The 57,671-nt window shown below is 32.9% G+C and carries 55 protein-coding genes (2 of these 55 running past the window's edge); 5 read left to right on the top strand and 50 right to left on the bottom strand.

Features of this window, described 5'->3' with window-relative positions:
* Both modB and modA read right to left on the bottom strand, forming a co-directional pair.
* Positions 1-574 carry the 5' portion of a molybdate ABC transporter permease subunit gene (modB, locus tag BM153_RS01675; protein WP_092870107.1) on the bottom strand. Its footprint begins 155 nt before the window's first position, so 574 of the gene's 729 nt are visible here — the first part of the coding sequence; the start codon lies at positions 572-574; the stop codon falls past the left edge of the window.
* Positions 575-621: 47 nt separating this feature from the next.
* Positions 622-1,485: a molybdate ABC transporter substrate-binding protein gene (gene modA / locus BM153_RS01680; RefSeq protein ID WP_092870109.1), complete on the bottom strand. Its 864-nt coding sequence runs from the start codon at positions 1,483-1,485 to the stop codon at positions 622-624.
* A 446-nt stretch (positions 1,486-1,931) separates the two neighbouring features.
* Between modA and BM153_RS01685 the strand changes: the two genes are divergently transcribed.
* Positions 1,932-2,930, top strand: a complete 999-nt coding sequence (locus BM153_RS01685) for a substrate-binding domain-containing protein (RefSeq protein ID WP_092870111.1) — start codon at positions 1,932-1,934, stop codon at positions 2,928-2,930.
* A 92-nt stretch (positions 2,931-3,022) separates the two neighbouring features.
* Here BM153_RS01685 and BM153_RS01690 read toward each other — a convergent pair whose 3' ends face one another.
* The 19 genes from BM153_RS01690 to ylxM form a co-directional block, all read right to left on the bottom strand.
* Positions 3,023-4,036 (bottom strand): NAD(P)H-dependent glycerol-3-phosphate dehydrogenase, encoded by a 1,014-nt coding sequence (locus BM153_RS01690; RefSeq protein ID WP_092870113.1) that lies wholly within the window; start codon positions 4,034-4,036, stop codon positions 3,023-3,025.
* A 3-nt stretch (positions 4,037-4,039) separates the two neighbouring features.
* Positions 4,040-4,690 (bottom strand): glycerol-3-phosphate 1-O-acyltransferase PlsY, encoded by a 651-nt coding sequence (gene plsY, locus BM153_RS01695; protein ID WP_092870115.1) that lies wholly within the window; start codon positions 4,688-4,690, stop codon positions 4,040-4,042.
* Positions 4,691-4,692: 2 nt separating this feature from the next.
* Positions 4,693-6,015, bottom strand: coding sequence for a ribosome biogenesis GTPase Der (gene der, locus BM153_RS01700; RefSeq protein ID WP_092870117.1), 1,323 nt, complete (start codon positions 6,013-6,015; stop codon positions 4,693-4,695).
* Between the two features lie 82 nt (positions 6,016-6,097).
* The gene (locus tag BM153_RS01705; RefSeq protein ID WP_092870119.1) at positions 6,098-7,414 is read right to left on the bottom strand and encodes a DUF512 domain-containing protein; all 1,317 of its coding nucleotides are present in this window, start codon (positions 7,412-7,414) and stop codon (positions 6,098-6,100) included.
* A gap of 74 nt (positions 7,415-7,488) precedes the next feature.
* Positions 7,489-8,340 (bottom strand): peptidoglycan editing factor PgeF, encoded by an 852-nt coding sequence (gene pgeF, locus BM153_RS01710; protein ID WP_092870121.1) that lies wholly within the window; start codon positions 8,338-8,340, stop codon positions 7,489-7,491.
* 27 nt (positions 8,341-8,367) lie between these two features.
* Entirely contained in the window at positions 8,368-8,712 is a 345-nt protein-coding gene (locus BM153_RS01715; RefSeq protein ID WP_242949051.1) for a YraN family protein, read from the bottom strand.
* A 27-nt stretch (positions 8,713-8,739) separates the two neighbouring features.
* The gene (locus tag BM153_RS01720) at positions 8,740-9,027 is read right to left on the bottom strand and encodes an EscU/YscU/HrcU family type III secretion system export apparatus switch protein (protein WP_092870125.1); all 288 of its coding nucleotides are present in this window, start codon (positions 9,025-9,027) and stop codon (positions 8,740-8,742) included.
* A 16-nt stretch (positions 9,028-9,043) separates the two neighbouring features.
* The gene (locus tag BM153_RS01725; RefSeq protein WP_092870127.1) at positions 9,044-11,110 is read right to left on the bottom strand and encodes a hypothetical protein; all 2,067 of its coding nucleotides are present in this window, start codon (positions 11,108-11,110) and stop codon (positions 9,044-9,046) included.
* A 93-nt stretch (positions 11,111-11,203) separates the two neighbouring features.
* Positions 11,204-11,959 carry a ribonuclease HII gene (locus BM153_RS01730; protein WP_092870361.1) on the bottom strand — a complete coding sequence of 252 codons (756 nt, stop codon included), beginning with the start codon at positions 11,957-11,959 and terminating at the stop codon, positions 11,204-11,206.
* Between the two features lie 10 nt (positions 11,960-11,969).
* Positions 11,970-12,545, bottom strand: coding sequence for a signal peptidase I (gene lepB / locus BM153_RS01735; protein WP_092870129.1), 576 nt, complete (start codon positions 12,543-12,545; stop codon positions 11,970-11,972).
* A 30-nt stretch (positions 12,546-12,575) separates the two neighbouring features.
* Complete coding sequence (gene ylqF, locus BM153_RS01740) at positions 12,576-13,427, bottom strand: ribosome biogenesis GTPase YlqF (RefSeq protein ID WP_092870131.1); 852 nt, start codon at positions 13,425-13,427, stop codon at positions 12,576-12,578.
* 19 nt (positions 13,428-13,446) lie between these two features.
* Complete coding sequence (lepB, locus tag BM153_RS01745; RefSeq protein WP_092870133.1) at positions 13,447-14,016, bottom strand: signal peptidase I; 570 nt, start codon at positions 14,014-14,016, stop codon at positions 13,447-13,449.
* Positions 14,017-14,224: 208 nt separating this feature from the next.
* Positions 14,225-14,572, bottom strand: a complete 348-nt coding sequence (gene rplS, locus BM153_RS01750; RefSeq protein ID WP_092870135.1) for a 50S ribosomal protein L19 — start codon at positions 14,570-14,572, stop codon at positions 14,225-14,227.
* Between the two features lie 111 nt (positions 14,573-14,683).
* Complete coding sequence (gene trmD, locus BM153_RS01755; RefSeq protein WP_092870137.1) at positions 14,684-15,424, bottom strand: tRNA (guanosine(37)-N1)-methyltransferase TrmD; 741 nt, start codon at positions 15,422-15,424, stop codon at positions 14,684-14,686.
* Positions 15,425-15,433: 9 nt separating this feature from the next.
* Positions 15,434-15,946 (bottom strand): ribosome maturation factor RimM, encoded by a 513-nt coding sequence (gene rimM, locus BM153_RS01760; RefSeq protein ID WP_092870139.1) that lies wholly within the window; start codon positions 15,944-15,946, stop codon positions 15,434-15,436.
* Between the two features lie 105 nt (positions 15,947-16,051).
* Positions 16,052-16,282, bottom strand: coding sequence for a KH domain-containing protein (locus tag BM153_RS01765; protein ID WP_092870141.1), 231 nt, complete (start codon positions 16,280-16,282; stop codon positions 16,052-16,054).
* 20 nt (positions 16,283-16,302) lie between these two features.
* Positions 16,303-16,548, bottom strand: a complete 246-nt coding sequence (gene rpsP, locus BM153_RS01770) for a 30S ribosomal protein S16 (protein WP_092870143.1) — start codon at positions 16,546-16,548, stop codon at positions 16,303-16,305.
* Between the two features lie 36 nt (positions 16,549-16,584).
* The gene (ffh, locus tag BM153_RS01775) at positions 16,585-17,940 is read right to left on the bottom strand and encodes a signal recognition particle protein (RefSeq protein WP_092870145.1); all 1,356 of its coding nucleotides are present in this window, start codon (positions 17,938-17,940) and stop codon (positions 16,585-16,587) included.
* Positions 17,940-18,284, bottom strand: a complete 345-nt coding sequence (ylxM, locus tag BM153_RS01780; RefSeq protein ID WP_177205539.1) for a YlxM family DNA-binding protein — start codon at positions 18,282-18,284, stop codon at positions 17,940-17,942. The genes ffh and ylxM overlap by 1 nt, the downstream gene beginning before the upstream one ends.
* Positions 18,285-18,512: 228 nt before the next feature.
* Between ylxM and BM153_RS01785 the strand changes: the two genes are divergently transcribed.
* Positions 18,513-20,936, top strand: a complete 2,424-nt coding sequence (locus BM153_RS01785) for an LTA synthase family protein (protein ID WP_092870149.1) — start codon at positions 18,513-18,515, stop codon at positions 20,934-20,936.
* 56 nt (positions 20,937-20,992) lie between these two features.
* Here BM153_RS01785 and BM153_RS01790 read toward each other — a convergent pair whose 3' ends face one another.
* The 25 genes from BM153_RS01790 to BM153_RS01910 form a co-directional block, all read right to left on the bottom strand.
* Complete coding sequence (locus BM153_RS01790; protein ID WP_092870151.1) at positions 20,993-22,156, bottom strand: CAP domain-containing protein; 1,164 nt, start codon at positions 22,154-22,156, stop codon at positions 20,993-20,995.
* Between the two features lie 241 nt (positions 22,157-22,397).
* A complete protein-coding gene (ilvA, locus tag BM153_RS01795) occupies positions 22,398-23,609 on the bottom strand; it encodes a threonine ammonia-lyase (RefSeq protein ID WP_092870153.1) in 1,212 nt (403 codons plus the stop codon).
* Positions 23,610-23,764: 155 nt separating this feature from the next.
* On the bottom strand, positions 23,765-24,706 hold the full coding sequence (gene ftsY / locus BM153_RS01800) for a signal recognition particle-docking protein FtsY (protein WP_092870155.1): 942 nt from the start codon (positions 24,704-24,706) through the stop codon (positions 23,765-23,767).
* Positions 24,707-24,717: 11 nt separating this feature from the next.
* Positions 24,718-28,284 (bottom strand): chromosome segregation protein SMC, encoded by a 3,567-nt coding sequence (smc, locus tag BM153_RS01805; protein WP_092870157.1) that lies wholly within the window; start codon positions 28,282-28,284, stop codon positions 24,718-24,720.
* A 72-nt stretch (positions 28,285-28,356) separates the two neighbouring features.
* Positions 28,357-29,034, bottom strand: a complete 678-nt coding sequence (gene rnc, locus BM153_RS01810) for a ribonuclease III (protein WP_092870159.1) — start codon at positions 29,032-29,034, stop codon at positions 28,357-28,359.
* A 110-nt stretch (positions 29,035-29,144) separates the two neighbouring features.
* Positions 29,145-29,381: an acyl carrier protein gene (acpP, locus tag BM153_RS01815; protein WP_092870161.1), complete on the bottom strand. Its 237-nt coding sequence runs from the start codon at positions 29,379-29,381 to the stop codon at positions 29,145-29,147.
* Between the two features lie 48 nt (positions 29,382-29,429).
* Entirely contained in the window at positions 29,430-30,434 is a 1,005-nt protein-coding gene (plsX, locus tag BM153_RS01820) for a phosphate acyltransferase PlsX (RefSeq protein ID WP_092870363.1), read from the bottom strand.
* Between the two features lie 156 nt (positions 30,435-30,590).
* Entirely contained in the window at positions 30,591-30,962 is a 372-nt protein-coding gene (locus BM153_RS01825) for an ArsR/SmtB family transcription factor (protein ID WP_278278319.1), read from the bottom strand.
* A gap of 137 nt (positions 30,963-31,099) precedes the next feature.
* On the bottom strand, positions 31,100-31,279 hold the full coding sequence (gene rpmF, locus BM153_RS01830; RefSeq protein WP_092870163.1) for a 50S ribosomal protein L32: 180 nt from the start codon (positions 31,277-31,279) through the stop codon (positions 31,100-31,102).
* Between the two features lie 3 nt (positions 31,280-31,282).
* On the bottom strand, positions 31,283-31,786 hold the full coding sequence (locus tag BM153_RS01835) for a YceD family protein (RefSeq protein WP_092870165.1): 504 nt from the start codon (positions 31,784-31,786) through the stop codon (positions 31,283-31,285).
* Between the two features lie 282 nt (positions 31,787-32,068).
* Positions 32,069-33,265, bottom strand: a complete 1,197-nt coding sequence (locus tag BM153_RS01840) for an acetate kinase (RefSeq protein WP_092870167.1) — start codon at positions 33,263-33,265, stop codon at positions 32,069-32,071.
* Between the two features lie 31 nt (positions 33,266-33,296).
* A complete protein-coding gene (pta, locus tag BM153_RS01845; protein ID WP_092870169.1) occupies positions 33,297-34,298 on the bottom strand; it encodes a phosphate acetyltransferase in 1,002 nt (333 codons plus the stop codon).
* 95 nt (positions 34,299-34,393) lie between these two features.
* Positions 34,394-36,232 (bottom strand): ABC-F family ATP-binding cassette domain-containing protein, encoded by a 1,839-nt coding sequence (locus BM153_RS01850; protein ID WP_092870171.1) that lies wholly within the window; start codon positions 36,230-36,232, stop codon positions 34,394-34,396.
* 275 nt (positions 36,233-36,507) lie between these two features.
* On the bottom strand, positions 36,508-37,602 hold the full coding sequence (locus tag BM153_RS01855; RefSeq protein ID WP_092870173.1) for a GGDEF domain-containing protein: 1,095 nt from the start codon (positions 37,600-37,602) through the stop codon (positions 36,508-36,510).
* 345 nt (positions 37,603-37,947) lie between these two features.
* Positions 37,948-38,307, bottom strand: coding sequence for a 50S ribosomal protein L20 (gene rplT / locus BM153_RS01860; RefSeq protein ID WP_092870175.1), 360 nt, complete (start codon positions 38,305-38,307; stop codon positions 37,948-37,950).
* A gap of 21 nt (positions 38,308-38,328) precedes the next feature.
* Entirely contained in the window at positions 38,329-38,526 is a 198-nt protein-coding gene (gene rpmI / locus BM153_RS01865) for a 50S ribosomal protein L35 (protein WP_092870177.1), read from the bottom strand.
* A 41-nt stretch (positions 38,527-38,567) separates the two neighbouring features.
* Positions 38,568-39,125, bottom strand: a complete 558-nt coding sequence (gene infC / locus BM153_RS01870) for a translation initiation factor IF-3 (protein WP_092870179.1) — start codon at positions 39,123-39,125, stop codon at positions 38,568-38,570.
* Between the two features lie 159 nt (positions 39,126-39,284).
* Positions 39,285-39,893: a cytidylate kinase-like family protein gene (locus tag BM153_RS01875; protein ID WP_092870181.1), complete on the bottom strand. Its 609-nt coding sequence runs from the start codon at positions 39,891-39,893 to the stop codon at positions 39,285-39,287.
* 85 nt (positions 39,894-39,978) lie between these two features.
* Positions 39,979-42,210: a DNA gyrase/topoisomerase IV subunit A gene (locus tag BM153_RS01880; protein WP_092870183.1), complete on the bottom strand. Its 2,232-nt coding sequence runs from the start codon at positions 42,208-42,210 to the stop codon at positions 39,979-39,981.
* Positions 42,211-42,252: 42 nt separating this feature from the next.
* Complete coding sequence (locus BM153_RS01885; RefSeq protein WP_092870185.1) at positions 42,253-44,172, bottom strand: DNA gyrase/topoisomerase IV subunit B; 1,920 nt, start codon at positions 44,170-44,172, stop codon at positions 42,253-42,255.
* 20 nt (positions 44,173-44,192) lie between these two features.
* Complete coding sequence (recJ, locus tag BM153_RS01890; protein ID WP_092870367.1) at positions 44,193-45,950, bottom strand: single-stranded-DNA-specific exonuclease RecJ; 1,758 nt, start codon at positions 45,948-45,950, stop codon at positions 44,193-44,195.
* Positions 45,951-46,145: 195 nt separating this feature from the next.
* Positions 46,146-48,458 (bottom strand): protein translocase subunit SecD, encoded by a 2,313-nt coding sequence (secD, locus tag BM153_RS01895; protein WP_092870187.1) that lies wholly within the window; start codon positions 48,456-48,458, stop codon positions 46,146-46,148.
* A 24-nt stretch (positions 48,459-48,482) separates the two neighbouring features.
* On the bottom strand, positions 48,483-49,841 hold the full coding sequence (scfB, locus tag BM153_RS01900) for a thioether cross-link-forming SCIFF peptide maturase (RefSeq protein ID WP_092870189.1): 1,359 nt from the start codon (positions 49,839-49,841) through the stop codon (positions 48,483-48,485).
* Between the two features lie 246 nt (positions 49,842-50,087).
* Entirely contained in the window at positions 50,088-50,231 is a 144-nt protein-coding gene (gene scfA, locus BM153_RS01905; protein ID WP_092870191.1) for a six-cysteine ranthipeptide SCIFF, read from the bottom strand.
* A gap of 78 nt (positions 50,232-50,309) precedes the next feature.
* Entirely contained in the window at positions 50,310-50,813 is a 504-nt protein-coding gene (locus BM153_RS01910; RefSeq protein WP_092870193.1) for a GreA/GreB family elongation factor, read from the bottom strand.
* Between the two features lie 249 nt (positions 50,814-51,062).
* Here BM153_RS01910 and BM153_RS01915 point away from each other — a divergent pair, with 249 nt between their 5' ends.
* Positions 51,063-51,716 carry a C39 family peptidase gene (locus BM153_RS01915; protein ID WP_177205533.1) on the top strand — a complete coding sequence of 218 codons (654 nt, stop codon included), beginning with the start codon at positions 51,063-51,065 and terminating at the stop codon, positions 51,714-51,716.
* On the opposite strand, the gene BM153_RS01920 is transcribed toward BM153_RS01915, so the two are convergent.
* The gene (locus tag BM153_RS01920) at positions 51,713-52,921 is read right to left on the bottom strand and encodes an HlyC/CorC family transporter (protein ID WP_330391973.1); all 1,209 of its coding nucleotides are present in this window, start codon (positions 52,919-52,921) and stop codon (positions 51,713-51,715) included. The two genes, BM153_RS01915 and BM153_RS01920, sit on opposite strands and share 4 nt — an antisense overlap.
* 258 nt (positions 52,922-53,179) lie before the next feature.
* Between BM153_RS01920 and BM153_RS01925 the strand changes: the two genes are divergently transcribed.
* Positions 53,180-54,106 carry a diacylglycerol/lipid kinase family protein gene (locus BM153_RS01925; protein WP_092870197.1) on the top strand — a complete coding sequence of 309 codons (927 nt, stop codon included), beginning with the start codon at positions 53,180-53,182 and terminating at the stop codon, positions 54,104-54,106.
* Between the two features lie 18 nt (positions 54,107-54,124).
* Positions 54,125-54,826, top strand: a complete 702-nt coding sequence (locus BM153_RS01930) for a phosphatase PAP2 family protein (RefSeq protein WP_092870199.1) — start codon at positions 54,125-54,127, stop codon at positions 54,824-54,826.
* A 60-nt stretch (positions 54,827-54,886) separates the two neighbouring features.
* Here the strand turns inward: BM153_RS01930 and BM153_RS01935 are convergent, their stop codons facing one another.
* The 3 genes from BM153_RS01935 to BM153_RS01945 form a co-directional block, all read right to left on the bottom strand.
* Positions 54,887-55,906, bottom strand: coding sequence for a glycosyltransferase family 2 protein (locus tag BM153_RS01935; protein ID WP_092870201.1), 1,020 nt, complete (start codon positions 55,904-55,906; stop codon positions 54,887-54,889).
* A gap of 87 nt (positions 55,907-55,993) precedes the next feature.
* On the bottom strand, positions 55,994-57,184 hold the full coding sequence (locus tag BM153_RS01940; RefSeq protein WP_092870203.1) for an adenosylcobinamide amidohydrolase: 1,191 nt from the start codon (positions 57,182-57,184) through the stop codon (positions 55,994-55,996).
* A gap of 281 nt (positions 57,185-57,465) precedes the next feature.
* On the bottom strand, positions 57,466-57,671 hold the final stretch of the coding sequence (locus BM153_RS01945; protein WP_092870205.1) for a sodium-translocating pyrophosphatase. 1,810 nt of this gene lie beyond the right edge of the window; 206 of the gene's 2,016 nt are visible here — the last part of the coding sequence; the start codon falls outside the window, past its right edge; the stop codon is at positions 57,466-57,468.

Genomic DNA, 57,671 nt, shown 5'->3' on the forward strand with positions numbered 1-57,671 from the left:
TTGTCTTTCCTAATATATTGCCTGCCAGCATTGTTGTTGCCCCGTATTCTCCTATTGCCCTGGCAAAGGTAAGGACAGTTCCCGAAGCTATACCGGGACCTGCAACCGGAACTATAATTTTCCAGAATATTTTTCTTTCAGACAAGCCCAAAGTTCTGCCGGCATAAATCAAATTTATATCAACCTGTTCAAAAGCCGCCCGGGTATTTCTGTACATTAAAGGAAAAGCAATAACTATTGCTGCCATAACGCAACCATACCAGGTTTGAACCACTTTAATTCCCAAATGATTTAACAAAAATATACCAAAAGGACGTCTTAAACTAAATATTAGAAGTAAAATAAAGCCGGCAACAGTAGGGGGCAAAACCAATGGCAAAGTCAAAATCCCATCTAATATCCATTTAACTTTCTTATTTGCCCTCATTACCAGGCCTGCTATTATTATACCTAAAATAAAGGAAATCGCAGTTGCAACTATGCCTGTTTTTAGCGAAATCAATAAAGGACTCCAGTCTATTTTTTCCAATCTTTTTCCTCCTCTTATCTTATATATCCTTAATAATTTAAACATAAAAATAGCGGCAAAAAATGCCGCTAAACATAATTTAATCGTTAGTATTAATCAATTTTAAAACCATAATTTTCAAATAAACTTAATGCATCTTCTGTCTGAAGATATTCAAACAAATCCTTTGCGGCCTCTATTTGTGCATCTGTAGCGGTTTTGCTATCAACGATTCCTACAGGATACACACAAGGAGTAGTATAATACTCTTTTGGACAAGTTGCAATAACTTCTACTGAGTCTTCAGCTGATTTTGCATCTGTAGCATAAACAACTCCAACTTCATTACTACCTTCTGCAACTGCGGATAATACAGCAGTAACATTTTGGCAACTATTAATTTCCATTTTATTTACAGTGTCCATATTTCCAATGTTGTTAAAAATCTCTCTTGCATATTGTCCAACTGGAACATCTTCATTGGCAAGTGCCATATTTTTAGCATCTGTAATATTGTCAAATCCTGTTACAGCAGTTTCTGTTCCTTTTGCTTTAATAAGTACGACTTCATTTTCTAAAAGATCTTTAATATTGTCTTTATTTACCAAGCCTTCATCTGCTAAAGCATTCATCTGTTTTGTGGCAGCTGAGAAAAATAATTGGCAATCTGCACCTTCTTCAATCTGTTTTTGAAGTGTTCCGGAACTGTCTGCATTAAATACAATATTTACGTTTGGATGTTCTTTTTCGTAGTCAGCTTTTATTTCTTCCATAACATTATTAAGGCTTGCTGCTATAAAAAAGTCAATCTCAACAGGTTCTTCTGTTTTGTTTTCTACTTTTTCGTCACTTACATCCTTTGTTTCATTCTGTTTTGTAGACTCTGTTTTTGTGTTGTTTCCACACCCAGCAAGTCCTGTCAAAGCAAAACAAATCAGTGCAAACATAAGTAAGAAGTTCGTAATTCTTGTCTTCATAATTAAATACCTCCACACACTTTAAAGTTTCTTTAATGTTTTAAATTGTTTATTATATTTTAAACATGATTTATCTTACAATACATTAGTTTTGTTGTCAAGATTCTATTTTAGTTTTTTATTAATTTAATAGCTTGATTTTCGTACAGTTTATTTAACCATTTATCATTTATTTTACTTATGTTTAATACATTTATATCGCTTTTATTTTATGTTAATATATAATAAAAATATAATAACCTACACTGATATCAAACAAATTGTATTCCTAATTGTTGTACACAACAAGATTGACACATACCAAATTATAAAATAGTTCTGTTATGTAGGAAATATAAAAACAATTGATAATATATTTGTCATAAAAAAAACTATAAAAAAACAAATAAATCGTGTATAATATGTATTGATTGTAATTGAATTAAAAAGACAAAACGGAGGTAACAATGGACAATCTATATACCCCACAGGAGATTGCTGATCTTCTAAAAATCAAAAAAAATACTGTCTACGAGTTGATTAAACGTGGCGAAATCAAAGCGACAAAAATTGGTAAGCAGTTTAGAATAAGTCAAGAAAATCTTAATGATTATCTTAAACAACCTGCTGACATCACTCCTGCACCTCAAAATGTCTCTCAGACATATTCAAAGGTTTACCATTCAGCACAATCATCCAGTTTTACCAATATTTCAGGTGATACAAGACATTCAACATCAGGTCTTTCTGATCTTGGCCTTATTTTATGCGGTCAGGATCAAATACTTGATTCACTTTCATCACATATTGAAGCTAGTCCATTAGGTGGTTTAACTTTCAGGTCTTATATGGGTAGCTACAATGCACTAAATGCCTTGTATTTAAGAAAGGTTCATGTTTCAACCGCCCATTTATGGGACGAAGCTACAAACAGCTATAACCTTCCTTTTATATCACATCTTGTACCTGGAACAAGATGTATCGTTATTCACCTTGTTAAAAGAGTGGAGGGATTTTACATTTTAAAAGGAAATCCTAAATTATTTTCAGGATTTGATGACCTGACAAGAGATGATATTACTTTTGTAAGCAGAGAAAGAGGAAGTGGTGCAAGGATTCTTGCAGATGCACATCTTTACAAAAGAAATATCAATCCCCTAAATATAAAAGGATATGGTCACGAAGTTATGAGTCATATTAACTCAGCGGCGGCAGTTTCATCAGGAATTGCTGACGTTGCCATAGGAATTGAAAATGTTTTACCACAATTTCCAAACCTTGATTTTATCCCTATTCAAGAGGAAAGTCTTGATTTGGTATTTCTTGAAGAAAGTCTTTCTCTTCCTTCCATTATGACGATGATTTCCATTATCAGATCTGATAATTTCAAAAAAGAGCTTTCAGTTATGAATGGATACAATGTTGAAGGTCTTGGAGAAGTACTTATGGGCGAAATTCCATTTTAAATAATAAGTATTTTTTCTATATAAAATAAAACAGATTATTATTTAATTTAAGTTTTTTGCTTTTATCAATAATAATCTGTTTTTTAATTTATTTAGTCACGCCAAACAGCTGAAGTGTGTTCGCTTTTTTTTCCCCTTAGCATAAGATCTTTAACAGCATCTTTTGCAGGTTTATCATCAAATAATATTTTCTCAACTTCTGATACTATCGGCATTGCAATTCCATATTTTTCTGATAGTTTTACAGCGGCTTTTGTACAATAAACACCTTCAACTATCATTTTTACTTCTTCCATGGCTTCTTTTGCCGTGTAGCCTTTTCCGATAAGTATTCCGGCTCTTCTGTTTCTAGAATGCATACTTGCACAGGTTACTATTAAGTCTCCTATTCCTGACAAACCATAAAATGTCTCCGGAGCTCCTCCCATTTTTACTCCCAATCTGGAAATTTCAGCAATTCCCCTGGTAATAAGTGCGGCTTTTGAGTTATCTCCATATCCCAGACCATCAGCCATTCCCGCAGCCAATGCTATTACATTTTTCAATGATGCACCTATTTCTATTCCAAGAATATCCGGATTTGTATATACTCTGAACACTTCATTCATAAATATATTCTGAATATATTCTGCAGTTTTCTTTGTTTTAGCACCTGCCACACATGAAGTCGGTATTCTTCTTCCTACTTCTTCTGCATGACTTGGTCCGGATAAAACTGCTACATCTGCATTTTTTATCTCATCTTCTATTACTTCACTAAGGGTCATAAGCGTACTTTCTTCTATACCCTTTGCAACATTTACTATTATCTGTCCATCTTTTACATATTGAGCCATTTGATGAGCCGTAGACCTTGTAAATTTAGATGGAACAGCCAATACTACAAGTTCTTTCTCTTTTAATGCTTCTTCAAGGTTCTTAGTAGCCTTTACATTTTCAGGAATTTTTACCCCCGGAAGCTTCTCCGGATTTTCCCTGTCATTATTAATCATGTCTACTTCATATTCCAACGCGGACCACATGGTAACATCATGTCCATTATCCGCCAGTAATATTGCTAAAGCCTCACCCCAGCTTCCTGCTCCTATAACTGAAACTTCTGCCATAAATTATTCCCCCTGACTGTGTTTACTTAAATTCAATTTATTTTCTGTACCATTCAGTAATTTTTTAATGTTTCCTCTATGCTTAAATATAATAATCAACATTAATATTACAGTTATGGCAATTATTTCATATAAATATTCATTACTTACATCTAAATAACCGTTAAATCCGGCAATCGTAACAACTATTGTTAAAAGAATAGTTGCTGTCAGCGATGCTAAAGAAACATATTTCGTAGTTAGTGATATAATTATAAATGTCAACATCATTAACAATGTAATTTTGGTATCTATTATAATCATAAGACCAGCTGTTGAAGCCACTCCTTTTCCACCTTTAAAGTGAAGATAAAAAGGAAAGACATGACCTAAAACAGCACCTAATCCAGCATACATCTCCAAAACTCTTACATATGAATATCCAAGATTTTTAAATATTAATGAAACCAGTAATGCTGCCAATATTGCTTTTGCAAAATCTCCTAAAAAGGTAAGCAAACCAGCCTTAACACCAAATGTTCGCAGTGCATTAGTGGTACCTGCGTTTCCACTACCGTGTTCTCTAATATCTGTATTATGAATCTTTCCATAAATATATGATGTTTGGAACAATCCCAGTACATAACCTATTCCGAGGCATATTAACCTTTCCATCGCTACTTTTCAGTCCTTTCCCTGATTATAAATTTCAAAGGAGTTCCTTCGAATCCAAAAGCCTCTCTGATTTTATTTTCAAGATATCTTACATAAGAAAAATGCATTAGCTTTTTACTGTTTACAAATATTACAAATGTCGGAGGTTTAACTGCTACCTGAGTTACATAGTATATCTTTAATCTTTTTCCTTTATCTGAAGGCGGTTGTACCATAGCGGTGGCTTCTGTAACAATTTCGTTTAAAACACCGGTCTGAATTCGTAATGTAGAATTTTCAATGACTGCATCAATCATATCAAACAATTTATAAACCCTTTGACCTGAAACTGCGGAAATAAATATAATCGGTGCATAAGGCATAAAAGATAATATATTTTTAACATCATTTGTAAATTTTTTTACACTATTGTTATCTTTTTCTACTAAATCCCATTTATTAACAGCTATTATTGCTGCTTTTCCCTTTTCATGGGAAATACCTGCAATTTTAGCATCCTGCTCGGTGATACCCATGGAAGCATCTACCATAATAATTACCACATCTGCTTTATCTACAGCACTTACGGCACGTATGATACTATATCTTTCTAAATCTTCTTTTATTTTACTTTTTCTTCTAAGTCCTGCAGTATCGATGAAAAGATATTTTTTCTTGTTATATTTAATCTCTGTGTCAATTGCATCTCTGGTTGTACCGGCAATATCTGATACTATGGTTCTTTTTTCTCCTGCTAATTTATTTACAAGAGATGATTTTCCAGCATTTGGTTTACCTATTACGGCAACTTTAGGTCTGTCATCATCCTCATCTAAAACAGAATAATCAGGAAAATGCTCAACAACTTTATCAAGCATATCTCCAATTCCAAGCTTACCGGCTGCTGAAATCGGAAGGGGATCACCTATTCCAAGATTATAAAATTCATAAACATCCGGCATGTATTTATCAAAATCATCTACTTTATTTACCACTAAAACAACAGGTTTCTTTGAACGCCTTAACATATCGGCAACCTTTGAATCAGAATCCACAAGACCATCTCTTACATTTACCATAAAAATGATGACATCTGCTGTGTCAATGGCAATCTGAGCCTGTTCTCTCATTTGTGAAAGTATAATATCTTTGCTGTCCGGCTCGATACCTCCTGTATCTATAAGTATAAAATCGTGGTTAAGCCACTCTACATCTGCATAAATCCTATCCCTTGTAACACCGGGAGTATCTTTAACTATAGAGATTCGCTCGCCTGCCAGCTTGTTAAAAAGCAAGGATTTTCCTACATTAGGTCTTCCTACGATAGCCACAACCGGTCTGCTCATTATCTCTTCCTCCATTTCTGTTATCTTTAATACATCATATATCTGTTATCTGATTTTCGTTTTTTATGTTTGAAAAATTTTACTAAAATACGGTAAAAGCATCAAGTAATGCCTGCCCGCTTGATTTTACAATATAAGGCTTTACTTGTAAAGCGTTTTGTATATCATCAATTGTTACATCATCAAGGAAAATATCCTCGTCACTTTTTAACATGGTATCCGGTATTAATAACCTTTCTCCCAGTTTTAAATCCTTTATCTGATTTATAATATCTTTGCCTGTTATAAGCCCTGCTACGGTGATTTTTTCACCAAAAAAATCATTTTTTATACAATATGGATTTACTTTTATATTGGGATATTTTTCATTTAACATAGCAATAAGTTCTTTAATAAACGGGAAATATAAAACTCCTGTTACAAGAGATATCTCATGACTGTCATCTGATGCCTTTCTGTTTTTTAATGCTTCAGTAAATTCTTCATAGAGAAGTCTGGCCATTCCCACTCCGTTTTCCAACTGAATATAACCATCATAGCTTTCTTCCTTTGGGAACTCTTTATCTGCTAAAATATACCATTCGTCCGATGCATGGATAAAATGGGTATTAAATTTATCCATATAGTATTTCTGCCATTTAGCCACTGTTTCTATTAATTTTACAGCATCTGACTTGTTAAAAGATTCCAGTTTATAAAGTTTATCTCTATACTTTGTAAGTCCAACAGGAACTATGGAAACACTTCTTAGATATGGCATATATTGTCCCAAATCTTCAATGGTTTTTTCAAGTTCTTCTCCATCATTTACTCCTTTACACAAAACAATCTGCCCATTCATTTCAATGCCTGCTTCATAAAACTTTTTCACTTTTGCCAATGCTTTTCCTGCTTTTTTATTGTTTAACATTTTACATCTTAATTCTTCATTTGTAGTATGAAAAGAAATGTTTATAGGTGCAAGATTATAGGCAATAATTCTATCTATATCCTTATCTGACATATTGGTCAATGTGACATAATTTCCCTGTAAAAAAGATAATCTTGAATCATCATCTTTAAAATAAAGGGTTTCTCTCATCCCTTCAGGCATCTGATCTATAAAACAAAATATACATTTATTGGAACATGACTTATAATCATCCATTAGTCCGTTTTCAAATATGATTCCTAAATCTTCATCATATTCTTTTTCTATATCAAGTTCCCATTCTTCTCCGTTTTTCTTCTTTATTAAAACAGTGATAGTATCATTTGTAATCTGATATTGGTAATCGAATATATCTTCAATCTCTTTACCGTTTATACTTAATAGAATATCCCCTGCTTCAATCTCCATTTCTTCTGCAATGGAACCTGCCACTACTCCATCTATATGATGAACTGCTTTCTTATTCATGCTTCCTCCGTTTAAATCTATAAATTAAATCTTCCTTCGTAAAAATAAATAAAAATTTTAAATTAATCTAAAAATTATGCCAATGAAATAAATGCTCCAAGATTTCCCCTTTTTCCCCCTGTTGCCCTGTGAGAAAAAAGAATATCTTTATTTTGACAAGTGCAAATATCCGTTATTTCTATATTTTCTTCTAATAATCCTGACTCTAAAAGATTGTATTTATTAGCCAGCCATAAGTCCAGTAAATATTTTCCGTTTTCTTTTTTTTCAAACAATTTATTCAGTATTTTTTCTGAATAAACTTTCGAAAACTCATCATATAAATCATGGCTTACTTCATAACATTCTTTACAAATAGACGGACCAATACCGGCTATTATATTATCTTTGTTACAGTAAAATTCCTTTTCCATTATTTCTACAGCCTTTTTTCCAATTTTTTTCACCGTACCACGCCATCCGGAATGAATGATCCCTATACAATTTTTCTCCGGGTCAAATAAAAAAACAGGAACACAATCTGCAAAAAATCCTGCAAGTAATATTCCCTTTTGATTACATATAAGACCGTCAACATCGTCATAATCAAGCTCTTTTGTTACGCCTTTTCCTTTATCACCGACAGTAACAATTCTTATGTTATCTGTGTGTGTCTGTTTTGAGCAGACAATGTCTCCTTCATGCATTCCAAAAGTATCAGCCACTCTTTTGAAATTTTCATAAACACTTTCTTTTTTATCTCCCCTTGTAAAGCTTAAATTAAGGGTAGAAAATTCATTTTCACTAACTCCGCCCAGTCTTGTAGTGAATCCATGTTTAACTCTACCCGTATTTTCTAAATTATTAAATTTTAACAAGGGAACCTTTCCGGATTCATCCAGAATCATTCCTTTTTTATTATAAATATCATTTCTTATTAACTTCATTTTATTTTCCTTTTATTCATGGGTTTATCAGATAACAAAATCAAAAGCATTTTCAATATGTTTAATTTTACCTTCTGTATAAATCGCAACTACATCAAATCTACAGGGAGTAGTATCATCTATCCCTTTTTTTATATAATAAAACATTGCTGTTTTAGAAATCTGTTTTTGCTTTTTATAATTAACTGCCTCTAATGGGTCTCCATATTTTTTGTTATTTCTGAATTTACATTCAACAAAAACATAAGTCTCACCGGATTTTGCCACAAGGTCAATTTCTCCGCTTTTTCCCATTCGGAAATTTCTGTCTAATATCAAATATCCCTTGGATTCAAGATATGCAGCCGCTTTTATTTCATTTTCAGACCCCACCTTACGCGTATTAATATCGATTTCCTCCTATTCTTTAGAATCAAGTTTTGACTTTAAGGTTTCCATATCCTCAACAAATACCAATACCTGGGCAACAGCCTTGTATAGTTCAGGCGGAATCATTTCGCCTATTTCCAGGGCAGAAAGAGTCGCCGCAAGCTTTTCATCTTTGTAGGTAGGCACATTCTCCTTGTCTGCTTCTTCTATTATCTTTTCGGCAATATGCCCCTTTCCAGATGCCACCACAACCGGTGCCGCATCGTCTTTTCCATATCTTAAGGCAACTGCCATTTTATTTAATGTCCTGTTTTCCATTTATATCCACATCCCATCAGGCTAATACATCGAAAGAATATCTCTTATAATCATTCTCTCCGGAATTTCCCATTATTTCTTTGGCAAGATTTGGATGCTCATCTAAATCTTTAAAACTTATATCACATGAATATCCGGCATTTCTAAGACCTTTTTCAAGTTTTTCGATATTTTTCTTAAACAAATTAAGAGAAATTTCGTCTTCAATTGAAAAAATAGTATCCAATTTGTTTTTGTATAATTTTAAACTACAATCAACTACTCCCAGTTTTTCCATGCTAAGATGTAAAAACGCCGAAACAGTCCCGTTTTCATTTTCAATGGATTTTTTATTTGAATATACATACAAATCTCCATGGGCACTTTTATTTGACATCTTAAGAGGAATTTGAATGTAGCTTAACATATAATTTACGTTATTTAAAAATTCCACATTGTTTTGAACTGATTTTGCAGCCAATACAAGACTGTCACTTGTATTTTGGAATTTAGAAGCCATTTGTGAAATTTCCTGCATATCACGTTTCAATATTTCAAAAATTTCTTTAACATTTTCCTTAATTGCTGTTTCTCTTGGTTCTAATGTCCATTTATTAAACAATCCCTTTTGTACAATTTTATTAAAGGATTTATCATTTAATAAAAGATCCTTAAAAATTTCACCTTTTAAATCTGTGCTTTCCTTATTCAAAGTAAGTTTTATCGCCTTTAATAAGGAGTGGTCATCTATTCCTTCTTTACTAAGTAAGTTCTTTATTGTCTCACTATCAACACCGGCCAGTTTCATTTTAGCAGACAAATCCGCCTTTTCAGAGTTGTTTAAAATATTATTAACATTTTCTTCTTTAGTACTTTTAGTAACAATTTCAATTATGGAACTTACATTTTCCTTAGAAGATTTTAAATACTCTGTAGAATTATTATTTATCAGCTCTTTAATACTATTTTCAGCATTATTATCAAGTTTAATATTTAAATTATTTGCTTCCAGGTCTTTTTTTATTGAATTTAATACCTTTTCTGTTAGTTGACTGTTTTCAATCATTTTGTTTTGATTGTTGATTATGTCGGTATTATCTTTTTTTATTCCCTGGGTTTGGACATTTGTTTCTTCATCAAATCCAACTGTATTCTCAATGTCCGGTAAGTCTGTTGAAGTCTGTAAAGCTTCTTTACCTGTTTTTACATCTTTTACCTGACTTGAAATTGTATTTTCATCATCTGTACTTTGCACTTCCTCAGGAATTAATGGCCTAAATTCCGGAACCTCTTCATTGTTTTCTCCACCTATAACAGGATTTGAGACCGGTTTTGAGGTATCAACGCCGGTTTTAGTTTCGTTTAATTCTTGCGGATTTGCTTTTGGAAGTTCCTGAAAAGCTTTTGTATTTTCCTGTAAAACATCCTCGTTAGAGCCTGTTAAAGTTTTTTCTTCACTAAAAACAGTTCTATTGGTAAAAAGTTCTTTAACATTTTGAATGGTTCTATCAATATCTTTTGATAGAAATGCCTCATTATTTTTGTAATTTTGGAATTGATTTATATTGTCTTTTGTAATAGGAATATTGTTCTTTTTTAAAGCAACTATGGTTCCGGTATCTGTGTCCGGATTTTGTAAAAGCAACTTACGCATTTCCATAAGTCCCTGTTTATTCACCGGCATATTTTCATCCATCATTACTTTTATCATATTTAAATTTTCTGCCGTAGCCGGCAATGCTGCGGCAGTTAAGGCCTTATTTATTGCAGGATTATTAGCAAGATCCATAACAACCGGCTTTATTGCAATCTGTTCTCCATCATTTGATTTAACAAGAAAAGACACATTTTGCCCTTTACTAAAAGAAACATCACTGTCCAAAAGCCTGGCTGTCAACACTTGACCATTTTCCAAACTTAAAAAAACTTTGTTGTTTTCCATGCCTTTTACTACTGCTTCAAATATATTTCCAGGTTTAAAACCCTCACTGGCGATATTATCTGTTGCTGAAGTCCCCACTACAGTTCCTTTAGGGGTTGTAGTTATATTCCCGGAACTTGTATCATTCATAGAAGTATTTATACCATTTCCAGATATTAACAAAAAATCACCTTCTTACATAGCAAAGCAAACATTATCAAATCCGCTTTTTCAGATTTATTATGAACAAAGCACCACTTTGAGCCCATTATACATTTAAATAATTGAATCAATAAAACTTTCCCTGTGAATCGCAGTTTTTCCAAGTTTTTTTAAGGCTTCAATATGTTCTTTTGTTCCATATCCCTTATTGGATGCAAATCCGTAACCCGGATATTTTTTATCATATTCTATCATTAATCTGTCTCTTGTGACCTTTGCAACAATACTGGCACAGGCTATAGAGATACTTTTAGCATCACCTTTTATGATAGGTACCTGCTTTATATCAACTTCCGGAATAGTAACTGCGTCGTTTAACAATAAATCCGGTTTAATCTTGAGATTTGATATTGCTTGACGCATAGCCTCGTAAGTAGCCTGTAAAATATTTATTTCATCTATTGTTTTATTATCAACAAGTCCTATTCCAATAGCCAATGCCTTACTGCATATTTCATCATAAAGTTTATCTCTCATTTTTTCTGAGAGTTTTTTTGAATCGTTTACATATAGTATATCGGTATTTTTAGGTAAAATTACTGCACAGGCGCATACCGGTCCGGCAAAAGGGCCTCTGCCAACCTCATCTATACCACATATATATTCATACTCCGAATATTTATTTTCGTAAATCTTCATTTCCTCTATTCGAAGTAATTCTTTTCGATAATTTTCTATTCTTTTTTCTGCGGTGTTTATTATTTTTAATACACCTTTTCTATTATCATTATTATACTTTTCTATTAATGAAGGCAGCATCGCCATCTCTGCTGCCTCAAATTCTTTTTTTATATTTCCTATAGTTTCCATATCCAACACTTTATTTTTTTAGTACTCCAAATGAGCCTATCGGCCAGATTCTCATCCATGCCCTGCCTATTATGTTTTCTCTTTTTATATTACCAACTTCAGGATAACGACTGTCTTTACTGTCATTACGATTATCACCCATTACAAAATACTCGTCGTCCCCTAATTCAATAGGATTTGCTGCAACTCCGTAATTGTAATCAGCTATTTCTTCTTTTCCGTAATTTTCTTCAAGAACTTCTCCGTCAATAAGGATATCTCCACCCTTGATTTGAACAGTTTCTCCAGGAAGACCTATTATCCTTTTAATATAATATGTCTCTCCCCCCGGCTGATACGGAAATACTATAATATCAAACCTTTCAGGGTCTCTGAAACGATATGAAATCTTATCAACAATAAGATTATCACCATTTTGTAGAGTATTCTCCATAGATTCTCCGTTAACTAAAGTCCTTTGACCAACATAATGAAGTAAGAGATATGTAATTGCCAAGGCAACAACCAGATATAAAACAAGACTTAAAAATTCTTTTAATGACTCACTTTTTTTGTTGCTGTTTTCAATGTTTTCATTATTCTCCATTCACTATAAACCTCCTTAAATAAATCTTTTTCAAACCACTTCCCCGGGTTTTTCGAGCGAAATACGACCTAATCTTCCACTTCTAAAATCGTCTATAATAAGTCTTTCTGCTTTTAAATAATCAGCTTCTCCACCTTTTAGAAGGCATTTTCTGACTAAAGCAATCTCGCTTATTATATCATATTCTTTATTTTTTTCATCAATATTGTATCTATCTGCCAATAATCCTTCATAATTTTCTTTTAAATACATAATAAGATTAACGGCAAGTTCCTCTTTATCTAAAATATCATCGTTAATAGAACCGGTTATACCAAGTTTTATACCAACCTCATTATTATCAAACTTTGGCCAGAGAATACCCGGTGTATCTAGCAATTCCACTGTTTTTGAAAGTTTAATCCATTGTCGGCCTTTTGTAACTCCCGGCTTGTTTCCTGTTTTTGTAGCCGCCTTTTTAGCAAAAGAGTTTATGAAGGTTGATTTTCCTACATTAGGTATACCGGTAACCATTGCTCTTACAGGTCTGTTTTTTATACCTCTTTTTCTGTCTCTTTCGATTTTTGCGGCACAAGCTTTATTCACAGCCTCACTAACCGGTCTGATTCCTTTAGATTGTCTGGAGTCAAGAGAAACAGTTAAAAAACCTTGCTCCTCAAAATATTTTTTCCAAAGCTCATTTATATCATCGTCTGCTAAATCAGATTTATTTAAAAGAACTATTCTTGGTTTATTTGCAGCCAGTTGATCAATATCAGGATTTCGACTGGATAATGGTATTCTGGCATCCACCAGCTCTATAATAAGATCCACCAGTTTCAAATCTTCCTGCATCTGTCTTTTTGCCTTAGCCATATGACCCGGATACCATTGATAATTCATATTTACCTCCTTGAATTTATTATAAAAAACCAAAATGGCTAAAAGGATTTGCTAAAAACCATGCCTTTCCTATAATAAATTTCTTCTTTATGTTTCCATTACTGACATATCTGCTGTCTTCTCCGGAATTTCTATTATCTCCTAGAACAAAATATTCATCTTTACCTACAGTAATTTCTTCATCAGCAATACCTGCATCCTCAATCTGTATATTTGAAAAGTCGTCATCTAGAAGATTATCATTTACATATACACTGCCATTTTTAATTATAACCTTATCTCCAGGAATACCAATAACCCTTCTGATGTAGGTGTGCCCGTTAGTATTTCCATTGGGCAGATAAACTATAATGTCTCCTCTGGCAGGACTTCCTAGAATGTATGCAACCTTGTTTAAAAGTACGGTTTCTCCGTTTTTAATGGTTGGAGACATGGAATCACCAATCTGATGCGTTCTTATTGCAAATCCCATTACCACTCCTATACCAAGTCCGGCAGAAATGATAATACCTAACAACCATATGAAAATTTCTTTAATTATTTTTTTGCTAAATCCCCGTCTTCTCTTATAAAAAGTTAACTCACTCAAATAATTTTCCTCCCGGATAATCTTAAACAGGTTTTAATACGACTATAACCATTCTGTAAATCTTCTACTTAAAAGATATTTTGTCTGCTATTAATATTACATAGCAAAGATAAACAAAAAGTGTTTCAAAACACTTGAATAATTGAAAAAGCATTTTGAAACACTTATACTCTTTGACCAAGCTTTCCCAGTCAATCAGTTCTTATTATTACTGAATAATCTCTTTAACTTTAGCTCTCTTACCAACTCTTCCTCTTAAGTAGTTAAGTTTAGCACGTCTTACTTTACCTCTTCTAACTACTTCAACTTTTTCTACGATCGGAGAATGAAGTGGCCATGTCTTCTCAACACCGATACCTGATGAGAATTTACGAACTGTGAAAGTCTCTCTTGAGCTTCCGCCCTGTTTCTTTAATACGATTCCTTCAAAAACCTGAATTCTTTCACGATTTCCTTCTTTAATCTTAGCATGTACTCTTACAGTATCACCAACATTGAACTGTGGAGCATTTTCTTTAAGCTGTCCGTTTTCGATTTTCTTAATAATTTCGTTCATAATGAACCTCCTTGTATATTGTGATGTTCTTACCATATATATTCATGGCATAGGACCATCTTTTCAGTCTAACAATTTTTGATTATAACATTAAAAAAAGGCTTTGTAAAGTCAATTTCCTTTATCTTTACAATATTCTTCCAACATCTTCTTTTCTTCATCAGTCAGTTCAGCCTTTTCAAGTAAATCAGGGCGCTTTTCATAGGTTCTTATTATGGATTGTCGGCGGCGCCATTTCTCTACTTTTGAATGATCTCCCGATAACAATATATCCGGAACTTTTTTCCCCATCCACTGATATGGCCTTGAATACTGGGGATATTCCAAAAGATTATCAGAAAATGATTCAATATCAGCCGACACATCGTTATTTAACACTCCCGGAATAAGTCTGGAAATAGAATCAATCATTATCATAGCCGGAAGTTCTCCGCCTGTTAAAACATAATCACCAATAGATACTTCATCTGTAACTATATCCTCTATAACTCTTTCGTCTATCCCTTCGTAGTGACCACACAAAAATACTATAGAATCCTCTTTAGAAAAATCTTTAGCCATTTTTTGAGTAAAAGTCTTACCACAGGGAGTAAGATATACAACTCTTTTATTATCAGGTATTTTTTCCTTTACGGCCTGATATGCCTGATAAACGGGTTCTGCCTGCATAAGCATGCCCGCACCTCCGCCATAGGTGTAATCATCTACTTTATGATGCTTATTAAAAGCATAATCTCTGATATTTATTATATCGCATGAAATTATTTCTTTTGAAAGAGCCCTTCCAATTATACTGGTATTTATTATGGTCTCTAACATCTCTGGAAATAATGTCAATACAGCAAATTTCATGATATCTCCTTACAGATCCAATAATCCATCCAAAAGATGAACCTGCATTATATTTTTATGTATATTTACAGAAAGGATGCATTCTTTAATCGCAGGTACCAAGACCTCTTTTTTATTATTCATTTTGACAACATATACATCATTGGCTCCTGTTGCAATGACATCTGTCAGTTCTCCTATTAGTTCATTGTCTTCATTAAGAACCGTCATTCCAATAAGATCTGCCACATAATATTCATCTTCTTCCAAAGGAACTGCATCTTTTCTCTCAACATACAATATTCCCTGTTTAAGCTTTTCGGCCTCTTCAATAGTCACTATCCCATCAAACTTTAACAATACAAGATTTTTAAAAAATCTGACTGAGGTTATTTTATAATTTGTTTTGTTTTGATTAAGCTCAATGTAAACACTTTTTAACTGTTTAAATCTTTTTGGATCGTCTGTGTTGGGATAAACTTTAACCTCTCCCTTTAACCCATGAGTAGTAGTAATTTTTCCAATTCTGATAAAATCTTCCATTTAGTCTCCCATTTTCAAATATGAACAGATTTATAAATTAATACTTTAAAGAATACTAATAGTAAAATACTGCCAAAATATATCCATATCTTGACAGTATATCTTTTATTGTAATATTTCAACAACAACTTTTTTATCATCTTTTGATGCAGCTGCTTTGACAACAGAACGGATAGCTTTTGCAATTCTACCATGTTTTCCGATAACTTTACCCATATCATCTTTAGATACTTGAAGTTCGATAACTGTGGCTCTATCTTTATTTGATTCTGTTACAACTACCTCATCCGGATTGTCAACCAGTGATTTTGCAATTACTTCTACTAAGTCTTTCATTAACTGTCACCTCACTAAGTCTATTTCTCTATTCCGGCGAGTTTAAATATCTTTTCAACTGCCTGAGTTGGTAATGCACCATTGTTAAGCCATTTCTTTGCTAATTCTTCATTAACTGAGAATGCACTTGGATTTCTGGTTGGATCATAAGTTCCAATCTCTTCGATACATTTTCCATCTCTTGGTGTTCTAGCATCAGCTACAACTATTCTATAGAAAGGAGCCTTTTTCTGACCCATTCTTCTTAATCTGATTTTTACTGCCATTAAGTTTCACCTACCTTTTCTTTTATTTAAATATATTTAAAAAGGAAATTTGAATTTTCCTCTTTTACCACCTTTTTGCATGCCATTCATCATCTGTGGCATGTCTTTCATCATCTTTCTAGCCTGATTAAACTGTTTTACAAGCCTGTTTACCTCAGAAATGTCAACACCCGCACCTGCTGCTATCCTTCTTTTTCTACTTACATTCAAGAGATTCGGATCGCTGCGTTCCGCAGGAGTCATAGATAAGATAATAGCTTCTATTCTGTTTAATTTATTATTATCCATAGCTGCTTCTATCTGGGACATCTGGCTACTACCTACCCCCGGAAGCATGCTTAGTATGCTGCTTAATCCACCCATTTTTTTCATTTGATTCATCTGTTCCAAATAATCATCAAAACCAAATGAGGATTTCTTAATCTTTTGTTGAAGCTCTTTAGCTTTTTCCTCGTCAAATTCTGCAGAAACTTTATCGATTAAAGTTAATACATCACCCATTCCAAGGATTCTTGAAGCCATTCTGTCCGGATAAAACTGTTCCAAATCTGATAGCTTTTCACCCATACCAATATATAATATAGGTTTTCCTGTAACTGCTTTAATAGAAAGAGCAGCTCCACCTCTTGTATCACCGTCGAGCTTTGTAAGAATGACACCGTCAATTCCAACTTTTTCATTAAAAGTTCCAGATACATTTACCGCATCCTGACCTGTCATTGCATCAACAACAAGAATGGTCTGATATACATCCACATTCTTTTTGATATCAATAAGCTCATTCATCATGTCTTCATCTACCTGAAGACGGCCTGCTGTATCGATAATAAGAACATTTATATCATTTTTTAAAGCATGCTCCACTGCTGCTTTTGCTATATTCACAGGAGAGTTTTTATCTCCCATTGAAAACACTTCTACTCCCTGCTTCTCTCCATTCACCTGTAACTGCTTTATAGCAGCCGGTCTGTAGACATCACAGGCAGCAAGCAAAACTTTTTTGCCTTTTTGCTTAAATTTACCGGCTAATTTCGCTGCTGTAGTAGTTTTACCGGCACCTTGAAGTCCGGCCATCATAATGATTGTAAGTGCTTTTCCTTCTTTAAGAGCTATCTCAGTAGTATCAGAACCCATGAGTGAAACAAGCTCTTCATTAACTATCTTTATAACCATCTGTCCTGGATTAAGTCCTGTTAAAACATCCTGTCCAACAGCACGTCCCTCAACAGATTTGATAAACTGCTTTACTATTTTGAAACTGACATCTGCCTCTAAAAGAGCCATCTTAACCTCTTTCATGGCTAATTTTACATCAGCTTCCGTAAGGCTTCCTTTACTTCTTAATTTTTTAAAAACGTTTTGAAGTTTTTCTGTAAGATTATCAAAAGCCATTAAAAGTCCTCCAAAATTTCGTTTGCTATATCATCTATTTCTTTAAGATGTGAAAGATCATTACTATCTCTGCAATCTTTTGTAAGTTCCTTTATATTCTCAAGCTTATCTCTGATATGCAAAAATTTTTCCAGAAGATTAAGTTTTTCCTCGTATTCATTGAGTATCTTATCGCATCTTTTTATAAGATCATAAACACCCTGTCTGCTTATGTTCTCATCTGCTGCTATTTCACTCAAGGATAAATCATCTAATATAAATTTTTCGTATATGTCCTTTTGGTGTTGGGTTAATAATTCACCATAAAAGTCATATAAAAGAGACTTTCTTACTCTTTCTTCAATTTCTTCTTTCATTCTTCATACCCAAGCCCAATATAATTCTAAACCTTTGCTATAATACAATATATCTTCTTGTCTGTCAAGGTTTTTTTCTTTACACTTTTTTCTTAACTTACTCTTATTTTTTTCTTAATATATATGTGGTATTTTGACTTTAAAATCAGATGTTGTTATACTATAACTAATAAATAAAAATCAGGAAGTTTATTTATAAATATTCAGGAGGATAACATGAAAATAATTCATTCAAAAAAGAGCATAATCACTGGTATTTCAATAGCGATTATTATGTCTTTTTTTCTACTGTTTAATGTAGACTTTTTTTTTGCAAGCAAAAATCCTTATTCATTGATTTTGCTAATCTCATTGTTTTTAGTGACAATTCTGACAGGTCTATTAATCTCGTTTAAGATAGATTTTAAAAAAGATAAAAATACCAATATTGTTAATTCTGTTTTTTTCGTAATTTTACCTATTGCTTCCATGCAAATGATTGAAGCTTTAAACAATGTGTTTATTTACGATTTTTCTCCACGCTCTTTTATAGGAAATTATGTGGTATATCTTTTGTTTTATTTCTTATTATTTATATTAACCTCAAGCTTTAAAATCAGTATCTTAATCTTAAATCCGTTGTTTTTAATCTTCGGTCTGATTAATTATTTTGTTGAAATGTTTAGAGGTAGCCCTTTTGTACCAATGGACATTTTAAGTTTAACTACCGCAAAAAGTGTAGCCGGAACCTATACCTATACACTTTCCATTAATATAATTGTGGCATTTATTCTTTTTATATTTTTAATGGCAGCAGGAATCAAAATTAACTCTCCTGTTCTTTCATTAAAACCTAAATTTTTTGCCAAGGGTTTTGCCTTGTTTTTCATTGTAACTGTATTAGGCGTATTTTATGGAACAAATACCATAGCAAATTTGGGAATAAAACCTGATTTTTGGAATCAACTCAGAGGATATCAGAATTCCGGTGCTTTGCTTAATTTTTGTATTAATACGAAATATCTTTTTGTTACCAAACCATCCGGATATAATTCTGATGAAATAGAAAATATTGTAACTGATAGTATTGATTCATCTGATGACCTTAGTATTTTAGATTCTTCACAAAAGACAAATGATACTACCCAAACAGACAATACTGAAAACAATAATCAGCAAACCAAAGCTGATAATTATGATAATAATCAGATAATTGTAAATAAATACGAGAAAAAAAATAACAATCAAACAACAAATCTTGCCAAATGTAGCATTGCAGGTGGGATAAAAAATACAGCATTAGATGCCTTTTCAAAAGATAAACTTGATAAGGGTAGCACTTCTACCAATGAACCCTCTGATGAAATATCAGCAGATAATTCAGATAATTATAATACTGCTACTGCAAAACCTGATGTAACATCCAACCCCTTAAACAGTTTTGAAAGCAAAATTGACAGTGCTTCCGTTACAAATCCTAATATTATCTGTATTATGAACGAGTCATTATCTGACCTTTCAGTTTTAGGGGATTTTACAACAAACGAAGATTATATGCCTTTTATTCATTCACTGGAAAAAAATACCATTAAAGGAAACTTATATGTTCCTGTCAATGGTGCCGGAACAAGTAATACTGAATATGAATTTTTAACCGGAAACAGTATTTCTTTCCTGCCTGCCGGTTGTAATGTATATCAGTCATATATAAAATCAGAAACCTCAAGTCTTGTTTCCACTTTGGAAGCTCAAGGGTATTCTTCCACTGCTTTTCATCCATATTATGCTTCCGGATGGAATCGTGATAAAGTTTATCCTTATATGGGATTTGACAATTTTATAAGTATTGAAAGCATTATTGATAACTCAATCTTGGAATCCTATGAAAAAAGTAATTATAATATTTTTCTTTTCCAAAATATGCTTTCAAGGCATTATCCCGGTGAAGACATTCTGTTAAGACGTTATGTTAGTGACAGTTATGATTTTCAGCTTATTGAGGATTATTACAATAACAGAGATACCTCAAAACCATTTTTCCTTTTTAACGTGACAATGCAAAACCACGGTGGCTATGCCATGACATATTCAAATTTTATACAAAAAATACAAATTACTTCTTCAAACAATGAATATGCTTTGGCAAACCAATATCTTTCTCTTGTAAAAGAATCAGATACCGCCTTTAAAGAATTGCTAACTTATTTTTCAAATATTAATGAACCAACTATTATTTGTATGTTTGGAGACCACCAGCCTTATATTGAAGATACCTTCCTTGAGGAATTATTGGGAAATTCTCTTGATTCCTTATCAAACGAACAGTTACAAAGCCGTTATATTACCCCATTTATTATATGGGCAAATTACGATATTCCGGAAGCAACTATTGATAAAATAAGTTCAAATTATCTGTCAACTCTTTTACTTCAAATATCTGGTGTGAAGATGACTGAGTACAACCAATATGTTGCCAGTTTATACAGCAAACTTCCGGTTATTGATACTGTTGGTTATATAGATGCGAATAATAATTATTATTCATATGATGACAAAACAGATTACAAAGATATACTTTTAAATTACAAAAAAGTTCAATATAACGGTATGTTTGATGAGGATAATAAAAAGAAATCTATTTTTTATTTAAATAACAAGTAAGAAAATGCCGGAGTTTATAATATACAACTCCGGCTTATTTTATATCTTTTTATTCTTTATCCATAAAAGTTTTGAGTATAATAAACATAGTAGTTACTATTGCTTTCATACGCAATTCCAACTCCTAAATATTTCAGGCCTTCCCTTAAAAGATTTTTTCTATGTCCCGATGACTGTATCCAGCTATCCATCACAGAAGCCGAATTAGTAAAGCCTGCTGCAAGATTTTCTGCCGCAACATAGTATTTTATTCCTTGAGCATCCATTCTCTGGAAGGGATCTTTTCCATCTTTATTGTAATGGCTAAAATAATTTTTCTGTGCCATATCTTTACTATGAAGTCTTGCTGCTTTTGCAGCTCTTGTTGACCATTTTAGTTCGTTGAGATTATATAAGCTTCTAAAAGCATTTGTTATATCTAACACTTCTTTTTCCATGGCACTCATTTCTTTAGTGGAATATCCATAACAGAATTGTACAGAATTGGCCTTTATCTCAATTCCATAGGATTTGCTTGAATTGTTGGAATCAAGAAGTATTTCTCCTGTATAACCATTTCCATTAAAATACAATTTAGAATATTTCTTACCAAATATGTAATTTCCGTAGCTGAAATATCTAGATATAGTATAAATATAAACTACCCTGGAATTATTCACTCCCACCATCAAAAATCTGGAGGGTTCAGAATTATAAACATACATTAAAAATCCGGCATTAACAGGATCTATCCTGTTTGGATTTCCAAATTTAGATTTCAAGGTGTTTACAGAATGTCCTATACACAGTCTTTTTCCTCTAAACCTGAATTCATTTGTTGTTGTAGTAATAGTTTTTACACTTGAAAAATTACCATATATCTTCTTTTTGGCTGAAGATAACTTATACGCCCTTATTTTATAATAATAAGATGTATTTTCTTTTAATTTAGTATTGGTATAGTATATGCTGCTAACCGTAGCTATTTTCTTAAAACTTCCACTTTTTTTGTTACTTCTGAATACTTCATACCCTTTAGCACCTGATACCTTCTTCCATTTAAGGTATGCAGTAGTTTTAGTGGAATTCGTAGTATCTTTAAAGGTCACTTTTCCAAGTTTACTAACACTTGCAGCCTGAGTTTCTAATGTAAAAGAAAGAATCCTATTATTCGACGATAAACTACTTCCCAGAATAATAAAAAACAAAACAAGCAAATAAATTTCCAATCTTTTTTTCATAACATCATCTCCATGTAATTATTTCACATAAATGTACTATGCTTTTTGATATTATCAGTATCTTTTAAGCTTTGCTTTTATTATAAATTATAATACTTTTTTCTGCCATATTCTTTCTTATAATTTTTTTGCATAATTTAAGCAGGATATTACTACCCTGCTTATGAAATTTATATTTAATTTATTTTGCTTTGACAGGATATAAAATCCTAATCCTTAAGGCTTTGATTGTAAGGTCTGGTTAAATTACAGTTTCTTCAAGCTTTGGTTTGTAACCGGCATTCTTTAAAGCGTCCATTATCTGTGCCTTATGAGTACTTCCAAATGCTTCCATAGTAATTGTAAGTTTAACTGCTGCATTTCTATTAATAGAAACAAACTGATTATGCTCAAGCTTAATAACATTTCCCTGAACTTCAGCAATGGTAGAGGCAACTTTTGATAATTCTCCCGGCTTATCCGGCAAAAGAACAGATACTGTGAAAATTCTATCCCTAAGGATAAGACCATGGGAAATAGAGGATGACATGGTAATAATATCCATATTTCCACCACTTAAAATAGATACAACTTTTTTGCCTTTTACATCTAAGTGTTTCAAAGCTGCTACTGTAAGAAGTCCTGAATTTTCAACAATCATTTTATGATTCTCAACCATATCAAGGAAAGTTACAATAAGCTCACTGTCATCTACGGTAATAATCTCATCAATATTATTTTGAATATATTCAAATATTTTACTTCCCGGAGTTTTAACAGCAGTACCATCTGCAATAGTATTTACCCCCGGAAGGGTAACAGGTTTTCCTGCCTCCAGAGATGCTTTCATACAGGCTGCCCCTTCAGGCTCAACTCCAATAACCTTGATATTTGGATTTAACAGTTTTGCAAGGGTAGAAACACCTGTAGCAAGTCCGCCACCACCAATAGGTACCAAAATATATTCTACAAGAGGAAGCTCCTGGAAAATCTCCATGGCAATAGTCCCCTGTCCTGTAGCTACCCCAAGGTCATCAAAAGGATGAATAAATGTGTATCCCTCTTCTGCTGCCAGTTCGAGTGCCTTGTCACAGGCCTCGTCGTACACATCTCCATATAATACCACCTCAGCTCCATAGCTTTTTGTTCTGTTTACTTTAATAAGAGGTGTGGTAGTAGGCATAACAATAACGGCCTTTACACCATAAGCCTTTGCTGCATAGGCAACTCCCTGTGCATGATTTCCTGCTGAAGCTGTAATAAGCCCCTTTTGTCTTTCTTCTTCTGTAAGAGTAGAAATCTTATAATATGCACCTCTAACCTTGTAGGCACCGGTTCTTTGCATATTCTCCGGTTTCAAATATACCTCATTTCCAGTCTGATCACTGAAATAATCACTGTAAACAAGCTTAGTCTCTAAAGTAACTTTCTTTACTGCTTTTGAAGCTTCTTCAAATTCTTTCAAAGTCAACATATCAAAACCTTCTTTTCATTTAATAATTCATCGATTTATTAATTTAACATTTTAATTAATAAAAGTATATTAATGACTATCTTACTCTTTTTTGTTTTATTTTGCCATATAAAATTTACACTTTATTGCATTTTAACGAAAATAATTAATATTTATTAATCTTTTTCTACATCAAACAAAGCATTTACAAATGAATTTGAATCAAATTTCTGAAGATCGTCTATGCTTTCCCCTACACCTATATATTTTACAGGAATACCTAATTCCTTTTGAATAGCTACTGCAATTCCACCTTTAGCAGTACCGTCAAGCTTTGTAAGAATAATTCCTGTTAGATTTGTTACTTCTTTAAACTGTTTTGCCTGAGACAAGGCATTTTGACCAGTTGTTCCGTCAAGAACTACCAGATTTTCCCTATATGCATCCGGATATTCTTTTTGAATAATTCTGTCAATTTTTTTCAATTCTTCCATAAGGTTCTTCTTATTGTGAAGTCTTCCTGCTGTATCGCAAAGCAAAACATCTGCCTTTCTAGCCTTTGCTGCTGCAACTGCATCATAAATTACAGAAGCCGGATCTGCGCCTTCCTGACCTTTTATTATTTCTACGCCAGCTCTGTCAGCCCACTCCGTAAGCTGCTCTGTTGCGGCTGCCCTGAAGGTATCCGCTGCAGCTAAAATAACCTTTTTGTTTTTTTCTTTAAGTTTTCCAGCCAGCTTACCAACAGATGTGGTCTTTCCAACACCATTGACACCAATTACCAAAACTACTGATTGTTTGTGTTCGAATTCATAATCTGTTTCTCCAACATCCATTTGTTCTTTAATGCTGTCAATTAATATCTCTTTGCATTGTGAAGGTTCCTTGATATGTCTTTCCTTAACTTTTTCTTTGAGATCTTCTATAATGGCTGTGGTAGCATTAATTCCAATATCTCCCATAATAAGAATTTCTTCTATCTCTTCATAAAAATCATCATCAATATTTGAAAAACCACTGAAAATATTATCAAAACCTGCTACAATATTGTCTCTTGTCTTTGACAAGCCTGCCACAAGTCTTTTAAAAAATCCCTTTTTTTCTCCTTCTGAACCCATTTTTTTCCTCCTTAAGTCTCATTTTGAAGTTCTTCTTCTATCAAATTAACAGAAACAAGTGTAGATACACCTTTTTCCTGCATTGTTATACCATAAAGCCTGTCAGCCGACGCCATAGTGCCTCGTCTATGGGTTATTACTATAAACTGCGTGTTATCAGACAGTTTATGAAGATAGGAAGCATATCTGTCAACGTTTGAATCATCCAATGCTGCTTCTATCTCATCTAAAAGACAAAACGGTGAAGGTTTAAGATTTTGTATTGCAAATAACAAAGCTATAGCAGATAAAGCCTTTTCTCCACCGGAAAGCTGCATCATATTTGATAATTTTTTTCCAGGTGGCTGTACAGAAATCTGAATTCCACTTTCTATAATATCATCATCGGACATTATTTCAAGGGTACCCCTTCCTCCGGCAAACAATTTTTTAAATACTCTGTCAAATTCATCATTTATTTTTTTAAAATTTTCAGCAAACTGCTTTCTCATTCCTGCTTCAAGTTTGGAAATAACCTGTAAAAGCTCATTCTTTCCATCTATAAGGTCATTCTGCTGAGTTTTTAAAAAATCATATCTTTCGTGGATTTCCTTATATTCTTCAATTGCATTTACATTTACTTCTCCTAAAGCTTTTATTTTTTGCTTTATGTCCCCAAGAAGATTTTTAAGAACATTACTGTCCTCATAATTATTATCTTTAAATTCTAATGCGCTGTGATAAGTAAGCTGATACTCCTCCCAGATGTAGTTTGCAGTATCCTGCATTTTAATATTAAGATTTTCTTTTCTGTTATTTAACCTGAGTATTTCTTTATCCAGTCTATTCATATCCAAAGATAAGGATTCCCTGTTTTCAAAAAACTCATCGTTTTGAGAAGTTACCTGATGTTTGTTTTCTTCAAGTTCTTTAGCCCTTGCTATAAGTTCTTCTTTCTTATTTTCATTTTCTTTTATTATATTTTCGTATTCTTCTATTTCTTTGAGTTTTTCTTTGTAATTTTCTTCGTAAAGACTGGTATTACTTTCAAAAGACTCAATATCTGCCTTTAAATCCTGAATTTCTTTTTCTACACGAGATAGATTTTCGGCAGCGTTTTCCTCTTTTTCCATTAATGAAAAATACTTGATATTATTTTTTGAAAAAGAATTATTTAAACTGTCAAGCTTCTTTTTCTTTTCTTCAAAGTTTATTTCAAGCTCATCATTTTTCTGTCTTAAATCCTTGATTTTGTTTGAAAATTCTTCCATTTTAATATTTAAGGAATCACTTTCTTTGTTGTATTTTTCTACTAAAGATTCTATCTCTTCCATATCACTTTGGCGTTTTAATGCCATTTTTTCCATATCCTCTTTACGCTTTATTGCAGCATCAAGGTTAATCTTTGTAGTATTTAAATTCAAGTTTAAACTATGGTATTTTTCATTATTTTTCAGAAGATTGTATTTAATATCTTCCTTTTCCTTGTTAAATGTTTCTATTTCATCATAAATGCCTTTAATTTTATCTTTGACCAAAAGTACTTTATCTTTTAATTCTCCAATTTCTCTTTTCCTACTAAGAAGATTAGAGTTATTTTTATAGGCTCCTCCTGTAAGTGAACCTCCAACACTTAAAAGATCACCCTCTAAAGTAACAATTTTAATGGAGTGGGAGTATTTTTTTGAAACAACAGTAGCATTATCTATGTTGTCCACAACCAGACATTTACCCAAAAGGTACTCAACTACACCTTTGTATTCTTCATTAAAATTCACCAGTGAACCGGCATATCCTAATACACCTTTTTCGTTTAATACATCAGTGTTTTTGTTTATTTTTTTATTTTTATAATACTCTAAAGGTAAAAATGTTACTCTTCCGTATTTATTTTTCTTTAAAAATGCAATCATTGATTTAGCCGTAGCTTCATCTTTTGTAAGAATATTTCTTAAATTCCCTCCCAAAGCTGTTTCAATGGCTAATTCATACTTTTGATTTGCACTTATAATATCGGCAATAACTCCTAAGATTCCCGGATTATAACTTTTTTGCTCCATGACTTTTTTAACGCCCTCGGAGTAACCTTCGTATTTCTCGCTGACATTTTTTAAAAAATCATATCTTGCTTTTATTTTATGAAAATCCTGATTTAAAAGATCTATTTCTTCTCTTTTCTTATTGGTTTTTATTTTAATGTCATCATTTTTTTTATTAAGTTGATTTACAAGACTTTGCAAATCTTCTATTTCTTTTGATATTTCTTCTTTTTTATTTTCTAAAAGACTAATCTCGCTGATGGCATTTTCTTTGTCGTTAATAATGCCTTCATTGCCTTTTTCAAGCTCTGTCTGACGTTTTTTCTCAGAGTCCAACAAAGTCTCAATCCTTTGCAATTCGACTCTAATATCCCCCATTTTGCTAAGATAATCCAAAACTTCTTGTTTATTGGAGCCTATCTTATCTGAAAGTTTCTTATTTTCCTCTTCTAAAACCGCTACTTCCTTATCAAAATTTTCCTTTTTCTTCAAGACAATAGCAAGTTCTTCTTTGGTATCTTCGTATATTTTCCGGTATTCTGAAAGATTTTTTTCTTTTTGTAATATTTTCGAATCAATATCTTCTTTTTGGTTTTTTGAAGATGATATTTTTTCCATTAGGGTATTTAACTGTTCTTTAAATACCTTGATTTCGCCTTCTTTTTTTTCTTTCTCAAGGTCGTAATTTTTTATCGCTTCCTGGTTAAAAGAAATCTCTTCCTCTGTTTTTTCCAATTCTTTTTTCAACTCTTCATACTTTATTTTCAAAGAGTCATAAGCATCTTTTGCCTGGTTATAATCATTAGTTGTAATATCGAGATTTTTTTCTATAGCTCCAATTTGATTTTTTAACTGTTCCTCATCCAATAAAAACAAATTTATGTCATATTTTTTCTGTTCTTCTTTTAGAGCAAGAAATTCTCTGGCTTTTACAGACTGTTTTTCCAAAGGAATGACCTGTTTTTCAAGTTCAGAGACAATATCATTTATTCTTTCGAGATTTGCTTCTTCATCAGCCAGTTCTTTTAAAGCTTCAGTTTTTCTACGCTTAAACTTTACAATACCTGCTGCCTCATCAAATAATTCTCGTCTGTCTTCAGGACGTCCGTTGATGATTTTTTCAATTTGTCCCTGACCAATAATGGAATATCCTTCTTTTCCTATTCCGGTATCATAAAAAAGCTCATTTACATCCTTAAGCCTGCAATGCGCCTTATTAATCATATATTCACTTTCTCCGGAACGATATACTCTTCTTGACACCGTAACCTCGGAATAATCCGTTTGAAGGACATGATCTGAATTATCAAAGGTAATGGCAACATAGGCAAATCCAACCGGTTTTCTGTTTTCTGTTCCTGCAAAGATGACATCCTGCATGGATGCACCTCTAAGCTGTTTTGCGCTCTGTTCTCCCAGAACCCATCTGACAGCATCAGCAACATTACTTTTACCACTTCCATTTGGGCCGACTATAGCTGTGATACCCTCATGGAAATCAAAATGAAGTTTTGTCGCAAAGGATTTAAATCCCTGTACCTCTATACTTTTTAAATACATATAAACCTCAATTTTCTAAATATTATACACGTTTTCTGACGCAAAGAAACCCACCACTAAGGTGGGATTTTCTTAATAATTCTTGGTCTTCATTAAAGCATTATAAGCAGCCTCTTGTTCGGCAGATTTCTTAGTCTTTCCAACACCTCGACCAATCTCACGACCTTCTAATTGAGCGCTTACTATGAAACGCTTGTCATGATCTGGTCCCTCTTCACCTATTAAAGCATACATCACTTCTTCATGATAATCACTTTGAACAATCTCCTGAAGAATAGTCTTACTGTCGTAAAACAATTGTTTATCTTTAATATCAGTAAGTATAAATCGATTTATAAAACCAGAGGCTACGGAATAACCGCCATCAAGATATAAGGCTCCAATTAATGCTTCAACTGCATCAGAGATAATCGAATTTCTCTCTCTTCCGCCGGTAAGATCTTCACCTTTTCCCAGGAAAAGATACTTTCCAAGTTGAATATCTCTGGCTGATAATGCCAGAGTCTGCTCACAAACGATACTTGCTCGCATCTTTGTAAGATCACCTTCATGAAGTTTTGGATAATTGGTGAAAAGATACTCACTTGTAATTATTTCAAGCACTGCATCACCTAAAAATTCCAATCTTTCATTATTGGTAAACTTGCTAAGCCTGTGTTCATTTGCATATGAACTATGCATCATAGCCTGTTTAAGCAGTTTGAAATCCTTAAAAGTATACCCAATTTTCTCTTCAAGTTCTTTCAACATTTCACTTGATACAATGGTTACAGCCTTTGTTTTTTTGTTTTTTCCAAAATCTTTCGCCTTATTCGTTATAATTACCTCACTCTCGTCTGAAAGTTTTCTGATTACGAAAACTAGTCATCCACACGTTTTTTAACAGCTTCTACTGCATCAGAAACCGTAACTATATTTTCTAACTCATCTGCACTAATCTCTCCGATTCCGAATTCATCTTCTATTTCTGTAATAATCTGATATACATCCAAAGAATCAGCTCCAAGATCATCCACAAATGTAGTATCCATTGTTATCTCTTCTACATCAAAACTAAGCACTTCTGCAATTATTTTTCTTATTTTTTCAAATTCCATAATTCTTACCTCACTTCTTCAGAATATAAAATGCTCAAAATTAATATCTTACAATGCTTTATTCAGCAATAAACTCTGAATTTTCTCATTTGTACGCTGACTTACAAACTGTTCACATTGTAAAATCGAATTTTTTATTTCTTTTTTAGTAGAATTTCCATGACTTTTAACCACAAGCCCTTTAAGTCCAAGCAAAGGTGCGCCGCCGTAAGCAGATGAATCAAAAGTCTTTAGGGTGGTCTTAAGGGAATCCTTAACCAGCAAAGCTCCTATTTTGCTTTTAGTGTTCTTCATAAAACTTTCTTTTATTTTACCTAAAAACATGGAACCAAGACCTTCATAAAGCTTTAGAATTACATTTCCTACAAAGGCTTCGCATACTATAACATCTGCATTCCCAAAGGGAATCTCCCTGGCCTCAATACTTCCGATAAAATTAATATCAGGAGAATTCTTAAGGATAGGAAATGTTTCCTTAACCAGCATATTTCCTTTTTCTTCTTCAGCGCCAATATTAACCAAAGCCACACTTGGATTTTTAACATTCATTATGTTTTCCATATATATGGAACCCATCTTGGCAAACTGTACTAGGTGGGAAGCTCTCGCGTCAACATTAGCACCACTGTCTAATAACAGTGATACCCCATTTGCCGTAGGAATAACAGCTGCAAAAGGTGCCCTTTCTATTCCTCTGATTCTTCCAACAACAATCTGACCGCCTACTAATACTGCGCCTGAACTTCCTGCGGAAACAAAGGCATCTGCCTGTCCTTTACGAACCATTGTCATTCCCACAACTATGGAAGAATCCTTTTTTTGTCTGATAGACTTAACCGGTGGGTCATCTGTAGCGATAACTTCTCTGGCGTTCACCACTTCAATTCTGTTTTTATCATATGTAAATTTTTCCAATTTAGGAATAATGACTTCTTCCTGACCAACAAGAAATACTTTAATATTATTACTCGTATTAACAGCTTCAACCGCTCCCTGGATATTGGCATCAGGTGCATTGTCTCCGCCCATTGCATCCAAAGCGATTTTAATCATATCTTCCATGTTTTCCTCCAATTAAATGCATGTTATATGCACAAATCTATTACCAATCATGGTCTTTTAAACGAAAAATCTTTCACAATATTTTTACTATACTATAATTAAAAATGTAAATCAATATTATTTGTTCATGAATTTACAAAGAAAATTCTACTCATTAATATGAGAAATCCCCTCGTTAAAGATTGTTTCTACATGGGAGTCCGCTAAAGAATAATAAACAACTTTACCCTCTCTTCTGTTTTTTACGAGATTTGCCTGTTTTAATATTCTTAACTGATGTGAAATGGATGATTTTGACATACCCAAAATATACGCAATGTCACAAACACACAACTCATTATTAAATAAAACATTTAATATTTTAACTCTGGTAAAATCACTAAATATTTTGAAAACATCTGCTACATCCATTAATTGCTCATCATCATACATTTCTGCTTTTGCCTTAATCACAGCATCTTCATGTATTATGTCACATTCACATTTTTCAATTTCTTTTTCCATATCTTTTCTCACCATTTTTCTTCCTATTGCTAAAGGAAGCTTTTATATTCTTTTTGCATGCTTTTTATAAAGCAGTTGATTTTTGCAGGCACAAAAAAGGAATATTAGATGACTCTAATACCCCTTATATTGTTTACCATTCTAGTCTTTAATTAATCCTGAGCGATAATCTCTTTTTTATTATAAGATCCACAAGATTTACAAACTCTATGTGGCATCATTAAAGCACCACACTTACTACATTTTACTAATGTAGGAGCAGTCATTTTCCAATTTGCTCTTCTTTTATCTCTTCTTGCTCTTGAAGTTTTATTTTTTGGACATATAGACATAGGTTACACCTCCTTAAAATTCTTAAATATATCCTGAATAACTGCCATTCTGGGATCTAAAACCCTGGTGTCACAGTCACAGGTCTCTTTATTTCGATTAACTTTGCAAACAGGACATATTCCCTTGCAATCTTCCTTGCATAATATCTTTGCAGGCCAGTTAACGATTAACTCATTTACGATAAGTGTATCAAGGTCCAAAACCTTTTCTTTAAGACAGAACTTCCAATCCTCCTCATTAATATCAATATCTTCATCAAATTCGATGAAGAATTCTTTATCTACAGAAGTAAGACATCTGTCACAGGGAAACTCTATTGTAAGTTTTACTTTAAATGAAACACAAAAAACGTGAGAATTCTTGTGTTTTAATGTAAGCAGAAAATCTTCTTTTGAAACAATAGGAAAATCCCCCATTTTAAAGGAAACCTTAGCAATATCTACATGAGCATTCACAGTTTCATTGCGATTTTCCTGTGATATTATATTTGATACATCAACTTGCATTATAATAATAACCTTTCCAAAAATCGAAACACAATGTATTACTAAGTTACAATTTAATATATCTTTCCTTATACATTAAAATGGCGAAAGCACTCAAACTTTCACACTTTTCCTATTATAACTGCACTCTTTCTTTTTGTCAACAGTATAAAGTAAATAAACTTGACACTAATCCTATGATTAATCAAGAAAAAAACGGATTCGAAATATATCGATATCCGTCTTTTCTTAAAAACTTAATTTTAGCCTTTTATAATCAGATTCACTTTAATGTTATTTCAATTATTTTACAAGAGCAAGTGTTTCTCTAGCGATAGCAAGTTCTTCGTTTGTAGGGTATACATATACCTTAACAGCTGAATCATCTGTAGAAATCTGAGCAGCTACTCCTCTAGGTCCATTGTTCTTAGCATCATCAATCTTAACTCCAAGATATGAAAGACCTTCGCAAACTAACTTACGAACGGAAGCGTCATTTTCTCCAACTCCGGCTGTAAATGCTATAGCATCAACACCGTTCATAGCTGCTACATAAGCTCCGATATATTTGATTACACGATGACGATATGCAGCATTTGCTACAGCAGCTTTGTGATTTCCTTCTGCTTCAGCTTTTTCAACATCTCTAAAGTCGCTTGAAACTTCTGAAAGACCAAGGATTCCTGATTCTTTATTTAAGATGTTTAATACTTCATCTACTGTTAATTTTTCATTATTTGCAAGGAACTGTACAACAGCAGGATCAACATCTCCACTTCTTGTACCCATAATAAGTCCTTCAAGAGGAGTAAGTCCCATTGATGTATCTACGCATTTTCCATCGATTGAAGCTGAAATGCTGGCACCGTTTCCAAGGTGGCATACAATAACTTTTCTATGTCCTTCTGGAAGGTTAGCAAATTTGATAATCTCTCCAGATACGAATTTATGGCTTGTTCCGTGGAAACCATAACGACGAATTCCATATTTTTCATAATATTTATATGGGATTGCATAAAGATATGCTGACTCTTCCATACCCATTCCAAATGCTGTATCGAAAACTGCAACATTAGGTGTTCCAGGCATAGCTGCTTCGCATGCTTCGATACCCATAAGGTTTGCAGGATTATGAAGAGGTCCAAGTGGAATACAATCTTTGATAACTTTCTTAACGTCCTCATTAACAACGATTGAATCACTATATACAGTGCCACCATGGAGAACTCTATGTCCAACAGCAGCAATTTCTTTTGTATCTGAGATTACACCCTTATCAGGATCTACTAATACATCCATAACCATTTTTACAGCTACTTCATGGTTAGGCATAGCTTTTTCTACAACATAATCATCTTTTCCCGGTACCTTATGTGTAAGTACAGAACCATCTATTCCAATTCTTTCACAAAGACCTTTAGCTAATACTCCTTCGGTCTCCATATCTATAAGCTGATATTTAAGTGAAGAACTTCCACAATTAAGAACTAATACTTTCATCGTTCTATCTCCTTTTTTGTAAACTTTTATATTAATTATTCTGAGCTTGTACTACAGTAATAGCTACTACTCCGGCAATATCTGAAGCAGAGCATCCTCTTGAAAGGTCATTTATAGGTTTTGCAATTCCCTGAAGGATAGGGCCGTAAGCTTCTGCTTTTCCAAGACGCTGAACAAGTTTATAACAAATGTTTCCTGCATCAAGGTTAGGGAAGATTAATACGTTTGCATGTCCTGCAACATCACTTCCTTTAGCTTTGCTTTCTCCGATTGAAGGAACTATTGAAGCATCTGCCTGAAGTTCTCCATCTACTTTAAGATCAGGATATTTTTCTTTAGCGATTCTTGTAGCTTCTGCAACCTTATCAACTAATGCATGTTTTGCACTTCCCATTGTGGAATGTGATAACATAGCAACCTGTGGCTCTACTCCAACAAGCTGTCTAAAGCTGTTTGCTGAGCTGTTTGCTATAGCAGCAAGCTGCTCTGAATCAGGATCCTGGTTAAGTGCACAGTCACCAAATACAAATACTCCATTTTCACCATATTCACAATTTGGAACGTCCATGATAAAGAATGCTGAAACTAATTCTGTTCCAGGTGCAGTTTTAAGAATCTGAAGTGCAGGTCTGATAGCATCTGCTGAGGAATGGCAAGCTCCTGTAACAACACCGTCTGCATCATCCATTTTAATCATCATAACAGCAAATGTTACATAGTCATTTAAAAGAATATCTTTAGCCTTTTCAGGAGTCATACCTTTTTTCTGACGAAGCTCTACGAGTTTATCTACGTAAGCATCAAATTTTTCAAAATTAGCTGGATCAACTACTTTGATACCTGCTATATCTGTGCCAAGTTCTTTGGCCTTTGAATCAACAGTTTCTTTATTACCAATTAAAATAATATCTGCTGTCTGATCCTTTAATACCTGAACGATGGCATGATATGTTCTGTCATCCTCTGATTCAGGAAGTACGATTGTTTTTTTGTTTTCCTTTGCTTTTGCTTTCACATTGTCTATAAAAGACATCACTATCTCTCCTTTCAAAGTCAATTCACAGTATTTTTATTATAAAACAAAAATTATTCTTACACAAGTTAAATTCCTTAAGATTTCAGTCTATTTTATTGATTTTTTATTTTTTCGTCCAATTCTGAAAGATACTCCCATCTTTCCATTTTTAAACTCAATTGTTCTTCCAAACTTTCTTTTTCTTTAGACAATTCATTTAATTTAACAAAATCACTGGCACATTTTAAAATTTCATCTTCTATAATCGAAATTTTATTTTCCAAGGCTTCAATATCTTCTTCTATAGTTTCATATTCTTTTTGTTCTTTAAATGTAAATCTCAATTTTTTCTCATGTTCTCTTTTATGAACTTTATCAAAAGATTTCTTTTCTTTAACTACTTCTCCCTTGGAATTGCTGATATTATTTTCTCCAACTGCATTTTTATAGTCTGTATAGCCACCTTCATACTGTTTTATAATTCCATTTTCCTCAAAAGCAAATATTCTTCTTACTACTCTGTCAAGAAAATATCTGTCATGCGATACCGTAATTACAATTCCGGCAAATGTATCAAGGTAATCTTCTAAAATAGCCAGTGTGGTAATGTCAAGATCATTTGTAGGTTCATCTAGAATCAATACATTTGGTGCTTCCATAAGAACTCTTAAAAGATTCAGTCTTCTTTTTTCACCACCGGATAATTTTTTTATCTGGTTATATTGAATATCCGGAGTAAATAAAAATCTTTCCAACATACTCGAAGCAGATACAAGCCCATCGTTTGTTCTGACATATTCAGCAGTGTTTTTTATGTAATCAATAACTCTTATTTCCGGATCCATATACGCAATTCCGGCACTTTTATCATTAGAAATTTCCTGAGCATAATAACCTATTTTCACGGTAGGTCCTATTACCAATTTTCCACTGTCTGCTTCTAGTCTCTTGTCAATTATTTTCATTAAAGTGGTTTTTCCACACCCGTTTTTTCCTATAAATCCTATTCTGTCATTTTTCAGGAATATATAAGTAAAATTATCAATTAATACTTTACCATCGTAGGATTTTGATATATTTTCCAGTTCTATGGTAGTCCTTCCAAGACGGCTTGAAACAGATTCCATTTCAACCTTACCGTCTTCTACAATCGGCCCCACATTTTGCATAAGATTTTCTACTCTTTGAATATGAGCCTTTTGCTTTGTGGAACGCGCTCTTGCTCCTCTTTTAAGCCATGCTATTTCTTTATCTAATATTGCTCTTCGTTTTCTAAGTCCTGCTTTTTCATAGTCAAGTCTTTGTTGTTTTAATTCCAAAAATCCCGCATAGTTTGCCTTATATGAATATATTTTTCCCTTATCAAGTTCAACTATTCTGTTGGAAACACTATCCAGAAAATATCTGTCATGTGTAACCATTATTACTGCCTGTTTTATATTTTTAAGGTAATTTTCAAGCCAGTTTGCCATTTCACTATCCAGATGATTTGTAGGCTCATCAAGTATTAATACATCACATTTTTTTAATAATGAGCAGGTTAAGGCAACTCTTTTTCTTTGACCTCCAGATAATTCAGATACTTTTTTTGAAGTATCCTCTATGCCAAATCGATTTAGCATGGCCACTGCCTTGCTAATTTCATCCCAATCTTCTTCATAATTCCCATAAGAATTTTTCACATAATTAGTAACACATTCTAAGATTGTAGTATCAGCTTCAAATTCAAAATCCTGTGGAAGAAAATTAATAACGATGTTATTTGCTTTTACTATTTTCCCGGAATCGATAGACTCAATCCCTGCTAAAATGCGTAAAAACGAGGTCTTTCCTGTTCCATTTACGCCTATTACTCCAATTTTTTCTCCCTCATCTATAGAAAAATCAGCTTTATCAAGTATTTTTCTTTCTGTAAAAACCTTAACCATATCTGTCGCTGTAATTAAATTCATCTATATTTTTCCTCCCGGTCTAAAGTGTCAATAAACCATCATTTATTATTCCATAAAAAGCTCTTTAGAGAAAGTATTTTACTATAATAAATTTAAGTATTTTAAAACAAATCTCCACTTATATGTTTTATATGCTCAACTCTTATTATCATATATCTGATTTTGTCCGAAAAATTTATTGAGAATATTTATCAATAACCAAGCTATACATTAGCCATAATATATAGAATCTGTAAGGTTTATCCTTACAAAGATAGGCACCCTTTAAAGAGTGCCTATCTTCTTCTTCTGTCTATTCCTGCCAGTTCATAATGTTTTCTTTTATCTTCATACATCATGTTATCTGCCTGTTTTTCGACTTCAATTATAGACTGTCGAGGTAACCTCAGTGCATACCCCACAGAACATGAATAGTCGGTATTATTTGTTTTGTTTTTGACTTTCTTTATGTAATTTTCTACTACAACTTTTTTTGTTCCCATTAGGATAATATTAAATTCATCTCCGCCTACCCTGTAAGCTCTCATGGAACCGTCTAAATATCTAATTATTACATCTGCAAGCCTTTGAAGAGATATATCTCCTTCTTTGTGTCCCTTGGTGTCATTTATTTCTTTTAAGCCATTCATATCTATAGCAATTAAGCCCGTTATTTTTGAATCTTTGCTTATGATACAATCGTAATATGACTGTCTGTTTAATAATTTGGTTAAAACGTCTTTTTTAGCTGCTTGCATATAATGATAATAATAATAAAACACTATACAAACAACAAAAACCGTTTCCTGATAATCATGTTTTAGAAAACCTGTCATTTGTAATACTGTTGTAATTAATATTATTAAACCTAAAAATACAATTACAGAGCATTCTATCATATCTCTTTTACCAATTCTGTGCACAGACATAATAAGCAAAATAAAAATATACAAAAAAGAAATAAATATAGGTAATAATCCCAAAGGTCCTCTTACATACATATAATTTTCATCATATCCAAATACAACATCTGAGAAAAATGCTGTCATACAAATGAATATATCTATAATAGCCGGTACATATAACCATTTAGGGAAAAATGCTTTATTATAAAAAGTCTTTAAAGTAAGGGTAGCCATTAGAACCTGTAAAGTGTATCCCAAAATTACGAAAAAAATTCTTAGATAATAAAATTTCACATCCAGCCCCGTAAAATATTCACCGGTATTTGCCAGGGCATTCATAAAGTCAAGAACTAAAAAAATACATATATTCCTTCTACTGACAAAATATTTTGTATCAATACTAACAATAAGCAGATAAAAAGCCACGACGATAACCATCAATATATAATATTCATTTAAAAAATAATTTATTACGCTGTTACTCAAAATTAAACTCCTAAATTTATATAAATCTTTTTATCTTAAATATTGTCTAAGTCAAATATGTATTTTAAATACCTCATATGGATGCTTTAAATAATAAACATAATATTAACACAGATAGTTCATATTTTTAAGCAATAATAATACATTTTCCTACAACATAAAAGAAATATATGAATAAATCTTTTAAATTTAAATACTTTAAACATCATCATTCCATTTTAGCACAGAAAAACCCTTGCCAAAGCAAGGGATAGATAAATATGAACTTTATAGTTGTAAGCCTGATTTCTTATATAAAAAGACCCATTAACAAATGGATCTTTTTATATATTTGATATCGAATAATTATTTACCTAACTTTTCTTTTGCAAGATCAGCTAATGCTGTAAATCCAGCTGCATCATTTACTGCCATTTCAGCAAGCATCTTTCTATTGATATCAACACCTGCAACTTTTAATCCATGCATTAACTGGTTGTAAGATAATCCATTGATTCTTGCTGCTGCATTAATTCTAACGATCCAAAGCTGACGGAACTGTCTTTTTCTTTGTTTTCTACCAACATATGAACTTGCAAGAGCTCTCATTACTGCCTGTTTTGCAACTCTGTACTGTTTTGATCTAGCTCCTCTATATCCCTTAGCGAGTTTTAAAACTCTGTTATGTTTTTTCTTAGCGCCTATTCCACCTTTAATCCTTGCCATAGTAATTTTATCCTCCTTATATTATAAATATGGTAAAATCTTCTTCATTACCTTTGAGTTTGTAATATCAGTTATAACTGCTTTTCTAAGATTTCTCTTTGTCTTTGGAGACTTTTTGGTTAAGATATGGCGTCTGTAAGCCTTATTTCTTTTTAATTTTCCTGTTCCTGTTACTTTAAAACGCTTTGCAGCACTTTTTTTCGTTTTCATCTTTGGCATAATTAATATCCTCCTTAAATGTAATTATATAAATCGCAAAACTATCTCTTTTCAGCCAAAAACATAGTCATGCTTCTTCCTTCAAGCTTTGCAGGTTTTTCGATAACTGCAACATCTTCAAGCTTTTGGGCGAAATCATCCAGGATGTGCTTACTTGTGGAAATGTGTGCCATTTCCCTTCCTCTAAAACGAAGCGTTACCTTTACCTTATCGCCTTTAGCAATAAATTTCCTAGCAGCATTTGCTTTCGTGTTAAGATCATTTACATCGATATTTGGCGAAATTCTAACTTCTTTCACTTCGATTGTTCTTTGCTTCTTTTTAGCCTCTTTTTCCTTACGAGCCATCTCATATCTGTATTTTCCATAATCGATTATTTTGCAAACAGGTGGTTTAGCACCCGGTGCAATCTTAACAAGATCAAGACCTGCTTCACGAGCCATCTTTAAGGCCTCTTTAGAAGATACAATACCTATCTGTTCACCGTCTTCTCCAATAAGTCTGACTTCCTTATCTCTAATTTGTTCGTTAATTAATAATTCGCTAATATCTGTGCACCTCCAAAAAAAATGGATAGCAGAAGCTATCCACAAATACATATAAAGAAAAGTGCCTTAACACTAATTAATCGTATTTTATAACCGTAAGCCGCCCATAATAGCGCTTCGGTGAGAGTGGATACTCTGCTTCTTCTTTCTAAGCTCTTCGCTCAACTTTTAAAATAATATCACCTTATTAATACATTGTCAATGTTTTTTTTAATAATTTACGGCTTCAATTCCTCGGGCAACTTTTATAAAGTTGAGAATCAATTTAACAGTTTCATCAATACCTATATCACTACTCTTTATGCATAAATCAACACCTCTTGCATTTCCCCAGGGTGTATCGCAAAAACTGTTATGATATCTGGCACGAAATTTATCTTTTTTTCCAATAGCAGGTCTTGCTTCGTTTTTTGAAAGTCCATATACCTTTTGAGCTCTTTCTATTCTAAATTCCATGTCTGCAGACACAAATAATGAAACCTGTGCTGGGTGGTTTCTTAAAATATAATCACTGCATCTGCCTACAACAACAAAGGATTGACCTTGCTCTGCCAGTTTTTTAATAAATTTGAATTGTTTTTTTGCAAGTATATTTGCTGAAGACTTAACTGAACCTGAAAAAGCTCTAGTAAAAGCAAAGGTAGATGGTTTTTCATCTTCCTCTCTCCACTCGTCAACATTTCCGTTTTCTTTGAATACTTCATCGATTATATTATTATGATACAAAGGAATGCCGTAAGCCTTTGACAGCTTTTCTGCTATCTCCAATCCACCACTACCGTACTCTCTATCAATACAAATTATCAATTGTTTATCCATTATCTCTTACCCCCGTCCGTATTAAATGCCAAATAATACATTTATTATATCATAAACAACTTGCTCAATATACAATATTTTTTTATCATTTCTTTGTCCCTTTACTATCTCTTTTTCCTATGTGCATTCTAGAAAGATTTATAGTTTTATTGCCGGCCTTTATTTCTCTTACTTCATTTTCTTTGAGTAAATATATTTCTTCTACTGAATCTTCTCCAGTAAGTTTCATACCCCTCACTCCGCAAGCTGCTTTCTTTTGCTCTGGAATCTGATCCAACGAAAATCTCAAGTACGAACCTTTTTCAGTCTGAAGCACAATTGTTTCTTCTGCATCAATCAAATTAACTGCCAAAAGGCAATCGTCCTCATTTAATTTTGTGGCAGCAACATTTTTTCTAGATACAAAAAATTCATTTCCTGACACTTTTTTTACCATAGATTTTTTTGTAGCAAATAATAACTCTCTATTATATATATCGTCACTTGAATATATTGCAACTATATTTTCTTTTGAACTGTCAAATGTTGATTTGTTATCAATTGGAATACCCTTATCTCTAAATCGCCCTATTGAATAATCAAGCAATTTCACAGAATGTAAATTACCTTCTTTTGTAAAAATGCAAATTTTACCTGTGTTCTTTCCATGAATTACATATTTATTTTCAGTGTCCGCAGCCTCTTTATTTCTTTCATAGGTATTTAAATCTATAACTTTTGAATAACCAAACTTATCCATTAAAAATACTATTTCTTCTTCTTTTATTTCTTCTTTAAAGACAACTGCTTCCTTTGCATTGGTAATTTCCGTTCTTCTAGGTCTTTCAAACTCTTTTTTTATTTTTGTAAGTTCTTTTATAATTTCCTTTGCCATTAGGTAGTGGTTTCCTAACAGGCTTTCATATAATGCAATCTTTTTTAATGTTTCTTCATGTTCTTTTACAAGAGCTTCCATTTCCAGACCGATTAATTTATATAATCTCATTTCAAGAATAGCATTAGCCTGGGCAGGGGTAAATTGAAGCAATTCAGCCATTTTTCTTGAGGCTTCACTTTTAAATTTAATCCCTTTTGTAACACCATTTACAAGACATTCTCTAGCCATTTTTATATTTTTACTGCCACGCAAAATCTCTATAATCAAATCAATTACATCACAGGCTTTTATTAAACCTTCCTGAACTTCATTTTTTTCTTTTTCTTTTGTCAGCAGATTATTGTACTTTCGTGTAGCTGTTGCAAACCTGAATTCAGAGACTTTATTAAGAATTTCTTTTATCCCAAATACTTCCGGACGCCCATCACACACTGAAAGCATATTTACTCCAAAAGTATCCTCAAGTCTAGTCTTCTTATATAATAAATTTTCTACTGCTTTTGCATCGGCACCTTTTTTTAACTCAATAACTATTCTTATTCCCTCTTTAGAGGACTGATTGGAAATATCTGTAATGTCATTTGTATATCTATTTTCAACCAGGGAATATACATCATTTAAAAATTTCCCAATGCTTAAGCCAATCATTGTATACGGTATTTCTGTGATGACAAGGCATTCCTTTCCACCTTTCTTTTTTTCAACTTCAACCTTACCTCTAAGCTTGATTTTGCCACAACCGCTTTGGTAAATATTAATAAGTTCATCCTTGTTTACTACTATTCCTCCGGTAGGAAAATCAGGACCTTTAACAATCTCCATAAGCTCTTGTGTCGTAATATCCGGATCTTTTATAGTAGCAATAAAAGCATCTATAATTTCACCAAGATTATGAGGTGGAATACTGGTAGCCATACCAACAGCAATTCCTTCTGCTCCGTTAACTAAAATGTTAGGAATCTTTACCGGCAATACCTCAGGTTCTTTCTCTGTTTCATCAAAATTCGGTATAAAATCAACAACATCTTTGTCTATGTCTTCAAGGTATGCTTCCTGAGTAATTTTCTGAAGTCTGGCCTCTGTATAACGCATAGCCGCTGCGCCATCACCTTCGATTGAACCAAAATTCCCATGTCCATCTACCAAAGCCAGTCCTTTTTTAAAATCCTGAGACATCACAACTAAAGCATCATAAATAGAACTGTCTCCATGTGGATGATATTTACCCATGGTATCACCGACTATACGGGCAGATTTTCTAAATGGTCCATTATATTTTATTCCCAGTTCATGCATATCATAAAGAGTACGTCTTTGTACCGGTTTTAAACCATCTCTGATATCCGGTAATGCCCTGGATACTATTACGCTCATAGCATAATCTATATAAGATTTTTGCATAATATCTGAATATTCTGTTTTTATTATTGTATCATCCATATCTATTTTAACCGGTAATACCGGATTTCTCCTTTCATGTTACTAAATGTCCAAATCAGCTTCTCTTGCATTTTTATAGATAAATTCTTTTCTTGGAGGTACCTCCGTACCCATTAAAAGTTCAGTAATTTTAGACGCTGTCATTCCATCTTCTATTTCAACTCTTTTCAATAATCTCCTTTTTGGATCCAGCGTAGTCTCCCACAACTGTTCAGCATCCATTTCACCAAGACCTTTATATCTCTGAAGTGTAAAACTTCCTTTATGCTTTTTTCGATAAGCAGCAAGGGCTCTGTCATCATAGAGGTACTCTTCTTTTCCTTTTTTGGGAATCGCCTTATATAAAGGTGGCATAGCAATATATACATGCCCCTCATATATTAGTTCAGGCATAAACCGATAAAACAAAGTCAAAAGCAAGGTAGAAATGTGAGCACCATCAACATCGGCATCAGCCATAATGATTATCTTGTCATATCTTAATTTTTCTATATCGAAATCATTTCCATATCCCTCGGAAAATCCACAGCCAAAGGCATTAATCATCGTCTTAATTTCGACATTTGCAAGAACTTTGTCTATTGTTGCCTTTTCTACATTTAATATTTTTCCCCTTATAGGAAGAATAGCCTGAAAATTTCTGTCACGAGCTGTTTTTGCGGAACCACCGGCTGAATCTCCCTCCACAATAAATATTTCACATTTTTTAGGATCTCTGCTTTCACAATTGGCAAGCTTTCCATTACTGTCAAATGAAAATTTCGGCTTTGATAAAAGGTTTGTTTTAGCTTTTTCTTCTGTCTTTCGGATTTTAGCTGATCGTTGAGCACATTCTATTACTTTTTTTAATACTTCAACATTTCTATCAAAAAATAACTGTATCTGCGTTCCTGTAATTTTGGATGTAACTCTGGCAGCATCCTGATTATCTAATTTGGTTTTCGTCTGACCTTCAAATCTTGGATTAGGGTGCTTTATTGATATAATCGCAGTCATTCCATTACGCACATCACTTCCGGTAAAATTCGGTTCTTTATCTTTTAATATTCCTAATTCTCTTGCGTATTGATTTAAAACACTTGTAAAGATGCTCTTAAAACCTGTGATGTGAGTACCACCTTCTGAATTAAAGATGTTATTACAAAAACCAATAATATTTTCATGAAATTCATTTATATATTGGAATACCGCTTCAACAACAATTCCATCCGACTCTCCCTTAAAATAAATCGGGTCATGAATTTTGTCCTTATTTTGATTTAACTCATTTATAAACTCTATTAATCCATCCGGCTCAGAAAATACAATTTCTTCCTCTTTTCCTTCTCTCTTATCTTTATAAAAAATAGTAAGATTAGGATTCAAATATGCAGTTTCATGAAGTCTTCTTTTAATATCTTCTTCCCTGAAAACAGTTTTTTCAAAAATCTCATCATCAGGAAGAAAATTTATTTTAGTACCGCTTTTTGATTTTTTTCCAATAACCGGAAGCATACCATCTACAAGTTCTACAACCGGTCTTCCTTTTTCGTATCCATCATGCCATATCTTTCCATCTCGGTATATTTCTATGTCCATTCGATTTGAAAGGGCATTTACAACTGAAGAACCTACACCATGAAGTCCTCCTGTGGTTTTGTATACACCTGAATCAAACTTTCCACCGGCATGAAGTGTGGAAAAAACGAGTCTGGCTGCTGAAACGCCCTTTTTATGCATGTCAACTGGAATACCTCTGCCATCGTCTTCTACTGTGGCAGAACCGTCTTTTTCTAAAGTTACATATATATTGTGACAATATCCTGATATATGTTCATCAACTGAATTGTCTACGATTTCATAAATAAGATGATTTAGTCCTTTCACGGAAACGCTGCCTATGTACATTCCCGGTCTTTTTCTAACTGCTTCTAATCCCTCTAACACAGAAATGGAATCTGCATTGTATTTTTCATTACTCATAATATATTCCTCTCAAAGTTTTAAAAGTAATCACTAACTATTATCTGAAGGCTTTTTCTTCCCATATATTCATTAACTGACGGATAATAAGCCATGGACAATTTTACTTTATCTGAACGCCTTTTCATAAGATTTTCTTCAATCTCATATTGTCCGAATTTATCTTTTAAATATGTCATCATTTTCTCTACATTTCCAAAATATATGGCATCAAATATATATTTATCTTCCCTAACCTGCATTTTAATAACATTTCTGTTTTTTCCCATTATCCTCAAATTTAAAACAGATATATCTTTTCTGGCAAAAACAGGTTTTGTATTTCCTTTTCCAAATGGCTCAATTACAGACAGGTCATTTATAAGTTTTTCTGTGATGTAATCTAAAGGCATTGGCACATCTATTTGCAGTTTTTCAACAAAATCAGCTTCACCTAATTGACAATTGTCATTCATCTGCCTTCTAAACTCTTCAATATTTTCTTCTTTAATGGATAAGCCCGCTGCCATTGCATGACCACCAAATTTTTCAAATATATCCTGACATTTTATCATTTCATCAAACATATGAAAACTCTCAATGGAGCGGCCTGAGCCTTTTACGGCATCCTCTCCTTTTGATAGAATGAATGTAGGTCTATAATATTTTTCTCTGATTCTTCCGGCGACAATACCAATAATACTTTCGTGACAATCAGGCAGATATGCAATAATTACTTTATCATTATAATATTTGTGTTCTTCAATAATGGAAACAGCCTGCATAACCCCTTTTTCCGTCATTTCTTTTCGTCTGTCATTTAAGTTTTTTAATTCCAAAGCAATTTTCAATGCTTCTTCATAATCGTGGCACATAAATAATTTAAGTGCTAATTTAGCCGTGTACAACCTTCCACCGGCATTTAAGCATGGACCAATAACAAAACCAATATGATATGAGCTTATATTTTCCTTTGAAAGGCCTGTAACCTCTATTAATGCTTTCAACCCAATATTTATTGTTGATTTGATTTTGTCCATTCCTAATTTGGCAATAAGTCTGTTCTCTTTTTTTAGTTCAACAACATCACCAATTGTGGCTATAGCAGCCATTTCCAGATAATCATATTTCTGCCAGTCTTTTATTCCCTTTTTTTCAAGTAAAATCGTAACAAATTTCAAAGCTATGGAAGCTCCACACAATTCTTTAAAGGGATATGGACAATCTAATTGTTTTGCGTCAACTACAGCATCAGCCTCAGGGATTTTTTCTATCTTTTCTCCAGCGATTTCCTCATAAGGTACATCATGATGGTCTGTAACCACAATGGTCATTCCCAGCTCTTTTCCATACTTAATCTGTTCTCTGGCAGCAATACCATTGTCGCAGGTAATTATCGTATCTATTCCTTCGTCAAAAGCTTTTTGGATAAGAGATTCATTTATTCCATAACCGTCTTTTACCCTATCAGGAATATCATAATCCACTATACCTCCGACCTGCTTTATTCCATCCTGTAAAATATATGTTGAACAAACACCATCTATGTCATAGTCACCTATAACTCTTATCTTTTTTCCTTCATCTATTTTCCCAAGTATAATATCTGTAGCTTTATCAAGGTCTTTTAAATCCCTGGGATTATTTAAAAAAGAAATATTCATACTAAGATATTCTTCTATCTCATCATCATAAACATCCCTGTTTCGAATAACTCTGGCCACAACAGGGTCTATATTAAATTTTTTACCATTGGCATAAAAATCTGCGTATTTATTGGTAATAAACCATTTTTTCAAATTCATCTAACCTCAAATCATAAATATACACTTCTACTTCACTTAATTAATATCTGGTCTTTCACAGATACGTTTTGTATTGTATCAGACAAATGTTCGAATTGCAAGTTTTTTAGCGAATGTATGTTTTGTTTTTAATTACATAAAAAAGCGTGGCAGATTACAGCTACCACGCTTTAACCAAATCAATCTATTTTAGTGTATACCTTTTTTGCCTTTTCTTCCTCTTTTTTTAACTGCAAGCTCTGCATTTCTATTTTCAGGATTTTTTTCTTTGGCAAGTACCGGCTTTTCTTCATATAAATCATCGCCATTAACAACTGCTTCTGCTTTATTTTTCTTAGTTGAAGTTTTAACTGCAGTTGCAGCAAATTTAGCTCTGCTCTTAGCACCGAAAGTATACCACAAAGATGTAGTGATACAAACTGATGAATATGCACCACCAATTATTCCAATCATAAGAGGAGCAGCAAATTCTTTAACAGAAGTTACACCTAAAATGTATAAAACAAGAAGCATGATAAAGTCGGTTAAAGATGTATTTATACTTCTTGAAAGTGTCTGAGTAATACTTTCATTACAAAGGGTTTTAATATCATCACCTGGCTTTGTATATTTAAGTTTTTCTCTGACACGGTCAAAAATAACGATTGTAGCATTAATACTGTAACCTACTATTGTTAACATAACAGCAATAAATGTTGTACCTACTGAAGCTCTTGAAATTGAATAATATGCAAAAACGATAAGTACATCATGGAACAATGCCAAAACAGCACTGGAAGCAAACTTGATATCCTTAAATCTGAACCAGATATATAAAAGCATAAGAATTAAGGCTATAACAACTGAAACTATAGCATCACTTCTCATCTCGGAACTAATGGTTGAACTAATTGTTTCTGATTGAATAGAAGATTCTTCAACTTTAAATGTTTCAATAAGTTTCTTGTTTAAAGCTTCTCTTTCATCAAGACTAAGTGTTCTGGTCTTGATTATTACATCATTTGAATTTTGATCTTTTTGAATTTCGATATTATTATCATTTGTAACTTCAGAAACAACCGGTTTAACATCTGAATCAAGTTCATCTATTGTATACTTCTCGTTAAGAGAAACGGTAGTTGATGTACCACCTGCAAAGTCAAGACTGAAATTCAAAATAGAACCTGTACTTGATTTATTTACTCCTAAAAATGCAAGACCTGCAATACAGCATACAAGTGAAATTGCATAAAAAATCTTTCTTTTTCCAATAAAATCAAAGGTTTTAAATGGTTTATTAATTCCATACATTTTAGGATTTTTGAGTCCTAAAGCATGAAAGGCTTTAAGTAAAAATCTTGTTACAACCAATGCCGTAAACATTGATAAAATAACACCGATTGCAAGAGTCTGTGCAAACCCTTTAACAGTACCTGATCCCTTGATCTGAAGTACTATAGCAGCAATTAATGTTGTGATATTTCCGTCAAAAATCGCTGAAAAAGCCTTGCTGAATCCATTTTCCAGAGCAGTTTTAACACTTATTCCTTCTGTAAGTTCTTCTCTGATTCTGGCAAAGATAATAACATTAGCATCAACCGCCATACCAATTGATAATACGATACCTGCTATACCAGGCAGTGTTAATGTTACATTAAAGGCATTTAATGTAATTAAAATCATCGCTGTATATAAAACAAGTGCAATTGAAGCTACAACACCCGGTATTAAATAGTATACACACATAAATAATACAACAAGTGCCAAACCGATAGCTGCTGCCTTTAAACTGGTTTCTATTGCCTGTCCACCAAGTTTTGCTGCAACAACTCTTGAAGAAAGTTCTTCAAGTTCTACTTTTAAAGCACCGATTCTTATAGAAGATGCAAGCTCATCAGCCGCTTCATATGATTCCATTCCATCAATCTGTGCTTTTCCACCGCTAATGGCAGCCTGAACTTTAGGTGCACTTATAGTCTGATCATCGTAAACGATAGGCATGGATTTTCCAACATTTTTACTTGTTGCATCCGCAAATTTTTTAGCACCTTCATCAGTAAAAGTCAGCTCAACAATAAACTCTTTGTTGCCCATGTCATTTTTAATGCTTGCAGCCTGAGCATCTGCAATATCTGTTCCTTCGATTAAAATATTTCCATCTTCATCCTGGAATGTAAGAGAACCTGGTTTTCCTAAATCCTCAAGTATTGCATTTGCGTCTGTTACTCCCGGAATTTCTACTGTAATTCTGTCATTTCCCACCTGGTAAACTGAAGCTTCTGTACTATAATTTTCAACACGCTTTTCAAGTTTTCCTATGGTGTCACCCATTTCTTCATCACTTGGAGTATCCCCTACAGCCTGATAAGTAATACTTACTCCTCCTGCCAAATCAAGTCCAAGCTTGATATTTTTTGCAGCACCTGTACCGGTACTTCCCAAACCAAGGATACACACATAGCCCAAAAATCCAATTGCGATAAACGTAAAAAGGATTATGGCAATCCCCTTATTCTTTTTCATTTTTAAAAAATAGCTCCTTTCGTATTATATTAAATCTGCCTCTGCAGCTTTAAGCATAATTGCACACTCCACTCTCTTTTTCTGGAGTTCACATCCGATATCATACGAACCATTGATATCATTTGAAAAATTATATGAGTTAGCAGCACATCCACCACTACAATAAAATTTGGCAAAACAGTCTTTACAATTCTCTTTTGAATATACATTACAAAGTTTGAACTTATCCTGCAAATCTGTCCTTTTAATACCATCAAAAACATTTCCCAAAAGAAAATCTTCATTTCCCACAAACTGATGACACGGATAAAAGTCTCCCCAAGGGGTCACAGCAAGATAAGAAGTTCCAGAACCACATCCAGACAATCTTTTTGCAACACATGGACCGCCTTCTAAATCAATCATAAAATGAAAGAAATTAAAGTCTTTTCCGTTTTTCTTTCTTTCAAGCATTTCTTTTGCAAGAATGTCGTATTGCTCAAGTAATTCAGGCAAATCTTCACTTGTAATGGCATAATCCTCAGAAGGCGGTGCAACTACCGGTTCAACCGAGATTTGCTTAAAACCTAAATCTGCCATGTGAATTACATCTTTTGAAAAGTCTTTGTTAAAGTGAGTATAAGTGCCTCTGACATAATAATTAGTCTGATTTCGGCTTTCAGCCATCTTTTGGAATTTAGGAATAATCATTTCATAGCTTCCTTTTCCGTTTCTGAATGGCCTCATTTTATCGTGAACTTCTTTTCTTCCGTCTGTACTTAAAACAACATTTCCGCATTCTTTATTGACAAAATCCATAACTTCGTCATTTAAAAGAACACCATTTGTAGTCAGGGTGAATCTGAAATTTTTATTATATTCTTTTTCAATACTTCTTCCATATTCAACCAGCTTCTTTACTACATCAAAATTCATAAGCGGTTCTCCGCCAAAGAAATCCACTTCAAGATTTCGCCTGCTTCCTGAATTTTTAACAAGGTAGTCAAGAGCAGCTTTTCCCACTTCGAAGCTCATTAAAGCTCTACGACCGTGATATTCACCTTCTTCTGCAAAACAGTATTTGCAGGCAAGATTACAATCATGGGCAATATGAAGACACATTGCTTTTACAACAGGTTTGAAAGCCTTAAAACCATTCATATAGCTTTCATAATTATCCTCTGTAAACAACTGTCCTTCTTCTTTTAATTCCTTAACTTCATTATAAGATTCTCTTACAGCATCAGCTGTATATCTATCAGATAATTGTTCAACAATTTCATTAAGTGAATTCTTTTCAAACAAAGGGATAACATCAAATGCCACATCGTCTACCACGTGAATGCTTCCACTCTCCACATCCATAACGATTTTGTATCCATTGTTTTCAAACTGATGAACCAATTTATTCTCCTTTCAATACATACTTTTCTAAATTTTCAATCCCGAAAAGCATTTAATATAATTTATCCTAGTGTAATTAGTAAATTTTCTATCTCATTTTAGTAAAAATCTTCACTTATTTCTACTAAAAAAGAAAGACATCATCTTTCTTCTCACAAATGTAAGCAGCGGAGGGATTTTTCCGCTGCTTACTAAATTAATCATAATTAATATTAATCATAATCCCCAATTAAAGCTTCAAGAAAATTATTTATTATTTTCGCAGCTCTGGTTTCCAACTGTGCAAGATGTTTTACATGCTGACTGACAAGATGTCTGACATTCACCGCATCCGCCTTTTTTCATAGAACCCTTTAAATCTCTAGTAGAAAGAGTCTTAATATGCTTCATTATTCAAACCTCCTTCGTCTGAATTTGTGTGTTTATAAACCCACACTTTATTATTATAACACTTAGAAAATTACTTGTCTAGAATTTCCGCAATTCATCAGTTCCGTCATCATCAGTGTTTTGAATGGATTTAATAACAACATAATAACCAAAATCATCATTAACTTTTACATAAACCCTATCTCCCACTTTTTTGCCCTCAATCGCCTTTCCCAGGGGTGATTGGTTGCTAATAAGATTTTTCAGAGAATTTCCCCTTACAGTTGTAATTAGCTTGTAAGTTTCTATCTCATCATCATCTTCCATATATAATTCGACAGTATTGTTGATTCCCACAACATCATCTGCGGATTCATCTGAAATTATTTTTGCTGTTTTTATCATTTTTTCCAAATATCTAATTCTGCTCTCATTTTGATTTTTGAACTTTTTTGCAGCATGATATTCAAAATTTTCGCTAAGATCACCGTGAGCCCTTGCTTCCTTAACATCCTCTAAAGCCTGCTTTCTAACAACAAGTTTTCTGTGTTCTATTTCCTTTTCCATTCTTTCAATGTCTTTTTTTGTTAATTCGTCGTACATTTCTGCCTCCTTAAAATGCTGTATCTTAAACCAAGCCACAAATATGTGTATTTGACAATATTCCTATTAATTATTATATTTACATTGGGCAGGACAGACACCTGCCGTATTTACATATTAATAATATTATAAAAGAAGAAAACTATCATGTATAAAAATTTACGAATATTTTTTAAAATCTCAATTATCTTATTATTCATTATAATTGCCGGAATTATTTTTTTAAATGTTTTTTCGGAAGATCTTTCCATGGAAAAGCTTTTATTAAATGATGGCAATAATAATGATAAAGATGCAAATTACAAAATACTGGATATAGATAATATCAATATGGACAAGGGTTATCCTACAGGCTGCGAAAGTGCCAGTGCAGTCATGATTTTAAACTATTATGGTATTGATATTTCCATTGAAGATTTCATCAATAACTATCTTCCAAAAAAGGAACTGGAAACAGTGGATGGTGTTTTAACCGGTCCAAGTCCTGATGAATATTACATCGGAAATCCCTCAAGCACAAGCGGTTTTGGCTGTTATTCTCCTGTAATTGTCAAGGCTTTAAAGGACATTTTGCCTGAAAATATGGAAGCTATAAATCTTACCGGAACTGATGTTGATACACTAACAACCTATATTGATAATGATATTCCCGTTTTGCTGTGGGCTACCATTAATATGTCTGCCCCTGGTAACGGAAGCAGTTGGATTCTTACCGGTACCAATGTAAAATATACATGGAAAACAGGAGAACATTGTCTTGTTCTTATCGGCTACGACTCTGAAAATTTTTATTTTAATGATACTTATCAAGGCAGAGGTCTGGTTAAATATAATAAAGAGACTGTGAAAGCTGTTCATGAAGCTATGGGTTCACAGTCTGTAATAATCAAAAAAAAGAATTAAGGAAGTTTTATATATATTTTATCAATTCTTTTGTTATCCATTTTTCTGATAATAAAAAGTATTCCCTCGCTGTTTCTGAAATTCTCACCTTCCACCGGCAAATGCTCCATTTGTTCTAAAAGGTAGCCTGCCATGGAATCATATGCTTTACTGAAAATCGAAATTTCTGTTTCCTCATTGAAGTCATCAATTTTTGTGGTGCCTTTTACAATATACTCTTTTGGGGATATCTTATGAATCTCCTCTTCTTCGTACTCATCGTATTCATCTTTGATTTCTCCCACAATTTCCTCTAATAAATCTTCTAATGTCACCATTCCTGCAGTTATTCCAAATTCATCCAATACAATGGCAGCTGAATTTGAAGAGTTTTTCATCTCCATAAATAACTCTGCAGTATTTTTAAGCTCATAGGTATAAAAAGGCTCTCTTAAAATATCTTTTACTTTAAAATCCGCAAAATCACCATATAAAATAAGATCTTTAACATTAATAAAACCAATTACATTATCTGTACTTTCTTTGTAAACCGGATACCTGGTAAACATGTTTTTCCTATAGATTTCAATAAGCTCGTCGTAGCTACTGTCAATATTTACAAAAGTAAGGTTTATCCTTGGAACCATAACATCCTTCGCTTTGGAGTCGCCAAAATCAAAAACATTAGTTATCATATCATATTCGCTGTTTTCGATAATTCCCTCTTCATTGCTGACTCCTACAATGGTTCTTAGTTCACTTTCGGTTATCTTTCCCTGATTTTCGTCACTTTTAATTCCAAATACTGCCATGGTAAACTTTGAAAGCATTTCAATGACAAATATCACCGGAACCATTATCTTCATTAACATATAAATAATCGGGGCATAAAACAAAGACATCTTTTCAGCATTAATGCTTGCAATGGTTTTAGGTGTAATCTCAGAAAATTCAACAATTATAAAAGTAAGAATTCCTGTTGCAATACCTACTCCCTGACTTCCAAAAAGCTCAAGAGCCACTGTTGTGGTAAGTGCTGATGCTGAAAGATTTACTATATTGTTAAATATTAAAATGGTACTTAACATATGTGAAGAATTATCTTTTATTTTGGCTACAATAGCCGCTTTCTTGTTTCCTTCATCTACCAAAAGACGAATTCGTACCATGTTAACTGTTGTTAAAGCTGTTTCAGCTGAAGAAAAAAAAGCCGAAAGTAAAATCAAAATTACTAAAAAAATTATTGAAACTAACGTGTGAAACCCTCTCCTTCAAAAATGACAAGTATAAAAATTACTATAACTCTTTTTAAATTCCCTGTAAAGCTAATATATTTTTTAAAATTAAGAATTTCTTCAATATTTATTTAATATTTACACACTTTATGCTAATTGAATAATCACTCTATATATATTATAATTATCTTTGGTTCGGCAAATGAAGCGTGACCTTTTATAATTACCGAAGAGATGGGAAGAAAGAGAATGTATTACTTTATCGTTAATCCAAATTCATGTTCAAAAAAAGGTGGAAAAATCTGGGCAGAAATAGAAAAAAAGCTTAAAGAAGATAATATACAATATAAGTTGTTTATGACAAACCACAGATACCATGCCACTGAAATCATCAAAAGTTTAACTTTGGAAGCTAAGCCAAAGATTATTGTTGTAGTAGGTGGAGATGGAACCATAAATGAAGTGATTAATGGGATTATTAATGTTAAAAGTGTAACATTAGGTTATATTCCTGCCGGTTCAAGCAATGATTTAGCAAGATATTTGAAACTTCCCAGAGAACCTCTTGAGGCATTAAACCTTATTCTTAACCCAAAATATTTTACTTTACTTGATATTGGAAGGGTTTCATACGGTACCAGCAGCAGGCGTTTTCTCGTCAGCTGTGGAATAGGCTTAGATGCCGGAGTTTGTCACGAAGCACTGGATTCCGAATTAAAAACAAGACTTAATAAATTTAATCTTGGAAGTCTTACATATGCCGGTATTGCAATTAAACAACTTATCAAATGTAATCCTTCAAAAGGAATTGTGATTTTGGATGACAGTAAACGCTTAAATTTTGACAACGTTTATTTTACAACTATTCTTAACTCTCCTTACGAAGGTGGAGGATTTAAGCTTTGTCCAAAGGCAAGACCTGATGATAGTTATCTGGATGTTATAGTAGTTGACAATATAATTAAGCTAAAAATGCTTATGCTTTTTCCTATAGCGCATTTTGGATTACATACAAAAATAAAAGGAGTTCATATATACAGATGTAAATCTGCCGAAATACATCTTTCAAAAAAATCACCTGTTCATACAGATGGTGAATCCTGCTTTCTTCAAAACAGGATAAGTGCTTTGGCAGAAGAAGAACAAATCAGATTCATTACAAACACTTCCTTTTAAAGACTATGGAGGACAAAAATGACTTTAAAATCATTAGCAATGAAATACAAACATGCATGGCTTTTGTTATACTATCCAATTTATCTGATATGGTTTTTTTATCTGGAAAAAACCGTTGTATGGCATTTTAATATTGTGCATGTTGAATTAGATGACATGATTCCGTTTTGTGAGTATTTTATAGTACCTTATCTGTTATGGTTTTTATATAATGCTTGCGGAATACTCGTACTTTTCTATAAAGATGTTAAAAATTATAATCTACTAATGTACTATTTAATTATTGGTATGACTGTGTTCTTAATTGTTTCAACAATTTATCCAAATGGTCATTATTTAAGACCGACACGTTTTGAACACAATAATATTTTTACTTTTCTTGTTAAAAATTTGTATGCTACAGATACAGCCACTAATTTATTTCCGAGTATTCATGTATATAATTCCATCGGAATTCATATTGCTCTCATGAAAAGTAATGTAACAAATGATAAAAAATGGATTACTATTCCATCCTTTGTATTAATGATTTCTATTATTTTGTCAACAATGTTTTTAAAACAGCATTCAGTATTTGATGTCGTTACAGGATTATTGTTAGCAGCTTTTGTATATATATTGGTATACAAAGAAGTTTTATCATCAGTTAAAAATCATTTCGTTAGTGCCCATGCACCGAAAAACAGAGCAAAAGTCAGAATGAAAAACAAGGCAAAATAAAAGCTGTTGCATTAAGGATTAATCAATTAATCTTTAGTGCACAGCTTTTTAATTTTAGAATTAGTTAAAGCCTATGAATTTTTGTGCTAATTTGTAGACTCCTATGGCAATTTTTCTCCCGCCTTTTCCCGGCATATTTACTCCTCTTCCAAGTAAAGAGAAATATCTCATTCTTTTATATAGCCACAAATCTTTTTGTTTTATGGATTTCCATAATTCTTTCTTTCTCTTAAGATTTTCATCTGTTCCTGATTTTATCAATAATATAGATGATATCACAGTTATGATTTCAAGATAGCTTAACATATATTTTCTCAATTTTTTGTCTTTAATTGTTTTTAAATCATATGAATTTATCATAATTTGATTTACTTTTAACTGCTGATCTATCCTTTTTATCATTATTTCTTCGTTTACAGACTGGTCTTCTCTTCCAATGTAATATCTGTAAAAATTAACATCAATATAATACATGGATTTTACAAAAGGTAAAGGATTATAAACAAAAATATTATCCACATAAAAGGTATGTTTCGGTAATTTAAGCCCTGAATCTCTTAACATTTTTGTTCTGTACATAACTGAGTGCATAAGTATATATTGATCTTTTTTTAGATGTTTTATCTTATCCCAGCTAAAAATCTCTTCTGTAGGGAAAGCATTACTATATTTTATTACCTTTTTATGCTTTACACCCTGCTTTTCATAGACATAATTGCTTATTATCATGTCTACTATGGATTTTTCATTAACCATTCTTTCAATTTCTGAAAGTATTTTCTTATAGGATTCATGGTCAACCCAATCATCACTGTCTACCACTTTAAAAAAGAGTCCAGTGGCATTTTTTAAACCGGTATTTACAGCCTCACCATGACCTCCGTTTTTTTGGTGAACAACTTTTATAATTCCCGGATATTTTTTTTCATATTCATCTGCTATACTCGCAGTATTATCTTTCGATCCATCATCAACTATGATAATTTCAACTTCGTCCTCTCCGGGTAAAAGCGAATTAATACAATTTTTCATATAAGCTTCTGAGTTATAACACGGAACGGCTATACTTAAAAGTTTCATTTTTTTCCTCCTGATAGGGTAAGCACCCTTTTATTTTTTATGATTATTTCATCTAATCATAAGCTAAAAAGCATCCGCTTTTTAAAATTACATCCCAAATACATCAAGATTAGTAACTAATACTACAATAACATATTTTAACTGCTCTATCAGTTGTTTAATAGTATCTTCATCTTTTCTTAAGATAAAATTCCATTGATGATTTTTAACCCCCATATAATCCAGGAAAAATTCTGATAGATTTCTGGTGGATCTTATACCTTCTGCCCACTCTAACATGTTCCAACGCATTTGATCCAAAATATGTACGTAACTTTCCGACCAGATAACAACGGAACTGTTACCGTTATAAGAATTTAAAACCTTTTCGAAATTTACAATATCAATATCTTTCACTCTATTTTTAACAGCGTCGTCATTTCTTGATGATTCACTGGAATTTTCTGAATTATTTGTAAGGAACAATTCTTTATGTTCATTATAATATTCCCAAAGTGCCCCCATGGTTATTCCATATCTTTTAGTTCTCACAAGCAATTTATGTTGTCTTGCAGCACCACAATCCGTATGTTTATTTAAGGCTTCTTTAACCGCATCTTTAACAACATTTCCTATCATTTCACCTAATTTGGAATGTTCTCCTGCATCAGTTAAGACATTTTTCGATTCCAAGTCAGATATAATAATGGTTCCATCTGTTCCTGAACCGGTTGCAAGTCCCACTGAATAATTGCTACCTATAAAAAGTTCCTCTACAGCAATTGTTTTAGCCTCTGTAGCAGTTACAAGACATCTTGCCATTGCTCCCGGCGGCAATGCCGCATTTATATGTAGCATAATATTTATTGTGCCAGGTTTTATGAAAAAATACTCTCCGTTTTTTTCATAATAGGACGCAGGATCTCCTACCCTTACTGCGTTAGTATCAATCCCCCCTGTTACCACAGCCGTTAACTCTAAATCTTCATATTTAACGGTCCTAATTGACGCTCTCTCCATCCAGGCTGCTGTACTTAAACCGGTAGATACTTTTTCATCTATTTCTAAGTCTCTGGCATTTCTGGCCAGTTCTTTTTCATAGCTTTCTTCGTGAAGCTCACAGCTTCTTTCATCAGCCATGCAATTATAATTAAAAGCATAGCTTAAATCATCTCTTATTCCTCCATTAAAAACCGATGTACTAAGAACCCGTCTTTTTCCATTGAATGAAATAATTATGCCTTTATAAAATCTTGTTATTTTATCCCTGTTTTGAAGCTCTTTTAATAAAATTCCCATATAACCCTCCTGTTTTCTCAATAATCATATCAAGACATGCCCATATCCCAAAATGTTTTTAAAATTATAACGGGTTTATTTTTAAAACCGCCCTATATTTTCTTTTGAACCTACAGCATTAATTGCAGGTCGTTCAGAAAAATTCTGTTTTATAATTAAAATGCAGTAATAAAACAAAGCTGATTCCATGAGCACAAAAAGAGAAAACCCTAAACTGCATGACAGAATTAGGGTTTTCATCAGTATGTATTTTACATACATTAATTCTCATCTAATAATTATTAGAAATTTAATAAATTAACGATTACTCCACCAATCTGTACAAATAATGGTGCAAATACAAGTGAAACAATTGTCATAAGCTTAATAAGAATATTGATTGAAGGTCCTGATGTATCTTTGAATGGATCACCAACTGTATCTCCAACTACGGCAGCTTTATGAGCATCACTACCTTTTCCGCCATGAGCTCCACCTTCGATATATT

Origin of the sequence: Acetitomaculum ruminis DSM 5522 (assembly GCF_900112085.1) — a bacterium.
Classification (GTDB): Bacteria; Bacillota; Clostridia; order Lachnospirales; family Lachnospiraceae; genus Acetitomaculum; species Acetitomaculum ruminis.

Excerpts from the sequence above, each read along its gene's own strand:
- secD (WP_092870187.1), bottom strand. The coding sequence starts at position 48,458 with ATGAAAAAGAATAAGGGGATTGCCATAATCCTTTTTACGTTTATCGCA.
- BM153_RS01930 (WP_092870199.1), top strand. The coding sequence starts at position 54,125 with ATGACTTTAAAATCATTAGCAATGAAATACAAACATGCATGGCTTTTG.
- rplT (WP_092870175.1), bottom strand. The coding sequence starts at position 38,307 with ATGGCAAGGATTAAAGGTGGAATAGGCGCTAAGAAAAAACATAACAGA.
- acpP (WP_092870161.1), bottom strand. The coding sequence starts at position 29,381 with ATGGAATTTGAAAAAATAAGAAAAATAATTGCAGAAGTGCTTAGTTTT.
- der (WP_092870117.1), bottom strand. The coding sequence starts at position 6,015 with ATGAGCAGACCGGTTGTGGCTATCGTAGGAAGACCTAATGTAGGAAAA.
- BM153_RS01910 (WP_092870193.1), bottom strand. The coding sequence starts at position 50,813 with ATGTACGACGAATTAACAAAAAAAGACATTGAAAGAATGGAAAAGGAA.
- infC (WP_092870179.1), bottom strand. The coding sequence starts at position 39,125 with ATGTATTTGTGGATAGCTTCTGCTATCCATTTTTTTTGGAGGTGCACA.
- BM153_RS01790 (WP_092870151.1), bottom strand. The coding sequence starts at position 22,156 with ATGAAAAAAAGATTGGAAATTTATTTGCTTGTTTTGTTTTTTATTATT.
- BM153_RS01935 (WP_092870201.1), bottom strand. The coding sequence starts at position 55,906 with ATGAAACTTTTAAGTATAGCCGTTCCGTGTTATAACTCAGAAGCTTAT.
- ilvA (WP_092870153.1), bottom strand. The coding sequence starts at position 23,609 with ATGTTGACTTTGAAAGAATTTGAAGAAGCTTCAAAAGCAGTAAAGAAA.
- scfA (WP_092870191.1), bottom strand. The coding sequence starts at position 50,231 with ATGAAGCATATTAAGACTCTTTCTACTAGAGATTTAAAGGGTTCTATG.
- BM153_RS01885 (WP_092870185.1), bottom strand. The coding sequence starts at position 44,172 with ATGAGTAATGAAAAATACAATGCAGATTCCATTTCTGTGTTAGAGGGA.
- smc (WP_092870157.1), bottom strand. The coding sequence starts at position 28,284 with ATGTATTTAAAAAGTATAGAGGTACAGGGATTTAAATCCTTTGCGACA.
- ffh (WP_092870145.1), bottom strand. The coding sequence starts at position 17,940 with ATGGCTTTTGATAATCTTACAGAAAAACTTCAAAACGTTTTTAAAAAA.
- BM153_RS01765 (WP_092870141.1), bottom strand. The coding sequence starts at position 16,282 with ATGAAAGACTTAGTAGAAGTAATTGCAAAATCACTGGTTGACAATCCG.
- lepB (WP_092870129.1), bottom strand. The coding sequence starts at position 12,545 with ATGGAGAATAATGAAAACATTGAAAACAGCAACAAAAAAAGTGAGTCA.
- modA (WP_092870109.1), bottom strand. The coding sequence starts at position 1,485 with ATGAAGACAAGAATTACGAACTTCTTACTTATGTTTGCACTGATTTGT.
- BM153_RS01825 (WP_278278319.1), bottom strand. The coding sequence starts at position 30,962 with ATGGTGAGAAAAGATATGGAAAAAGAAATTGAAAAATGTGAATGTGAC.
- plsX (WP_092870363.1), bottom strand. The coding sequence starts at position 30,434 with ATGATTAAAATCGCTTTGGATGCAATGGGCGGAGACAATGCACCTGAT.
- BM153_RS01720 (WP_092870125.1), bottom strand. The coding sequence starts at position 9,027 with ATGGAAAACAGGACATTAAATAAAATGGCAGTTGCCTTAAGATATGGA.
- rpmF (WP_092870163.1), bottom strand. The coding sequence starts at position 31,279 with ATGTCTATATGTCCAAAAAATAAAACTTCAAGAGCAAGAAGAGATAAA.
- BM153_RS01850 (WP_092870171.1), bottom strand. The coding sequence starts at position 36,232 with ATGAATTTAATTACAGCGACAGATATGGTTAAGGTTTTTACAGAAAGA.
- BM153_RS01940 (WP_092870203.1), bottom strand. The coding sequence starts at position 57,184 with ATGGGAATTTTATTAAAAGAGCTTCAAAACAGGGATAAAATAACAAGA.
- rpsP (WP_092870143.1), bottom strand. The coding sequence starts at position 16,548 with ATGGCAGTAAAAATCAGATTAAGAAGAATGGGTCAGAAAAAGGCTCCT.
- BM153_RS01880 (WP_092870183.1), bottom strand. The coding sequence starts at position 42,210 with ATGGATGATACAATAATAAAAACAGAATATTCAGATATTATGCAAAAA.
- ftsY (WP_092870155.1), bottom strand. The coding sequence starts at position 24,706 with ATGGGTTCAGAAGGAGAAAAAAAGGGATTTTTTAAAAGACTTGTGGCA.
- BM153_RS01875 (WP_092870181.1), bottom strand. The coding sequence starts at position 39,893 with ATGGATAAACAATTGATAATTTGTATTGATAGAGAGTACGGTAGTGGT.
- BM153_RS01835 (WP_092870165.1), bottom strand. The coding sequence starts at position 31,786 with ATGCAAGTTGATGTATCAAATATAATATCACAGGAAAATCGCAATGAA.
- pgeF (WP_092870121.1), bottom strand. The coding sequence starts at position 8,340 with ATGAAGTTAATAAGAAATGATATTTATAATAAAAAAGGAATGATTCTG.
- BM153_RS01690 (WP_092870113.1), bottom strand. The coding sequence starts at position 4,036 with ATGGCAGAAGTTTCAGTTATAGGAGCAGGAAGCTGGGGTGAGGCTTTA.
- BM153_RS01730 (WP_092870361.1), bottom strand. The coding sequence starts at position 11,959 with ATGGAAACTATAGGAAATATAAAAAAAGAATTTGAGGCAGCAGAGATG.
- BM153_RS01840 (WP_092870167.1), bottom strand. The coding sequence starts at position 33,265 with ATGAAAGTATTAGTTCTTAATTGTGGAAGTTCTTCACTTAAATATCAG.
- rimM (WP_092870139.1), bottom strand. The coding sequence starts at position 15,946 with ATGGAAGATTTTATCAGAATTGGAAAAATTACTACTACTCATGGGTTA.
- rpmI (WP_092870177.1), bottom strand. The coding sequence starts at position 38,526 with ATGCCAAAGATGAAAACGAAAAAAAGTGCTGCAAAGCGTTTTAAAGTA.
- plsY (WP_092870115.1), bottom strand. The coding sequence starts at position 4,690 with ATGGAAAGGTTAATATGCCTCGGAATAGGTTATGTACTGGGATTGTTC.
- pta (WP_092870169.1), bottom strand. The coding sequence starts at position 34,298 with ATGTCTTTTATAGACAATGTGAAAGCAAAAGCAAAGGAAAACAAAAAA.
- BM153_RS01785 (WP_092870149.1), top strand. The coding sequence starts at position 18,513 with ATGAAAATAATTCATTCAAAAAAGAGCATAATCACTGGTATTTCAATA.
- BM153_RS01915 (WP_177205533.1), top strand. The coding sequence starts at position 51,063 with ATGGAAAAGCTTTTATTAAATGATGGCAATAATAATGATAAAGATGCA.
- ylqF (WP_092870131.1), bottom strand. The coding sequence starts at position 13,427 with ATGAATTATCAATGGTATCCGGGTCATATGGCTAAGGCAAAAAGACAG.
- rnc (WP_092870159.1), bottom strand. The coding sequence starts at position 29,034 with ATGTTGAAAGAACTTGAAGAGAAAATTGGGTATACTTTTAAGGATTTC.
- rplS (WP_092870135.1), bottom strand. The coding sequence starts at position 14,572 with ATGAACGAAATTATTAAGAAAATCGAAAACGGACAGCTTAAAGAAAAT.
- BM153_RS01685 (WP_092870111.1), top strand. The coding sequence starts at position 1,932 with ATGGACAATCTATATACCCCACAGGAGATTGCTGATCTTCTAAAAATC.
- BM153_RS01705 (WP_092870119.1), bottom strand. The coding sequence starts at position 7,414 with ATGAATAAGAAAGCAGTTCATCATATAGATGGAGTAGTGGCAGGTTCC.
- BM153_RS01925 (WP_092870197.1), top strand. The coding sequence starts at position 53,180 with ATGTATTACTTTATCGTTAATCCAAATTCATGTTCAAAAAAAGGTGGA.
- trmD (WP_092870137.1), bottom strand. The coding sequence starts at position 15,424 with ATGAAATTTGCTGTATTGACATTATTTCCAGAGATGTTAGAGACCATA.